The organism is Empedobacter sp. UBA1574, assembly GCF_002322895.1.
In the GTDB taxonomy this organism is placed as follows: domain Bacteria; phylum Bacteroidota; class Bacteroidia; order Flavobacteriales; family Weeksellaceae; genus Empedobacter; species Empedobacter falsenii_B.
In genome coordinates, this window is the sequence record NZ_DCOI01000001.1 from 1 (window position 1) to 43,349 (window position 43,349).

The 43,349-nt window shown below is 31.0% G+C and carries 39 protein-coding genes and 1 tRNA gene; 17 read left to right on the plus strand and 23 right to left on the minus strand.

All coding sequences use genetic code 11. The features are described from left to right. Window positions 1–350: 350 nt before the first annotated feature. The 12 genes from lysS to ruvX form a co-directional block, all read right to left on the minus strand. Window positions 351–2,051, minus strand: coding sequence for a lysine--tRNA ligase (lysS, locus tag B3578_RS00005; RefSeq protein WP_286496432.1), 1,701 nt, complete (start codon window positions 2,049–2,051; stop codon window positions 351–353). 107 nt (window positions 2,052–2,158) lie between these two features. After that, window positions 2,159–3,139, minus strand: coding sequence for a hypothetical protein (locus tag B3578_RS00010; RefSeq protein WP_219034726.1), 981 nt, complete (start codon window positions 3,137–3,139; stop codon window positions 2,159–2,161). Window positions 3,140–3,215: 76 nt separating this feature from the next. After that, entirely contained in the window at window positions 3,216–4,154 is a 939-nt protein-coding gene (locus tag B3578_RS00015) for a hypothetical protein (protein WP_114999803.1), read from the minus strand. A 31-nt stretch (window positions 4,155–4,185) separates the two neighbouring features. After that, window positions 4,186–5,562: a DNA recombination protein RmuC gene (gene rmuC / locus B3578_RS00020; protein ID WP_286496433.1), complete on the minus strand. Its 1,377-nt coding sequence runs from the start codon at window positions 5,560–5,562 to the stop codon at window positions 4,186–4,188. Window positions 5,563–5,760: 198 nt separating this feature from the next. Next, window positions 5,761–6,285, minus strand: coding sequence for a CvpA family protein (locus B3578_RS00025; protein ID WP_114999807.1), 525 nt, complete (start codon window positions 6,283–6,285; stop codon window positions 5,761–5,763). Next, window positions 6,285–7,445 (minus strand): cysteine desulfurase family protein, encoded by a 1,161-nt coding sequence (locus B3578_RS00030; protein ID WP_125350150.1) that lies wholly within the window; start codon window positions 7,443–7,445, stop codon window positions 6,285–6,287. The genes B3578_RS00025 and B3578_RS00030 overlap by 1 nt, the downstream gene beginning before the upstream one ends. An 85-nt stretch (window positions 7,446–7,530) precedes the next feature. Next, window positions 7,531–8,349 (minus strand): DUF4846 domain-containing protein, encoded by an 819-nt coding sequence (locus tag B3578_RS00035; protein ID WP_286496128.1) that lies wholly within the window; start codon window positions 8,347–8,349, stop codon window positions 7,531–7,533. Between the two features lie 21 nt (window positions 8,350–8,370). Then, complete coding sequence (gene uvrB, locus B3578_RS00040) at window positions 8,371–10,362, minus strand: excinuclease ABC subunit UvrB (protein ID WP_286496129.1); 1,992 nt, start codon at window positions 10,360–10,362, stop codon at window positions 8,371–8,373. A gap of 338 nt (window positions 10,363–10,700) precedes the next feature. Beyond that, window positions 10,701–11,465 carry a nucleoside triphosphate pyrophosphohydrolase gene (gene mazG, locus B3578_RS00045; RefSeq protein ID WP_291046071.1) on the minus strand — a complete coding sequence of 255 codons (765 nt, stop codon included), beginning with the start codon at window positions 11,463–11,465 and terminating at the stop codon, window positions 10,701–10,703. Window positions 11,466–11,471: 6 nt separating this feature from the next. Beyond that, a complete protein-coding gene (locus B3578_RS00050) occupies window positions 11,472–12,068 on the minus strand; it encodes a DUF5606 domain-containing protein (protein WP_291046074.1) in 597 nt (198 codons plus the stop codon). A gap of 20 nt (window positions 12,069–12,088) precedes the next feature. Beyond that, window positions 12,089–12,664: a peptide deformylase gene (gene def / locus B3578_RS00055; RefSeq protein ID WP_114999818.1), complete on the minus strand. Its 576-nt coding sequence runs from the start codon at window positions 12,662–12,664 to the stop codon at window positions 12,089–12,091. 44 nt (window positions 12,665–12,708) lie between these two features. After that, window positions 12,709–13,122, minus strand: coding sequence for a Holliday junction resolvase RuvX (gene ruvX / locus B3578_RS00060; RefSeq protein WP_038333513.1), 414 nt, complete (start codon window positions 13,120–13,122; stop codon window positions 12,709–12,711). Window positions 13,123–13,213: 91 nt separating this feature from the next. Here ruvX and B3578_RS00065 point away from each other — a divergent pair, with 91 nt between their 5' ends. From B3578_RS00065 to B3578_RS00085, 5 genes are all read left to right on the plus strand, one after another. After that, complete coding sequence (locus B3578_RS00065; protein WP_125350148.1) at window positions 13,214–14,029, plus strand: 2,3,4,5-tetrahydropyridine-2,6-dicarboxylate N-succinyltransferase; 816 nt, start codon at window positions 13,214–13,216, stop codon at window positions 14,027–14,029. A 102-nt stretch (window positions 14,030–14,131) separates the two neighbouring features. After that, window positions 14,132–15,196, plus strand: a complete 1,065-nt coding sequence (locus B3578_RS00070; RefSeq protein ID WP_286496130.1) for a glycosyltransferase family 9 protein — start codon at window positions 14,132–14,134, stop codon at window positions 15,194–15,196. A gap of 48 nt (window positions 15,197–15,244) precedes the next feature. Next, complete coding sequence (locus B3578_RS00075; RefSeq protein WP_286496131.1) at window positions 15,245–16,018, plus strand: glycosyltransferase family 2 protein; 774 nt, start codon at window positions 15,245–15,247, stop codon at window positions 16,016–16,018. Window positions 16,019–16,071: 53 nt separating this feature from the next. Further along, on the plus strand, window positions 16,072–16,950 hold the full coding sequence (gene fabD, locus B3578_RS00080) for an ACP S-malonyltransferase (RefSeq protein ID WP_114999826.1): 879 nt from the start codon (window positions 16,072–16,074) through the stop codon (window positions 16,948–16,950). Window positions 16,951–16,955: 5 nt separating this feature from the next. Next, a complete protein-coding gene (locus B3578_RS00085; protein ID WP_286496132.1) occupies window positions 16,956–17,861 on the plus strand; it encodes a GYDIA family GHMP kinase in 906 nt (301 codons plus the stop codon). Between the two features lie 34 nt (window positions 17,862–17,895). Here the strand turns inward: B3578_RS00085 and B3578_RS00090 are convergent, their stop codons facing one another. Beyond that, complete coding sequence (locus B3578_RS00090; RefSeq protein ID WP_286496133.1) at window positions 17,896–18,678, minus strand: lipopolysaccharide kinase InaA family protein; 783 nt, start codon at window positions 18,676–18,678, stop codon at window positions 17,896–17,898. Between the two features lie 128 nt (window positions 18,679–18,806). On the opposite strand from B3578_RS00090, the gene B3578_RS00095 reads away from it, so the two are divergent. The 7 genes from B3578_RS00095 to B3578_RS00125 all read left to right on the plus strand — a co-directional run bounded on the left by B3578_RS00095 (window position 18,807) and on the right by B3578_RS00125 (window position 31,456). Next, complete coding sequence (locus B3578_RS00095; RefSeq protein WP_125350144.1) at window positions 18,807–19,868, plus strand: glycosyltransferase family 4 protein; 1,062 nt, start codon at window positions 18,807–18,809, stop codon at window positions 19,866–19,868. A 93-nt stretch (window positions 19,869–19,961) separates the two neighbouring features. Then, complete coding sequence (locus B3578_RS00100) at window positions 19,962–20,519, plus strand: L-threonylcarbamoyladenylate synthase (protein ID WP_286496134.1); 558 nt, start codon at window positions 19,962–19,964, stop codon at window positions 20,517–20,519. 31 nt (window positions 20,520–20,550) lie between these two features. Beyond that, window positions 20,551–21,972 carry a CCA tRNA nucleotidyltransferase gene (locus B3578_RS00105; RefSeq protein WP_286496136.1) on the plus strand — a complete coding sequence of 474 codons (1,422 nt, stop codon included), beginning with the start codon at window positions 20,551–20,553 and terminating at the stop codon, window positions 21,970–21,972. A gap of 3 nt (window positions 21,973–21,975) precedes the next feature. Further along, complete coding sequence (locus B3578_RS00110) at window positions 21,976–22,488, plus strand: IS1096 element passenger TnpR family protein (protein ID WP_038333549.1); 513 nt, start codon at window positions 21,976–21,978, stop codon at window positions 22,486–22,488. A gap of 150 nt (window positions 22,489–22,638) precedes the next feature. Next, entirely contained in the window at window positions 22,639–28,746 is a 6,108-nt protein-coding gene (locus B3578_RS00115) for an alpha-2-macroglobulin family protein (protein ID WP_291046088.1), read from the plus strand. Window positions 28,747–29,010: 264 nt separating this feature from the next. Then, window positions 29,011–30,111, plus strand: coding sequence for a serine hydrolase domain-containing protein (locus B3578_RS00120; RefSeq protein WP_286496138.1), 1,101 nt, complete (start codon window positions 29,011–29,013; stop codon window positions 30,109–30,111). A gap of 76 nt (window positions 30,112–30,187) precedes the next feature. Next, window positions 30,188–31,456, plus strand: coding sequence for an ectonucleotide pyrophosphatase/phosphodiesterase (locus B3578_RS00125; protein WP_291046092.1), 1,269 nt, complete (start codon window positions 30,188–30,190; stop codon window positions 31,454–31,456). A 96-nt stretch (window positions 31,457–31,552) separates the two neighbouring features. Here the strand turns inward: B3578_RS00125 and B3578_RS00130 are convergent, their stop codons facing one another. From B3578_RS00130 to B3578_RS00165, 8 genes are all read right to left on the minus strand, one after another. Next, on the minus strand, window positions 31,553–32,506 hold the full coding sequence (locus tag B3578_RS00130) for an EamA family transporter (RefSeq protein ID WP_219034739.1): 954 nt from the start codon (window positions 32,504–32,506) through the stop codon (window positions 31,553–31,555). A gap of 71 nt (window positions 32,507–32,577) precedes the next feature. Continuing rightward, complete coding sequence (locus tag B3578_RS00135) at window positions 32,578–33,192, minus strand: deoxynucleoside kinase (RefSeq protein ID WP_038333632.1); 615 nt, start codon at window positions 33,190–33,192, stop codon at window positions 32,578–32,580. Window positions 33,193–33,382: 190 nt separating this feature from the next. Continuing rightward, window positions 33,383–34,174, minus strand: a complete 792-nt coding sequence (locus B3578_RS00140) for a hypothetical protein (protein WP_221854784.1) — start codon at window positions 34,172–34,174, stop codon at window positions 33,383–33,385. Continuing rightward, window positions 34,175–34,942: a sulfite exporter TauE/SafE family protein gene (locus B3578_RS00145; RefSeq protein WP_125350137.1), complete on the minus strand. Its 768-nt coding sequence runs from the start codon at window positions 34,940–34,942 to the stop codon at window positions 34,175–34,177. 64 nt (window positions 34,943–35,006) lie between these two features. Next, window positions 35,007–35,078 (minus strand) — tRNA-Arg (locus B3578_RS00150). 28 nt (window positions 35,079–35,106) lie between these two features. Further along, window positions 35,107–36,132, minus strand: coding sequence for a hypothetical protein (locus B3578_RS00155; RefSeq protein ID WP_291046102.1), 1,026 nt, complete (start codon window positions 36,130–36,132; stop codon window positions 35,107–35,109). Next, window positions 36,116–36,703, minus strand: coding sequence for a nicotinamide riboside transporter PnuC (gene pnuC / locus B3578_RS00160; RefSeq protein WP_219034749.1), 588 nt, complete (start codon window positions 36,701–36,703; stop codon window positions 36,116–36,118). Before pnuC ends, B3578_RS00155 begins: the two co-directional genes overlap by 17 nt. Before the next feature lie 212 nt (window positions 36,704–36,915). Then, entirely contained in the window at window positions 36,916–37,371 is a 456-nt protein-coding gene (locus B3578_RS00165; protein WP_219034742.1) for a hypothetical protein, read from the minus strand. A 370-nt stretch (window positions 37,372–37,741) separates the two neighbouring features. Between B3578_RS00165 and B3578_RS00170 the strand changes: the two genes are divergently transcribed. Beyond that, window positions 37,742–38,278 (plus strand): GNAT family N-acetyltransferase, encoded by a 537-nt coding sequence (locus tag B3578_RS00170; protein ID WP_306822322.1) that lies wholly within the window; start codon window positions 37,742–37,744, stop codon window positions 38,276–38,278. Between the two features lie 123 nt (window positions 38,279–38,401). Beyond that, window positions 38,402–39,049, plus strand: a complete 648-nt coding sequence (locus tag B3578_RS00175) for a 2OG-Fe(II) oxygenase (protein WP_219034743.1) — start codon at window positions 38,402–38,404, stop codon at window positions 39,047–39,049. 141 nt (window positions 39,050–39,190) lie between these two features. Here the strand turns inward: B3578_RS00175 and trxB are convergent, their stop codons facing one another. Together trxB and holA are read right to left on the minus strand one after the other, a co-directional pair. Next, a complete protein-coding gene (gene trxB / locus B3578_RS00180) occupies window positions 39,191–40,135 on the minus strand; it encodes a thioredoxin-disulfide reductase (RefSeq protein ID WP_221854545.1) in 945 nt (314 codons plus the stop codon). A 71-nt stretch (window positions 40,136–40,206) separates the two neighbouring features. Continuing rightward, window positions 40,207–41,217, minus strand: a complete 1,011-nt coding sequence (gene holA, locus B3578_RS00185; protein WP_219034745.1) for a DNA polymerase III subunit delta — start codon at window positions 41,215–41,217, stop codon at window positions 40,207–40,209. 3 nt (window positions 41,218–41,220) lie between these two features. Here holA and B3578_RS00190 point away from each other — a divergent pair, with 3 nt between their 5' ends. The 3 genes from B3578_RS00190 (at window position 41,221) to B3578_RS00200 (ending at window position 43,330) form a co-directional block, all read left to right on the plus strand. Beyond that, window positions 41,221–41,673, plus strand: coding sequence for a type I restriction enzyme HsdR N-terminal domain-containing protein (locus B3578_RS00190; protein ID WP_221854544.1), 453 nt, complete (start codon window positions 41,221–41,223; stop codon window positions 41,671–41,673). 450 nt (window positions 41,674–42,123) lie between these two features. Next, window positions 42,124–42,906: a hypothetical protein gene (locus tag B3578_RS00195; protein ID WP_221854543.1), complete on the plus strand. Its 783-nt coding sequence runs from the start codon at window positions 42,124–42,126 to the stop codon at window positions 42,904–42,906. Between the two features lie 7 nt (window positions 42,907–42,913). Then, window positions 42,914–43,330, plus strand: coding sequence for a hypothetical protein (locus B3578_RS00200; protein ID WP_286496144.1), 417 nt, complete (start codon window positions 42,914–42,916; stop codon window positions 43,328–43,330). Window positions 43,331–43,349: the final 19 nt, after the last annotated feature.

Genomic DNA, 43,349 nt, shown 5'->3' on the forward strand with positions numbered 1-43,349 from the left:
AACTTACAACTCATAACTCGATAACACTCCTTTGTAGATTTTTATTGTCAGTCTTAAATCTTATGTCTTATAACTTATTACTCAAAACTCAGAACTTAAAACCCGCGTTAGGGATAGTAGTGTAAATCCTTTTGTAGGAGTTGGATTTTCTGTAATCACTTCTAATCTTCTTTTACAAAAGATTGGAACGGATAGCCCAACCGAGCGATTTGCATTAGCTGTGTTTGTATTATTTTGGTTATTTTATAAATAATATAAATGGAAGGCAAAGAGCGAGGGAACGCCCAAATAATTACAAAAAAAGCCCAACCGAAGTTGAGCTTTTAAAATATAGATGAAAGGGTAATAATTTACTCGCCTAAATATGAAACTGTCTTAGAATCTCCTTCAACAGTAACTTTAGTCAAGTTATATTTTGCTAAATTTTTCATTGATTTGTCCCATTTTTTACCGCTTAAAGCAGCTTGAGATTTTAATTCATTCAAATCAATGTTTTCGTTAGCTTTTAAAATTTCAATAATTTGAGTTTCTTCTTCTGTCAATTCGTAAGCTGGTGCAGCTTTTTCTGGACGCATTTGAGGGAAGAATAAAACTTCTTGAATAGATGGATTATTTGTTAAGAACATAATCAAACGATCCATTCCGATTCCTAAACCTGATGTTGGAGGCATTCCGTATTCTAATGCACGTAAGAAATCTTGGTCGATAAACATTGCTTCGTCGTCACCTCTATCAGCTAAAGCCATTTGTGCTTCAAAACGCTCACGTTGATCGATTGGGTCATTTAACTCAGAATATGCGTTAGCAATTTCTTTTCCACAAACCATTAATTCGAAACGCTCAGTTAATTCTGGATTATCACGGTGCTTTTTAGTCAATGGAGACATTTCTTTTGGATAATCTGTAATGAAAGTTGGTTGAATGTAGTTTCCTTCACATTTTTCACCAAAAATTTCATCGATTAATTTTCCTTTACCCATAGTCTCATCAACCTCGATCCCCATTCCTTTAGCAGCTTCAAATAATTCTGCTTCAGATTTTCCATCGATATCAAATCCTGTAAAATCAATAATTGATTGACGCATTGTTACACGTTTGTAAGGTGCTTTGAAATCAATTTTATGTTCTCCGAAAGTTGTTTCAGAAGTTCCATTAACAGCAATTGCACAATGTTCTAATAATTGCTCTGTGAAATCCATCATCCAGTTGTAATCTTTGTAAGCAACATAAATTTCCATTGCTGTAAATTCTGGATTATGCGTACGATCCATTCCTTCGTTACGGAAGTTTTTAGAAAATTCGTAAACACCATCAAAACCACCAACGATTAATCTTTTTAAATATAATTCGTTCGCGATTCTTAAATATAATGGAATATCTAATGCATTATGATGTGTAATAAACGGACGAGCTGCTGCACCCCCAGGAATCGATTGTAAAACAGGAGTTTCTACTTCCATGTATCCACGATCGTTGAAGAAATTACGCATTGCGTTGAATAAACGTGTACGTTTTAAGAAAATTTCTTTCACGTGAGGATTTACAACCATGTCTACGTAACGCATACGGTAACGCAATTCTGGATCTGTAAAAGCGTCAAATACATGACCTTCGTCGTCAGTTTTTACAATTGGTAATGGACGTAAAGTTTTTGATAACAAAGTTAATTTTGTTACGTGAACAGAAATTTCACCTACTTTAGTTTTGAATTCATATCCTTCAATTCCAATAAAATCTCCGATATCCATCAATTTCTTGAAAATTGTATTATACTCAATTCCTTCTTCAGACGAAGAAATATCATCTCTCGAGATATAAACCTGTACACGACCTTCGCTATCTTGTAACTCAGCGAAAGAAGCTTTCCCCATTACACGAACACTCATCAATCGTCCGGCAAGCTTGACAACCTTTCCTTCTTCGTACTTTTCCTTAATTTCTTTAGAATTAGAAGTTATCACGAATTCTTCGGCAGGGTAAGGCTCAACGCCTAAGTCTCTTAATTGTTGTAGTTTTTCTCTACGAATAATTTCTTGTTCAGACAATTGCATAGTGAATATAATTTATATAAAATGAATGCAAAATTATGAAAAATAATCTTGATTCACGAAGTTTTTATGATTTAATAATGTAAGAATTATCAGTATTGATGCGAGTTTTAGTCTACTAACTCAAAACGGCGCTCTAATGTATAATCTGTATCTTGAAATTTTACCTTTTTGGTTTCGATACTATATGAAATCCAACCGTTATCCTTGATACGCGAAGTCGTTTTAACATAATATTTTATGTCGTCTTTCAATCTATTTTCAGAAGGCTGTTCTGTACCTAATTTTGTTGCTAATTCTTTTAGATAAGTATACCAAGAATTGGCCAACCAATCTTTATCGGCTTCCTGAAAACTTGACATAATGTAATTGGTTTGCGAAACTCCAATCTCATTCAATTTCAATTCTGTTGTAGCTGGAGTGGGAGAAGTGCTAAATAAATTGTCCATGTAAGATTGATAAACAAATGGCGCACTTTCTAAAGTAAAATTACTTTTTCCATAAAAATGATGGAATTGACGAATGTCTTTGTCAAATAATTTAACAATACTTTCTTCTGTAGAATATTGTTGAAGATTCTTTTTGATTAACGCAATCGCAGTAGGATTATCCAAATATTTATTCTCTAAATCTTCTGAAGATAAAACCAATTGTTTAATCGTTTTATCTAAATCTGTATAACCTAAAAATCGTCCGTCTTGATCTATTTTAAAGGAAATCGAAACATTATTAACTAACGAAAAAGGATTATTTAAAAATGATTTTGAATTGAATTGTATATTTCTGAAATTCCACTTTACAATGGTTTCGTTTTGATAAATATTTTCAACTTGAATAATAACGTTATAAGTATATTGTTCTTGATGCGAAATCGTGTCATCTTCCAATTTCACTTCACTTGTTGTTACATTATATCGTTTTTCGTTTCCAATATTCCAATATGTTTTGGGAAAAATAATCGTTTCCTGCGGAGCATTAAAAATGGTATCATTTTTAACAACCGGTGAAATTGTATCTTGAATAGGATCTTGGGCAAATATTTTTATCGAAAAAAATAGAAAAAACAGATAATATGTAAAATTAATTTTCATTTATAAGTAATCAAACTAATTCAAAAATAGAGCAAATTATCTAAAATGAAGTTTGAAATTCGTTAAAAAATAAAATTTAGTCATTTAAAAGTTTTATACTTAATTGATTAACTGTTTTCTTAGAACCAATATTTAAGCTAAATAAATATTCAGATTTGATTAAAATTGAATTCAAATCGTACGTATTTTCATATTTCACTTTTAATTCAACTGTTTCTGAATATTTTTTGATTTCTTTTTTTACCTGTTCTTGCGACAAATTCAGTTTAGCATCATTCAACATATAATACGCCATTTCTTCCCATAATTTCTCAAAATCATCTTTGCTCAAATTTTGGTCAGAAGCAATTGTATACGTACCTTTTTCTTTGTTGATATCTTTTAGATAAGTATTTGTGGTAGAAGAAATTGGAAATCCAAAAATATTTTCCTGTACAGATTTTCCTTCATATGTTTCACCTAAACGAAAATATTGTCCATTAAAATAATTGAAAACGTGAATTTCTTGCTCAAAAACATAGGGAACATATGTTTTCGATTTGACCATTTCCTCAATATACGCAATATTTGCCTTATAATCATCAGATTTTTTGCGTTGTTTACCAAGTTTATCTGTTATTTTAAGCAATTTTTCTTCAATCTGAGGAACATTTAATAATTCTAAAAATTCTCCAGAAGGATTTGTTGTGAATTCGTACTCTATTCCTTCAGAATTATTGATAAAATCGCGGTAAAATTCATCAGGATCATTGGATTGATTTTTACCATTTACAAATGTATACTTATTGGCAAAATCATTCTTGTCAACCAATTCCATCGATTTATTTGATTGGTTGATGACTTTAGAAACCGTATCATTTACAGAAATCGAAAAGTTACGATCTGTAAATGAGTAGTTATATATTTTGTTTAATTCTAAATTTGGTTTTACCTGTACAGATTTTTCTTCAAAATTCACCTGCGCAAAAATGGCAGGAGAGTATAGTAAAATCAAGGTAAATAGGCTTGTTTTCATTCTCTCTAAAAGTTGTACAAATATAGAATGATTATTGAATATCCAAGTTATTTATTGAACGAATCATTGTATCAATTGGCTTAGTTTCCGAAATTTCTTTTTCCATCAAAGTTCCACCGATTTCTTTCAGCTTTTTAACCTGCGGAATAAATCGATTTTCTAGTGAACCTATAGCTTTATTGTAACTTTGGGTTGCTTGGTTTAGATTATGACCAACCGTCGCCAAATGTTGTATTAAAACATTCACACGATTGTATAATTCTATTCCAGCATCTCGCATTTGATATATATTTTCCGCAACATTTAATTGTTGCCAGCTAAACGCAATTGTGCGAAGCATTGTAATCAAAGTAGTTGGTGTTGCAATAATTATTCTATTGTTTAGTGCATCTTCTATCAAAGTTCGCTCCAATTCTAACGCAGCACCAAAAGAACTTTCAATTTGCAGATACATCACCACATAATCGGGTGCTTCTGTGTATTGATTCCAATAAGCCTTAGAACTCAAATTCTTTAAATGTTCGCGTACAGCTTTCGCGTGCATTTGTAAATGATGTTTTCTTAAATTCTCATCTTCCGTTTCAAATGCAAGCATATATTGGTTTAATGGAACTTTAGAATCGACAATTACTTTTCGATTTCCAGGAAGATTAACGATTAAATCCGGGCGAAGCAAACCATTTTCGGACTGAACAGAAGTTTGTTCTTCAAAATCACAAAAAGATGACATTCCAGCAAATTCAACGACACGACGCAATCCAATTTCTCCGTATTTTCCTCTTGTGTGTGAAGTTTTAAGAGCAGAAACTAATGTATTGGTTTCTTTTTGCAATTTATCAGTTGTACCACGCATTGAATCTAAGAAAACTTTAATTTCTGAATAAGCGCCTTCTCGAGCTTTTTCTATTTCGGATATTTTTCCGTCAAATTTATTCAAGCTTTCATTTAATGGTTTGATTAACGAATCAATCGCTTGTTGACGTTTTTCTAAATCGTTTTGAGAATTAGAAAAATGTTTATCCAATGTTGTTTTCGCTAAATCAAGAAATTGTTCGTTATTACTTTTCAAAACTTGAGCTGAAAGTGCTTCAAATTGCTCTTTTAATCGTTCATTGGTTTCGAGCATAAACGATTTTTGCTCCTCCACAGCTTTCATTGCTTCTTGATGGCGAACCGTTAATTCTGTATTTTTTTCGCGCTCTTTTTGCCATTGATCCAAATTGAAATTTGCATCATCTTTTATTTCGATAAATTCATTTTTTAGCGAATCATATTGTTTCTGAAGTTCTTGGTGTTTTATTTCATTTCCAATTATGGCTGAATTTGCTTTCGATTTTGAATATAAAAAACTGATAACGGCTCCAATGATAAAAAAAAGGATGGATGAAAGTATGATTGCGCTGTTCATAATCTTAAAATTTAAACAAAGGAACGATTTTATACGACACAATATGTCGTTATTAAAAATAAAATCATAAAAAAACGATTTCTAAGAATTGTTTTTTCATCTTAAATTAATTGTTTTGATCTCTTTAGATAATTTTTGTGCCTTTTATAAAATTAATGTTAAGAAAAAAGACAGCTTGAAAAAGCTGTCTTTGTATGATCATAAATGAATAGAATCTTGGGATTCTGTCCTTAAATTATCTTTTGTTTCGAAGATAGAATTTTTGATGATTTGAGAACTTTCGTTCAAAATTGGTAAAATCTGGCTTTCGTCTTTTGTTTCTTTAAATCCTAGTTCTAAAATCGGATCGATATAATACAAAATACTTGATGTTAAAAGTAAAGAGATTATTAATCCTAAAGCCGCTCCACCAAATCGATTAATGATTCCTAAACCAACTGCTTCTACTGTTTTTTGTGTTAAACTTGACGCTAATTTTATTGTGAAAAAAGCAATTGCAAATGTAATAACTAACGCAACCAAAGAAGTTAAGCTATCTGCAACAATGTTGTAAGAATCGACATAAACTTCGATGATTTGATAAAATTTAAAACTTAACCAAATTGCTACAAAAAAACCGACTAACCCAATTAATTGAGAAATAAAACCTTTGAAAAATCCGTTGATAAAACCAAAAGCTAACGCAATTAAAATCAGAATATCAAGTTGATTGAAATCAGTCATTAAGCGTTTTGTAATTGATGTTTTTCAGCGATTTTTTTCAATGTTCCAACTAAGACATCAATATCTTCTTTAGTTGTTTCGTATGAAAAAGATACACGTAAAGGCGTCATTTGATCAATTTCTTCTTCTGTGTACAATGTTTGCATAACTAATGAAACTTTTGCTGCACCAGAACTGCAAGCACTTCCTTGTGAAACAGCGATACCAGCTAATTCTAATTCGAATCCGATTAAGGCATCATGAAATGGTAATTTGATGCTTAATAATGCATACAAACTTTTGTCTAAATCATCTGATAATCCATTGAAAGAAACGCCTGGAATAGCTGCTTTTAATTGATCGATTGTATATTGTTTAATTTCTTTGATGTGATTAACATGAGCTTCTAACTCATCAATTGCTAAATCAAAAGCTTTTGAAAGTCCAACAATTCCGTATACGTTTTCGGTACCAGAACGCATTCCTCTTTCTTGTCCTCCTCCAGCAATCAAGGCTTTTAAATGCGAAGCTTTTTTTGCATATAAAAATCCAGCACCTTTTGGTCCATGAATTTTGTGTGCTGAGCAAGAAGCGAAATCCATTCCCAAATCTTGGAAATCTAAATCGTAATGACCAACTGTTTGCACCGTATCTGTGTGGAACAATGTATTATTTTCTTGACACAATTGCGAAATACGTTTAATATCTGTTAAATTTCCAATTTCGTTATTAGCATGCATCAAAGAAACCAATGTTTTTTTAGATTGATCTTTAACTAATTCCTCTAATTGAGCATAATCAATGTCTCCATTTTTTTGAATATTGATGCGGATTACTTCAACTTTTCCACGATATTCTAAATCTTTGATACTTTCTTGTACGCATTTGTGTTCCATATCCGAAGTAATGATACGTGTAACATCTAAATCATTTACACAAGAACGTATAATCGTATTGTTAGATTCTGTCCCACAAGAAGTAAAATAAATTTCGGCAGGAGAAATATTTAAACGCTGCGCAATGTTCTTTCGAGCCATTTCTATAAGTGCCTTGGCTTCTCTACCAAAAACGTGGGTAGAAGATGGATTTCCGAAAACATTTTTCATCACATTTGCCATTTCGTCAACTACTTCTGGACGAATTGCTGTGGTTGCTGCATTGTCTAAATATACTCTTTGCATTATCGATTATTTACTGTATTGTTGTTTACTTTGAGGTTTTGAACAACAAATTTAAGTAAAATGTAAGGATTGAAAAAGTAAAATGTTATTTAAAACGCATCAAGTCCGAAGACAAAAATCTCCACTCAGGTGTAAGAAGTATGCCTTCTTTTGCAATATACCATGGTGAGATTAAATCGTTGCTTGGATTAGAAAGAATATGAATGTCTTGACTTGGATAATAACTTTGAGCCAAAATGAATATATTATTCCCATTTTTATCTTTCGCTAAATCAATTACCATTACAGCATGACTTTTTATATTTCCCTTTTGAAAAAATACATCGCCAATTTGAATCTCTTTGATAGAGATTGGTTTTAATAATTCAGCAATTGTATTTGAATTTGTATTTTCTAAATAATAGATCAAATATTGCATGTATTTCGTATGAGAATAATCTCCTTTTACATAGTCAGTGTAAGGAATTGGCTTTGTAGAAATTTTAGACAATTTATCTATTTCATTGTATTTTTTCGAACGGAAGAAATACTCTAAACGCAAACTCATCATCGCATTTGCATTAAACTGTACATTTTTTTTGGGTTGTTCTAAATCTAAAACTCCTACATATATATTTGGATTAGATTTTTTTTGACCATCAAAAGAATAAACAGCTGTATTATTGTTTTTGAGCGGAAGGTTATTTATCCATTTACCAAAATCTGTATAATTTTGATTCCTTTCATAATTTGGAGGTGTATCAAATCTCTTGAAAATCTTTAATTCACGTGTATGAACTAAACTACTTTCTTCATTTTCAAGCAATTCATTATTTGAAGATGATTTTAAAATCTGTGTGTTACAAGATGATAAAATGGTAAAAAACGATAGAGTTAAAAAAAATGTATTCTTAAAAATTTTCATTGAAATGTTGAAAAAAACGTGCTATTCTTTGGTTAAGAGTTGAATTTGATCTCTTAATTCGGCTGCTTTTATAAAATCTAAATTTTTTGCAGCATTTTCCATTTCTTTCTGCAATTTTTGTACCAATTTCTCTTTATCTTCTGTCGAATAATTTTCATTAATCTCTGCTGCTTGTTGAATCAAATGTTTTTGTTCGTAAGGATTTTCTTCAAAATCTGCTGCAGCTAAACTTAGTTTCGTTATTTTTTTGTTTAAAGCTTGCGGAACTTTATTGTGATCTTTGTTGTATTTCATTTGAATTTCACGACGACGATTTGTTTCATCAATCGTTAATTGCATACTATCTGTAATTCTATCTGCGTACATAATCGCCAAACCATTCACGTTACGAGCAGCACGACCAACCGTTTGCGTTAAAGAACGATGACTTCTTAAAAAACCTTCTTTATCAGCATCCAAAATTGCTACTAGAGAAACTTCAGGTAAATCTAAACCTTCTCTCAAAAGATTAACTCCAACCAAAACATCAAATAATCCAGCGCGTAAATCAGCCATAATCTGAACACGTTCTAATGTATCCACATCAGAATGAATATAACGACATCGAACGCCATATTTTGTCAAATATTTCGTTAACTCTTCCGCCATTCGTTTCGTTAAAGTAGTGACCAAAACACGTTCGTCTAACTCTACTCGTTTATTGATTTCTTCCATCAAATCATCGACTTGATTTTGTGTTGGACGAATTTCAATAATTGGATCTAATAATCCTGTTGGACGAATGACTTGCTCTACAACAACTCCTTCCGATTTTTCTAATTCATAATTCGCAGGTGTTGCTGAAACATAAATCACTTGATTTTGTAAAGCTTCAAATTCTTCGAATTTTAACGGACGATTGTCCATTGCAGCTGGAAGTCGGAAACCATATTCTACTAAATTCTCCTTGCGCGAGCGGTCTCCACCATACATTGCATGAACTTGAGAAACTGTAACGTGCGACTCATCAATCACCATCAAATAATCTTCTGGGAAATAATCTAACAAACAGAATGGACGAGTTCCTGGTTCGCGACCGTCTAAGTATCTCGAATAATTCTCGATTCCAGAACAATATCCCAATTCTTTGATCATTTCCAAATCGAATTCAGTACGTTCTTGCAAACGTTTTGCTTCGAGATGTTTTCCGATTTCATGATAATATTCAACTTGTTTACCCAAATCGATCTGAATATCAGCAATTGCACCATTTAAAGTGTCTTTAGAAGTAACAAAAAGATTGGCTGGATAAATATTAATTTTATCTAATTTAGTTGAAGTTTTACCTGTTTCTACATTGAAAACTGAGATTTCTTCGATTTCATCACCAAAGAAATTAATTCTGATTCCATCATCCGCATAAGCAGGGAAAATATCTAATGTATCTCCTTTAATTCTAAAATTTCCGCGTTGAAAAATACCTTCTGTTCTCGAATATAAAGCTTGGACTAATTTATGCAAAAAAGCTGTTCTCGAGATAATTTGCCCCGTTTCAATCTGAATCACATTTTTATGAAATTCTGTTGGATTTCCAATACCATATAAACACGAAACTGAAGCCACAACCAAAATATCGCGACGACCAGAAAGTAGGGAGGAAGTTGTACTTAAACGAAGCTTTTCAATTTCTTCATTAATTGATAAATCTTTCTCAATATAGGTTCCTGATGAAGGAATGTAAGCTTCTGGTTGATAATAATCATAGTAAGAAACGAAATATTCGACTGCATTATTCGGAAAAAATTCTTTGAATTCCATATACAACTGTGCCGCCAACGTTTTGTTATGTGCCAAAACTAAAGTTGGACGTTGCACATCTTGTACAACATTCGCGATTGTAAATGTTTTACCAGAACCTGTAACACCCAAAAGTGTTTGATAACGATCATTATTTAGAATACCATTTGATAATTCTTCAATAGCTTTTGGTTGATCACCAGTTGGCTTGAATTCAGAATTTAATTGAAACTGCATTCTACAAATTTACAAATTATTCAGATAAAAAAGGATTGTTATGAATTGTGATTTTACATAGAAGTTGATAAAAAATAAAAAGGCGACTTTAAGTCACCTTTTCATCAAAACCACAAAAAAATGAGAAAACTGTTTACTTAGTAAACAAACTTCCTTCCATTATTACAAGCTATTGCCCGCTATAACCATTGCAAATATATGTCGGTTTTCTGTGCGTGCACAATAATTTGTAATACTTTGTTTTATTGGTGTCGATAAAAGTTATTTATAATAGTGTTAAAACGTCTGATTACAACGTTTTCGTTGATTTGAATAAACTTTATAGTGTTAAGTTTACACTAGCTAATTTTCGCTAAATTCCATAATTTATCTAATTCGGAAATGGTTAAATCAGCTATGTTTTGACCATTTTCTTTCGCGATTTCTTCTAATTTCTGAAAACGTGTGATAAATTTTTTGTTCGATCTTTCTAAAGCATCTTCAGAATTGATGCCATTAAATCGTCCATAATTAATCAAAGAAAATAAAATGTCACCAAATTCCATCTCTTTATCTGTTGGATTTTGTTCTTCTTTGAATTCATTAATTTCCTCGATAATTTTATCAAAAACTTGATCAGAATTTTCAAATTCAAATCCAACACCTTTTACTTTGTCTTGAATTCGGTAAGCTTTTACCATTGCTGGGAGAGAAGTAGGAACGCCAGAAAGTACAGATTTGTTACCTTCTTTTAGTTTGATTTGTTCCCAATTTTGAAGCACCTTTTCTTCTGTATTTGCTTCTACATCGCCGTAAATATGTGGATGACGATGAATTAATTTGTCACAAATACCATTTAAAACATCAGCAACATCGAAGTTGTTTTGTTCTGATGCGATTTTAGAATAAAAAACTAGGTGAAGAAAAACATCACCTAGTTCTTTTTTTATTTCATCCGAATCTTTTTCGATGATGGCATCCGAAAGTTCATAAATTTCTTCGATAGATAACGTACGCAACGTTTCCATTGTTTGTTTACGATCCCACGGACATTTTTCACGTAATTCATCCATTATATCCAACAATCTTTCGAAAGCCTGTAATTGATCTTTACGTGTATTCATCTCTAATTATTCAGCGTCTTTATCTTTTTTTGCTGTTGTTTTTTTAGCAGCAGTTTTTTTAGCAGGTTTTTCTTCAGCGTCTTTTTTGTTAGCAGCCTTTTTAGCAGGAGCTTTCTTTTTTGGTTTTTCTTCCACAACAACTTCTTCTGTAGCTTCTACTTCAGCAACAGGAGCTTCTTGTGCTTGTTGAGCAGCCATTGCAGCTTCTACAGCAGCTAAGTCGATGTTTAATAATCCGTTTTTGTGTAAGATATTATACCATTGGAATAATTTTTTCAAATCAGAATCATAAACTCTTGAATCGTCATATTCTGGTAAAACTTCTTCCATATATTTACGCAATTCTGCACCAGAAGTTTTGTAATCGATCGTTTCTCCTCCGTTTTCTTTTTTGTAAATTCTGAAGAAAACTTCAGCCAAAGGAAATTCTTGTGATACTCCGTAAATAGCAACGTTGTCTAATAAACTAACATTGTAGTTAGAAGCGATTGAGATTTTTTTACCTTTTTCTAAATCTTCAACAACAAAACCACCTCTTGTTTGAGAAACTAAACGGTATAATCCTGGTTTTCCTGAAATTGCGATAACTCTTGATAAATCCATATTCTATTATGTTTAAGGGTCTATGAAGGGAATTTCATTTTGTAACTCGTGTTTACTTTCCCTTTTGTTATATTTTTTAATTTATTACTTATTAATTTCTTTTTAAAGCTCGAAATATAGTCAATAAAAAGCTTTCCTTCCAAATGATCGTATTCGTGTTGAATAACTCGAGCGCGAATATCCGAAAAAGTTTCGGTATGTTTCACCCAATTTTCATCAAAATATTCTAAAGTTACCGATTCTGGACGTGTTACATCTTCGTGAATGTGAGGAATACTCAAACATCCTTCTGTAAAAGCCCATTCATCACCTTCAGAACTACTGATTTTTTTTGGATTGATGAAAACTCGTTTGAAATCTTTTAATTCATCTTTTACATCATCATAATCTTCATCTTCTTCGAAAGGCGAGCAATCAACAACAAATAAACGTATATCTTTCCCGATCTGAGGCGCTGCGATACCAACTCCGTTAGAGTCATACATTGTATCGAACATATTTTGGATCAGTTCTTGTAAATTTTTATAATCTTGATCGATTTCTTGTGAAACTTTACGCAAGACAGGATCTCCGTAAGCTACAACTGGTAATACCATTTTCTGATCTTTTTTTATTAATTTAACGGCAAAGATACAATTTGTTATAGTTTATGTGATAAAAATGATTGTAAAATTATTACGGCACTCACTTTATCGACCATTCCTTTTTCTTGACGTTTTTTCTTTTTCATTCCTCCAGCAAACATTGCTTGAGAAGCCATTTTTGAGGTAAACATCTCATTTTCACGATGAATTTTAATCAACGGAAATTGTTCAGAAAATTTTTTCAAAAAAGGTTGAATTTGATTTTCAATCTCATTTAATTCTCCTGAAAAACGAACAGATAATCCAACTACAAGGTCAGAAACGTTTTCTTTCTCGATATATTGTTTCAAGAAATCCATCAATTTTGATGTATCAATTGTATCAACTGGCGAAGCTATAATTTGCAATTCATCGGTTACGGCAACGCCTGTTCTTTTTCCTCCGTAATCTAACGCTAATATTCGTGACATTTGGCAAATTTAAAAAAACGATTCAATAATAAATAATCTCTATGAAATCCCTTGATTATAATTTTTATATTTGTGGCTATTATTAATAAAGATGGAGAATTTAAAACAAATCATAGAAAAAGCTTGGGACAATAGAGAATTGTTACAAGAAGAGTCAACACAAATTGCAATTCGTGAAGTAATTGAGTTAATCGATAACGGACAATTACGTTGTGCAGAACCAGTTGGAGAAGATTGGCAAGTAAACGAATGGGTGAAAAAAGCAGTTGTAATGTATTTCCCAATTCAGAAAATGGAAACTTTAGAAGCAGGAATTTTTGAATACCATGATAAAATGGAATTGAAACGTAACTATGCTGAAAAAGGAATTCGTGTTGTTCCAAATGCTGTTGCCCGCTATGGTGCGTATATTTCTTCGGGAGTTATTTTAATGCCTTCTTATGTAAATATTGGTGCGTATGTGGACGAAGGAACAATGGTTGATACTTGGGCTACTGTAGGTTCTTGTGCACAAATTGGTAAAAATGTTCATTTATCTGGTGGTGTAGGAATCGGTGGAGTTTTAGAGCCATTGCAAGCTGCGCCAGTAATTATTGAAGATAATGCGTTTATCGGATCTCGTTGTATCGTTGTAGAAGGAGTTCGTGTAGGTAAAGAAGCGGTTTTAGGAGCAAATGTTGTGTTGACAGCATCTACTAAAATTATTGATGTAACAGGTGACGAACCAGTAGAAATTAAAGGTTATGTTCCTGCTCGTTCAGTTGTAATTCCAGGTTCTTATACAAAGAAATTTGCTGCAGGTGAATACCAAGTTCCATGTGCTTTGATCATCGGAACTCGTAAAGAGTCTACAGATAAAAAAACTTCATTAAACGATGCATTACGCGAGCATAATGTGGCGGTTTAAGTAGAATAAATTTTATAAAATATAATCCTCAGCAGTTTTGTTGAGGATTTTTTATTTTCGAATCAAACATATTTTAGTAGTTTTGCTTTATAACTATGTTTTATGAAAATTTTGATTATCCAACACAAGATGATAGGCGATGTTTTAATCACATCATTGTTGTGCGAAAATATCAAAAGAGCTTATCCAAATGCTATTGTTGATTATTTAATCAATAGTAATACTTTGCCTGTTTTAGAGAATAATCCATACATCGATCATAAAATTGTTTTCGATGAAAAAGAAAACAAAGGCTTGATGAATTTGATTAAATTCTCGAAAAAAGTTAATCAAAATAGATATGATATTGTAATTGATGCTTACTCAAAATTACAGAGTTGGGTAGATGTTTTTATCAATAATGCACCAAAAAAAATATCGTACAAAAAGATTGGAAGAACGTTTTTGTATACAGATAATGTAGAAAAACATGACGAACCAAATTCATATTTAGGTTTAGCAATCGAACATCGTTTGTCTTTATTGAAGCCTTTAGGAATTGAAATTCCTTTGGCAACAGAACCGAAATTGTATTTAACAGAAGAAGAAATAAACTTTGCGAAAGATTTATTTGAAAAACATCAAGTTGATTCTACTCGTAAATCAGTTATGATTAGTTTACTTGGTTCTGATCCTTCAAAAACTTATCCGTTGAATCAAATGGCAAAAATGGTTGATTTTATTGGTCAACATTATAATGTCAATATTTTATTCAATTATTTTCCGAAACAATTATCGCAAGCAAAAGAAGTATATAATCAATTATCTGATGAAACCAAATCGAAAGTTTATTTTGAATTGTTGGGTAATGATTTGCGCGAGTTTATTGCAATTGCAAACGAATGTGATGTGATTGTAGGAAATGATGGAGGAGCAATTAATATGTCCAAGGCTTTAGGGAAAAAATCGTTTATTATTTTTTCTCCTTGGATTGATAAAAAAGTTTGGGCAACTTTCGAAGATGGAATTCATCACACAAGTGTTCATTTAAAAGATTATTTTCCTGAAAAACTTGGAGATTTAAACAATCGTCAAATAAAAAAACAAGTTGATGAATTTTATTCAATCTTTGATTTCGATTTGTTTAAAGAAAAGTTAGAATATTTCTTATCACCATTAATAAAATAAAAACAGAAATTTTGAGTTTCTATTTATAAAATTAGATTACTATAGAGAATGTCTACTAAAATTTCTGCTCTACTAATTACACTTAACGAAGAAAAAAACATCAAAAGATTTCTTGATGAGGCTAGTTATGCAGATGAAATAATAATTGTAGATTCATATAGTACAGACAAAACGGAAGAAATTGCATTCCAAAATCCAAAAGTAAAGTTTGTAAAACGCAAGTTTGATAATTTCACAAATCAACGAAATTATACACTTTCTTTGGCAAAAAATGATTGGGTCACTTTTTTTGATGCAGATGAAGAACTTTCATCTGAATTAAAAGAAGAATTAATAAAGAAAGTAAATTCAAATTTACAGGATGTAGCTTTTATGGCTTATCATTCATTTTATTTTAAGAATAAGAAAATAGAATTTTCTGGTCAGCAAAATGTGAGAGCTGTTCGTCTTTTTAGAAAATCTAAATGTAGATATAAAGATGGTTTGATGGTTCATGAATTATTAGAATGTGATGGGGCAGTAGGTGATTTGGAACAAAAAGTGAAACATCATACGTTTATTGATGAAGAATATTATTTAGATAAACTTAATAGTTATTCTCGCTTACGAGCACAAGAACTTCGTCTCAAAAATTTGAAACCATCATTTTATCATTATACCATAAAGCCTGCTTATCGTTTTTTCAATTATTTTGTGGTGAGATTTGGTTTTTTAGATGGAAAAGATGGTTATACAATTGCAAAACTACATGCAATTTCTGTTGCAAATCGTTATAAATATTTGGACGAAATTTATAGAAAAGAAAATCAAAACTTAGGTTAAATAAAGAAGTTTGAGATTTTATTATACATTTGTCATACATTAAAAATAATACAATGAAAGCATATGTTTTTCCAGGACAAGGCGCTCAATTCTCTGGAATGGGTAAAGACTTGTACGAAAATTCTGAAATCGCAAAAGAATTATTTGACAAAGCAAACGAAATCTTAGGATTTGATATAAAATCAATTATGTTTGAAGGTTCTGCTGAAGACCTAAAACAAACAAAAGTTACGCAACCAGCAGTTTTTTTACATTCTGTTATTTTAGCGAAAATTTTACCAGATTTTAAACCAGAAATGGTTGCAGGACATTCTTTAGGAGAAATTTCTGCTTTAGTTGCAAATGGAACTTTAGACTTTGAATCTGGATTAAAATTAGTTTACAAACGTGCTTTAGCAATGCAAGCTGCATGTGAAGCTAATCCATCTACAATGGCTGCAATCTTAGGGTTAGAAGATAAAATTGTAGAAGATGCTTGTGCAGAAATTGATGGAGTTGTAGTGGCTGCAAATTACAATTGTCCAGGTCAGTTAGTGATTTCTGGAGAAATTGAAGCGGTTAATGTAGCATGCGAAAAACTGAAAGAGTTAGGTGCAAAACGAGCATTAGTTTTACCAGTAGGAGGAGCTTTTCACTCACCTTTAATGAAACCTGCTGAAGAAGAATTAGCACAAGCTATTGAAGAAACAACATTCAATACTCCAATTTGTCCAGTTTATCAAAATGTAAGCACAACAGCTGTTACAGATCCTGCTGAAATTAAGAAAAACTTGATTGCTCAATTAACTGCTCCAGTAAAATGGACGCAATCTGTTCAAAATATGATTGCTGATGGTGCGAGTGAATTTATTGAGGTTGGACCAGGAAATACTTTACAAGGTTTAGTGAAAAAAATAAACAGAGAGGTCTCAACTTCTTCGGCACAAATCTAAACGAAATGAAAACATACCGTTCCAATGGAAAATTATTCCTTATCGGGGAATATATTGTGATTGATGGGGCGAAAGCATTTGCATTGCCCACAAAATATGGGCAATGTTTGTTTGTGGAAAATTCATCAGAAATAGAAAATTTAATCACTTGGAAAGCAACTAAATTTGATAATTCTATTTGGTTTGAAACTAAAGTTAGATTGAATGATTTAGAAATAATTTCGTCTACAAATGATAAATTAAGTCAATCATTACAAAATATTTTAAAACAAGCTAAAATTTTAAATCCTGATTTTTTTGATTCTAATAACAGTTATCAATGTTTAACGAAGTTAGAATATCCGCAAGAATGGGGACTGGGAAGTAGTTCGACTTTGATTGATTTGATTAGTCAATGGATAGAAATAAATCCGTTTGAATTAAATCAATTAACCTTCAATACAAGTGGTTATGATATTGCATGTGCGCATCATCATCAGCCCATTTTGTTTTCGAATAATCCTATCGAAGTAGAAGATTTAGAATTGAATTGGAATTTTAAAGATCAACTTTATTTTGTTTATCTTAATCAAAAGCAAGATACACAAGCCGTTGTTGGAAATCATTATAAGAACAAATCAAAAGATTGGAAAATGATTCAAGAGCTTTCTGATTTGGTTGTTCAAGCAACTAAAGTTGAGAATTTAACTGATTTAGAATCTATTTTAGATGAATATCAAGAACGATTAGGAGATTTTATGCAAATTTCGCAAGTCAAAGAATTGCATTTTCCTGATTATTTAGGAGCTGTAAAAAGCCTCGGAGCTTGGGGCGGAGATTTTGTTTTAGTGACGTATAGAGAAGGAATGAACGATTATTTTAAAGAAAAAGGATATGAGATTATTATTCCGTTTTCTGAAATGATAAAATAACAAAAAAGCAGATTTANNTAAATCTGCTTTTTTGTTATTGTTTTTTACCAATCATGGCTTTTAATTTCTTTTTTCGAGCTTGTTTTGTTTGAAATTTTTGCTGGAATTCTTGTGTTTTATTCCACATTTCTTTAATAACTTCTTGTTCTGGTTTATTAATAAGTTTCGCATATTCTTTTCCCATAATTTCTATCATTTCTTTTTGAGGAGTTAGACGAGAAAAATTTTTCATTCGAATATCAAAACTCATTGAATTATGAAAATTCATGCGATTTAAATCAACCAAATAAAACTCATATTGATTTTCTCCAACTTGCTTAATTAAAGTATTTCCAGGAGAATGATCCAAAAATTCAATTCCAGCTTCATGCAAATCAAATGTGAATTTTGTAAATTGTTTCAAGATTTCATTTCGATTTGAATAATTAATATCTAAAACTAATTCTCTAAAAGTTATTTCAGATGTAACTAATTCACAAAAATAATAACTTTTTAAAAATGAGATTGTATTAAAATTTTCGACATATGCGATTGGAGTAGGTGTTTTAAAACCTAAATCAATTAATTTATTAGCATATAAGAATGATCGTTCAGCTTTTGATTTTCTGAAAAATCGATATACAAATTTATTGACAATATTCGGAATTTTGAATGATTTAATCGTAGCAATTTTACCCGATTTTAATGTCTTTTTTTTGATAGAATTTCTTGTGCCTTTTGCAATATAATCGTCAATCAAGTCAAAATTGTCAATAATGGATTTGATTTCAGTTTGCGTAGTTTGATAATTATTATTTACGACAATTTTCTGTGTCATTTTTCAAAATATTATAATTAATATAGAAAAAATCTATATTTCATTTTAATCTGTCAAAGATATGTCTATTTTTGTTGAAAATAAGGACAACTTAAAACAAGTTTTTTAAAAATTTTAGAACCTAACTTATGGTAAAAAAAATTCTTTTAGAATCTCATAATCTAAAGAATCGTGCAACTGGTTTCGGAGTTTTTAATTACGAATTGATTAAAGCTCTTTCGAAATTAAATTTTGATGATCAAATTTATTTACTTTACAAAAAACCTGAAGATTTAAGGACTGAATTTGGTACTAAATTTCATTATAAAAAATATTATAGTTTAATGCGCAATCCGTTTTTCAGAACGCGTGAAAAGTATGATGTTTGGCACTCCTTAAATCAAAATATAAAAGTTGAACCTTGTCATAAACCAAAAAAATATGTTTTGACGATTCATGATGTTAATTTTATGGAAGAAAATTCGCTTGATTATAGTCCAAATCACATTAAATATTTTAAAGAAAAGATTAAGCGAGTAGATGTTATCACATTTATTTCTGAATATGCAAAGAAACAAACTATGCAATATTTTGATATTTCGGGAATAGAAAATACAATAATTTATAATGGAAATTCAATTTCAGAAATTATAAATTGTGATGATTTTCAATCTCCATTAGATATTTCAAAACCTTATTTTTATACGATTGGAGCTTTTCTTGAAAAGAAAAATTTTGAATCACTTGTAAAAATGATGAAATTTTTACCAGATTTTAATTTGATTATTTCTGGGAATTGTACGAATGCCTATGGTCAAAAAATAAAAGATTTAATTGCTAAAGAAAAATTAGAAAACCAAGTTTTTTTATCAGGTAAAGTTTCTGAACGAGCAAAGCAATTTTATATGCAAAATTGCGAAGCGTTCTTATTTCCATCAACTGGAGAAGGTTTTGGTTTGCCTCCCTTAGAAGCGATGAGCTTTGGAAAACCAATTATTTTATCTGATAAAACGTCTTTACCAGAAATTGGTGGAAAAGATGCGTTTTATTGGAATGATTTTGAACCAGAATATATGAAAAATGTAGTGGAAGATGCGTTAAATCAATACAATCAAAATTCAGATTATTTTATAGAAGCTTATATCAAAAGAGCTGGAAGTTTTAGTTGGGATAAAGCGGCAAATGAATATCTAAAGGTCTATGAAATCTAAAATCTATTTTGCGATAAATAATATTTCGAAGAAAATCGACTTCATTCAACTTTCCTATAATACCTTTGCACTCAAATTTATAAAACAAAGAAAATGTCAGATATAAACGAAATTGTAGCCAAACTAAAACAAGGAGAAACAATGCTTTATCCAACAGACACAATTCTTGGACTGGGTTGTGATGCGAAGAATGAGGCTGCAATCGAAAAAATTTATCAGATAAAAAATCGTCCTTCATCAAAATCGTTGATTATTTTGGTTGATTCTCCACGTATGTTACAAAATATTGTTGAGGTGCCAGAATTAGCTTGGGATTTGATTGATTTGAACGAAAAACCTCTTACAATTATTTACGATAATCCAAAAGGTTTACCACAATCGTTAATTGCAGAAGATAATACAATTGCCATTCGAATGACTGATGATTTGTTTTGTAAAAAAATCATCGGGAAATTAGGAGGACCAATTGTGTCTACATCGGCTAATTTATCAGGAGAATCTTCTCCAAAAGTGTTTTCGGAAGTTAATCCTACTATTTTAGAGCGTGTTGACTTTTATCCAGATGAAACAAAAACCTTTGTACCTCAGTTCACTGCATCAACGATAATTAAATTAGGTCTAGATAACGAAGTAAAAGTTATTAGAGAGTAGTTTTTTATTTCAAAACTTATACTTTTGCAGAATGAAAATCTTAGAAGCCGTATCAAATCCAATTTTTAGAAATGTAGCAGAAGTTGCTGATGAAATTAATCAAGAAACTTATGTGGTTGGTGGATTTGTACGCGATTATTTATTGAATCGTGGTCAGAAAAAGGACATCGATTTTGTAACAGTTGGAAATGGAATTTTATTGGCTAAAGAATTGGCTAATAAATTAGGACATACATCACAAGTTTCAGTTTTTAAACGTTTTGGAACAGCAATGTTCAAATATAAAGACACAGATTTGGAATTTGTAGGTGCGCGAAAAGAAAGTTATTCAGAAGATAGTCGAAAACCACATGTTGAAGACGGAACGTTGGAAGACGACCAAAAACGTCGTGATTTTACGATCAATACATTGGCAATTTCGATGAATAAAGAGAATTTTGGCGAATTAATTGATCCTTTTAATGGAGTAGAAGATTTGAATAATAAAATTATCAAAACACCATTAGAGCCGAATGTTACCTATTCTGATGATCCTTTGCGTATGATGCGTGCGATTCGTTTTGCAGCTCAATTGGATTTTGAAATAGAAAAAAAATCTTTTCAGGCAATAATTGATAATGCAGAACGTATTAATATCGTATCTTTTGAACGCGTAATGGATGAGTTTCAGAAAATTATGATGACTGACAAACCTTCGGTCGGATTATTGTTGTTGGAACAATCAGGATTAATGCAACATATTTTACCAGAATTGGTTGCGTTAAAAGGAATCGAAGAGGTTGAAGGTCAGAAACATAAAGATAATTTTTATCATACGTTAGAAGTCGTTGATAATATTTCTGTCAACACAGATAATGTTTGGTTACGTTGGGCAGCGTTGTTGCATGATATTGGAAAAGCTGTAACAAAACGTTTTGATAAAAATGTAGGTTGGACATTTCATTCGCATGAATTTGTTGGATCAAAAATGGTATTAAAATTGTTCAGACGATTAAAATTACCATTAGGACCGCAAGTAAAATATGTTCAGAAGTTAGTCATGATGAGTTCTCGACCAATTGCTGTTGTAACAGACGACGCTACAGATTCGGCATTACGTAGATTATTGTTTGATGCTGGAGAAGATTTCGACGATTTAATTACGCTTTGCAAAGCTGATATTACAACAAAAAATGAACGTAAACAAAAACGTTTCAAACAAAATTTTGAAGTTGTAGAACAAAAAATAAAAGATGTTGAAGAACGTGATAAAGTACGTAATTTTCAACCACCAATTACAGGTGAACAAATAATGGAAATATTTGATATTCAGCCAGGAAAAGAGATTGGAATCTTAAAAAATGCCATCAAAGAAGCAATTTTAGAAGGCGAAGTAGAAAATAATTATAATTCTGCATTAGAATTTGTAATTAATATGGGAAAAGATTTAAATTTGGAACCGAAAAATATTTAGAAAGTGATATATAAAATTCGTGTATTCCTTGATGCAAAAGAGGATGTTTTTAGAGACATAGAAATTAAAGAGAAGCAAACATTATTCACATTGTACAAAGGTATTATTAGTGCTTTTAGTTTACAAGGTGAGGAGTTGGCGTCGTTCTATGAAGTAGATGAAGATGGAAACCAAACAAAAGAAATTCCTTTAGAGGATATGTCTGATGATGGAACTGATGAAACAATGGCTGATTTTTATATCAAAGAAGCTTTTGCTAATCAAGGAGATCGTATGGCTTTTGTATATGATTTTATGGAAATGTGGACATTTGTGGCTGAATTAATTTCTGTAGAAGATAAACCAGCTGTTCTTAATTATCCATTAACGGTTTACCGTTTCGGTTCAATGCCTCTTAAAGCGCCTAAAAAAGACATGATGGTTGATTTAGACGATGAAGAAGATATTGATTTTGCAGAAGATGCTGAATTAAATGATTTACAAATCGACGAAGATTTAGACGTAGACGATTTATAAAAACTACAACTAATCAACTTATATATCAAAAAATCTGAATGGCAACATTCAGATTTTTTTTGTGCTATATATAAACCATTTGATAATTTTTTTACTTCCTCAACCAACCATTTTTCCGTAACTTGCATCTACTGATAAAAGAAAGAATCTATGAAACAGCTACTGTTTTTATTATTAATTTTAACCAATTCGATGCTTATGGCTCAATCCCCAACGATTGATCAAAAGTGGAAGGAAATTGACCAACAAATGCAAAATGGTCAATTCAAATCTATCCAACCAAAAATTGATGAACTTAAAACGTTATCAAAAAAGCAAAATAATCAACAAAGTTATCTGAAAGCTTTGTTTTATGAAGCAAAAATAAAAGTCGCAACTTCTGATGAAACAGATGATGTAAACTTCGTTTTTGATTTGTTTAAAAAGGATTTAGATGAAAAATCAATTGTAAATAATGCGATTGTTTATTCATATTTAGCTGAGTTATATCAATTGTATTACAACGAAAATCGTTGGAAAATCAATAGTCGTACAAATGTCGAAAATCAAGCTACAAATGATGTGAGATTTTGGACAGAAGATACTTTTAAGAAAACAATTAATGATTATTTTTCGAAATCAATTCAACCAAAAAATGAATTAATAAATGCAAAATCTCAAGATTATAAAATGATTTTGAATATTGCAAATGATAAGAAAAATGCGCAACAACAATTTGATTTAACGCCAACATTGTATGATGTTTTAGCAAGAAATTATATCAATTATCTGAATGAGAATGATGAAAAAGATAAAGCAAATCAATTGCTTTCTGATTTAGTTGAGATTAATAAACAAAAAAATAACGAAAATGCTGTTTTGTACAATGAATTGATTTTAATTGATTCAAACCGAGGTTCGACTTCGGTTCAAGAAATTATTAAACAAAAAGAATTTTTAGCAACAAAATATCCAAAAGCATGGTATTCGTCTTATGTGTATGCAACTTTAGCGACAGATTATTATGGTTTGCAAGAAGATAAATTGGCGAACGTAAATAAGATTTTTGAACTACAACAAAAAGTTGCGAAGCTTTATCCAAATTCGGAGGAATTAGAGAATATAAATAATTTAGTTTCGAAGATAAAATCGCAAGAATTAAGTGTACAAGCAGAGCGATATATTAACGAAAATCAGAATACACCAATTCAATTAACGCATAAAAATTTGTCGCAAGTTTTTGTGAGAATTTTCGCTTATAATGAAGGTTTTGATGGAAAAGATAAAATACAAGCGTTAAATGTTTACAACGAAAATAGAATTGCAGAAGCGCAAAAATTTCTGAATAGTTTAAAGGTTGTTGATCAATATGCAATTGATGTTAAATCGTTTGAAGATTATCAAAATCATTCGACAATTGTTAAATTAAATCCACTAAAATCTGGTCGTTATATTGTCCTTTTTTCGAATAATTCTGAATTCAGAATCAACACAAAAGACGATATTGATTATTTAGATGTAATGGTTTCGAAATATGCGATAAATTCTTTAAATGATAAATTGTCGGTTGTGAATCGTGAAACTGGAAAACCAGAAAGTAATGTTGCGGTTGAGTTTTCTAATTTGACAAATTATAATAAAAAGGAAACAAAAACTTTAACATCGGATAAAGATGGAATAATAACAATTCCTTCGGGCTGGAGAAATCTTCAATATCGTGTGAAAGACGAACATACTATTTATTCAACGTATTACTACGATTATGATCGTGATGATGAAGATGATGATTCTTCTGTCAAGATTTTCACAGATCGTGCGATTTATCGTCCTGGACAAACGGTTTATTTCAAAGGAATTTATTATTTATCGAAAGATAAAACTCGAAATATCATTCCAAATTCTAAATTGACGATTGCTTTATATGATGTTAACAATAAAGAGCTTTCTAAAATAGATTTAACAACTAATGAATTTGGATCTGTAAATGGAAGTTTTATTTTGCCAAGTTCTGCTTTAACAGGTAACTTTTCGATCAGAGCTATTAATGAAGACGGTTATTATTCATTCAAAGTGGAAGAATATAAACGTCCAAAATTCAAAGTAGAAATAGAGAAAAATAAAGGTGTTTATAGTTTAAACGACAAGGTAAAAGTAGAAGGAAAGGCGATTGCTTTTTCTGGTGCTAATATCGATAATGCTAAAGTTTCGTATCGTGTTTATCGTCAAGAAATTTTTACATTTTGGCCTTGGTATCGCTCAATTCCAGCAGGTCGTGGAGAACGAGAAGAAATTACGTTTGGAGATACAACAACAGATGCGGAAGGAAAATTTAACTTTGAATTTGTAGCAAAACCAGCTTCGGAGAAAAAGAAAGATGAGGTAAGAACCTACAATTATTTTATTGAAGTAAATGCAACGGATATCAATGGAGAAACGCAATCAGAATCTTCTTCCGTAAAAGTTGGAGACACAAGAATATCGTTAAATATTGCTATTTCTGAGAAAGCTAAAGTAGATGATTTGAAAGCTTTCAAAATTGAAGTGAAAAACTTGAATGATGAAAAATTAGATGGAAAAGGACACGTCGAAATTTATTCGTTAAATGCACCAAAAGAAATAGTTCGTCGTCAAAAATTTACAACAGATTATAATATTTATTCGAAAGAAGAATTCAAAAAAATATTTCCGAATGAACCTTATGGTGACGAAATGAATCCAAAAACGTGGACAACAAATCAAAAGGTTTTTGAAAGTGATTTTGATACAAAAATTTCTGATGAAATTAAATTTAATCAAGCTTCAAATTTAGAAGAAGGTTATTATGTTGTAAAAGGTTTTGTGATGGACGGAACACAAAAAGTGGAAGTGGATAAATTGATTTATGTTTCGAATGAAAAGAAAGCAAATGCAATTAAAACACTTTTAGCAGTTTCGCCTAATAAATTGACTTTCGAACCAAAAGATGTTGCAAAAATTGAGTTCAAATCGGGTTCTAAAAATACATTTGTGTATTATGAAGTAGAGGCGAATCAAACAATTATTGAGAAAGGTTTTTTGGATTTGAGTAAAAAATCTGTAGTCGAAATTCCAATTAAAGAAGAATATCGCGGTGGAATTTATGTGAATTATGCCATGACGAAATTCAATGATGTGCAAACAGGAAGTCTTAATTTGGCAGTTCCGTTTACCAATAAACAACTGAAAGTTACGGCTGAAGTTTTACGTGATAAATTGACGCCAGGTGCAAAAGAAAAATGGCAACTAAAAATTGAAGGACCAAATAAAGATAAAGTTTCAGCTGAGGTTTTAACAAGTATGTACGACGCTTCGTTGGATCAATTTGCGTCAAATTCATTAGATTTTAATGTGTATGATTTTACAAATTCAAGAAGAAATAACCCTTTTAATCTATATCAATTTTATATAACAAATCAATCTCGAGCAATTTATTATCGTACAAATTATGATTTTTATGCAAGAGGATATGCAGGATTAGACCTTAATTTATTTGATTTTGGTTTCAATCAATATCGCATGAATCGTATGATGATGAAGTCTGTTGCGCCAGGTGTAAAAATAAAAGAAGTATCAGAAAATGAAATTCATGTTGAGGTACAAATGGGGGCTGCTGCTGATGTAAGTTTAGAAGGTTCTGTTGTAACAGCTTTAGGAATTACAAGAGATAAGAAATCGTTAGGTTATTCAACTCAAGCAGGAGAACCTGGAGCTTCTGCAAATGTAACAGTTCGTGGAGTTTCTTCTGCCGAAATTTCAAATGCACTTTATGTTGTAGATGGAGTTGTGTATGATATAATGCCAGAACTTAATTCAGATGATATTCAGTCTATGAATGTATTGAAAGGAGAAGAGGCGACTGCTTTATATGGAGCAAGAGGAGCAAATGGAGTAGTGATTATTACAACTAAAAAAGAGGCAAACGCAACTTTAGATAATGTAAAAGCGCGTACAAATTTAAATGAAACAGCCTTCTTTTATCCAAACTTAAAAACAGATGCAAAAGGAAATATTATTATAGAATTTACTACGCCAGAAAGTTTAACAGAATGGAAATTTATGGCAATTGCACATACGCCAGACCTTAAAACAGGTTATTTGGAGCAAAATGTTCGCACGCAAAAAGACTTGATGGTTGTGCCAAATATGCCACGTTTCTTACGTGAAGGCGATCAAATTTCGGTTTCGTCTAAGATTAATAATTTATCAGATAAGGTATTAAATGGTTCTGCGAAATTGATGTTGTTTGATGCGTTTACCAATCAACCAATTGATGCACAATTCAAATTGACAAATGCAGTTCAGAATTTCTCTGTTGCAAAAGGAAGCTCGGATCAAGTGACGTGGACAATTGATGTTCCGAAAAATGTACAAGCAGTTGTGTATCGTGTGGTGGCTTCGGCTGGAGATTTTTCGGATGGTGAAGAATCGGCTTTACCAATTTTGACAAATCGTATGATGGTGACAGAAACGTTGCCGATTTATGTGAAAGAAGGTCAAAAGAAATCGTTCCAATTTGATAACATGATCAACAATAAATCGACTTCGTTAGATAATTTCAAATTAACATTCGAGATGACAACGAATCCGATTTGGTATGCAGTTTTCTCGTTGCCTTATTTGCGCGAATATCCTTACGAATGTGCAGAGCAAGTGTTCTCGCGTTTATATGGAAATATGATTTCAGAAAAAGTGATCAATTCAAATCCAAAAATTAAAGCTGTTTTTGATGATTGGAACAAAAAAGGTGAATTGAAATCAAAATTACAATTGAACCAAGAATTGAAAAATATCATTTTAGAAGAAACGCCTTGGATGAAAAATGCAGAAAGCGAAGAAGAGCAAATGAAGCAAATTGCAGTTTTATTTGAATTGAATCAAATGCAAACGGAAATGAAATCGGCTTTCCAAAAATTATCGGATAAACAACAATCAAATGGTGGCTTTGCTTGGTTTGACGGTGGTCGTCCAAACGAATATATCACAACGCATATTGTTTCTGGTTTCGGAAATATGAAGAAAATGGATGTGAATTTCAAAGCATTTGAAATAGATGTAAATCCATTAATCAAAAAAGCGATTCAGTTTATTGATGATGAGAATTTAAAACGTTTCAAAGAGTTCAAAAAAGATCAAAAATCATTCAAGGATGTTGCGTATTCAGACGGTTTACATTATTTATATGCGCGTTCGTTTTTCTTAGAAGATTATCCGATGTCGAAAGAATTGGAAGAAATGAAAACAGCGATGTTAAAGAATCTAAATGATACAAAATTAGAGTTGTCGTTGCAACAAAAAGCAATGGCTGCAATTGTGATGAATCGTTTTGGAATGCAGTCTGCTGCTAAGATTGTAGTCAATTCGATCAAAGAAAAAGCAGTAGAATCGGATGAAATGGGTATGTATTGGAAAGAAAATCAACCGGGTTGGTTTTGGTATCAAGCGCCTGTAGAAACACAATCGTTGTTAATCGAAGCATTTGACGAGGTAACAAAAGATGAAAAATCTGTCGAAGAAATGAAAGTTTGGTTATTGAAAAATCGTCAAACAAATCAGTGGAATTCGACAAAAGCAACGACAAAAGCGGTTTATGCTTTAATGAATTTCGGAAAATCTTGGATAGATGCAGAGAAAGGAATTGAAGTGAAGATCGGAAATCAAAAAATTGATTTAGATAACAATGCGCAAGCTGGTTCGGGTTATGTAAAAACTTCTTGGAACAAAGAAGAAATTAAACCTGAAATGGGTAAAGTTGAAGTTTCGAAAACTTCTCCAGGTGTTGCTTGGGGAGCGATGTATTGGCAATATTTTGAAGATTTAGATAAAATAAAATCTGCTGAAACTGGAATTAAATTCAACAAGAAATTATTTGTTAAATCGAATTCTGCAAATGGTCCAATTCTGAAAGAAATTACAACGTCAACACCGATAAAAGTTGGTGATATTGTAACTGTTCGATTAGAGATTTCTGTTGATCGCAACATGCAGTTTGTACACATCAAAGATATGCGTGCAAGTGGTTTCGAACCTGTGAATGTACTTTCTGGTTACAAATGGAAAGGCGAATTTGGATATTACGAAAGCACAAGAGATGCTGCAACTAATTTCTTTTCGGATTACATGAGAAAAGGAACATATGTTTTCGAATATGATTTGAAAGCGAATAATGCAGGTAATTTCTCGAACGGAATTACATCGATGCAAAATATGTATGCACCAGAATTGAGTGCGCAAAGTGAAGGAATTCGTGTTGAAATTAAATAGATTTTAACTTGTAAGTTTAATAATAAAGGCAAGATTTTTAATCTTGCCTTTATTTTGGTTAAAAGATACCTAAGAGTTGGTGAACTCTTAAGCAAGAGTTTAGTAATTCCTGCTTAGCTTTCTTTTGATTTATGAGTTGCGTGAGTTACGAGATTAGTGTTTCGAATTTTACACTTTGTAAAACATATTACGTACAACTTAAAACGTTAAGCGTATCACATACAATTCAAGATTTTATTTATCTTTAAAATCAAATAACACTAAATGAAGAAAAGACTTCTACTCAATATTGTACTCATTCCTTTTATCGGATTTGCGCAGCTGCAAACCATTTTTCAATCTAAAATAGATTCGATTTACGAAAAAAATAAAAACGCTGTCGGAATTATTGTTCACGTTGAAGCACCAGAACAAAACATTTCGTGGAGTTATGCAAAAGGAGTTTTGGATATTAAAACCAACGAAATTTTAAACAGCCAACAACCGGTTTTAATCGCAAGTAATACCAAACCTTATGTAGCTGCTGCAATTTTGCGTTTGGTAGAAAAAGGTCAAGTTAGAATTAACCAATCGATCAAGAATTTATTGTCTAAGAAGACTCGTCAATTGCTCGAAAAAGATGGTTATGATTTGAATACGATAACAGTCAAACATTTGTTGTCGCACACTTCTGGAATACAAGATTATGTCGATGATGCGTATTTTGAATTAGTTAATCAGCGACCGCAATATAAATGGACGAAGGAGGAACAAATAAAACGAGCAATGGAAATCGGAAGTCCACAAAAAGTAGGAGAAAAGTTTAGTTACGGTGATATCAATTATTTGCTTTTAGCAGAAATTATTGAACAAAAAACGCGTCAACCATTTTACAAAGTAATTCGAGATTTGTTAAAGTATAAAGAATTAGGTTTGACACAAACGTGGTTTATCGATTTGGAGAAATATCCTTCGAAAACACTTCCGCTTGCGCATCAATATGCAGATAAATACAAGTGGGATTCGTATGATTTAGATCCTTCGTGGGATTTGTATGGTGGTGGTGGAATAGCTTCGACAGCGAAAGAATCGGCTCTGTTTTTTCAGTATTTGTTTGAAGGGAAAATTATTCAGAATAAACAAATTTTGGATTCGATGTCAACATATGTTTTACCTTCGGATCAATCGAAATATTGTTTGGGAATTTATCATTTTGATATGGGATTCAATGCCTATTATCATGGTGGTTGGTGGGGAACAGATGTGATTTATTCGCCAGAAACTAATGCGACAATTACAGTTTTTATCTTGCAAAAAGGGTTTCAACATATCATTAATCCTTTTATTGGAAAAGAATTTCTGAAGTTGTTGATGAAGAAGAGTTAGAATTTTGAATAATTTTCTCATAAGATTTGACATTTTTTTAATTCATTCTAAGTATAAAACTTTCTAAATTTGAGGCATGAAAAAATCAATACTTAGTATATTTTCTGCAATTGTTTTAACGTTCTCAGTTACAGCAAATGCACAAGAAATCGAAGAACAAATCGTAATCGAAAATCGTGTAAATGATGCCAAACAACAAGATAAATCTTATGTTATCTTGATTTCGGCAGATGGTTTTCGTTATGATTATGCTCAAAAACATGAAGCTAAAAATCTATTAGCTTTGGCTAAAAATGGAGTGAAAGCAGATGCCATGTATCCGTCTTTTCCTTCTGTTACATTTCCAAATCATTATACAATTGTAACTGGTTTAACACCTATTCATCATGGTTTGGTAGGAAATAATATGTTAGACAGAGAAGTTGGTGATCGTTATTTATTGGGAAATAGAAATGCAGTTATCAATCCGAAATGGTACGGAGGAACGCCAATCTGGAACCTTGCAGAACAGAACAAAATGTTAGCTGCTTGTTACTATTGGCCAGGTTCGGAAGCGCCTATTAATGGTATGTTCCCAACGTATTCGTACAAGTATTCGGAAAAATCACCAATTGATTACCGTATTCAGCAAGTTGTAAATTGGTTGGAGTTACCAGCTGAAAAACGTCCACATTTAATTACGTTTTATTTTCCGGAAGTAGATCACGCAGGGCATTCTTTTGGTCCTGATGCACCTGAAACAAAGGAAGCTGTACAATTTGTAGATCAATCAATCAAGAAATTGAATGATGAGGTTGCAAAAACAGGTTTGAAAGTGAATTTTGTTTTTGTTTCTGATCATGGAATGACAAGAATTGATGATGAAAATCCATTGAAATTGCCAATTAAAATTGATGAATCAAAAGTACAAGTTGCTTCAAATGGTTCTTATGTAAGTCTTTTTGTAAAAGATAAAAATGATATCGAATCAATTTACAAAGAAATAAAAGCAGTTCAGAATAATACGTTCGAAGTGTATAAAACAACAAATGTCCCATCTAAATATCATTTTGATAAAAAGAATGATCGATACAATCGTATTGGAGATATTATTTTGATTGCACATGCTCCAAACTATTTCTCAAACAAAAATGCACCGAAAGGTTCGCATGGTTTTTATGTAAAAGAAACGCCAGAAATGAAAGCGACTTTTATGGCTTGGGGACCAAATATTAAGTCTGGTAAAGAGATTAAAGTTTTTCCAAATACAGAAATCTATCCAATGCTTGCGAAGATATTAGGTTTACCAATTCAAGAAAAAATTGATGGAACAAATCAATTAGCCAATAAAATTTTGGTGAAATAATTTAGATTTTACTCAAAATACAAAGCCAACTTATTAAGAGTTGGCTTTTTTTGTTATTGAATTTTCATTGACTTATAAGAATTCGTCATTTTGAATTTATTTTTTCTTAAAATTCAGATTTGATATAATAATAGCAAAAATAATAACGGCGATTCCTGTCCATTGTATTGCGAGTACTTGTTCATGTAAAAGGACAAAAGCCATGGTTACTGAAACGGGTAATTCTAACGAAGAAACAATACTTCCCAAACCTAATCCTGTGTGCGGAAAACCTTTGTTTAAAAGAATAGGAGGTAAGACAGTTCCGAAAATTGCCAACGGTAATCCCCAAGTATAAAAAATGCTAAAATTGAATGCATGAATTCCATTTACATCATTTGAAAAGTTGTTGTAAAAGCTCATTAAACCATCAAAGTAATAAGGTCCGATTTGGCTAAAAAACAAAAATAGAGACACAATAATAGAACCTCCAAAAAGCATCCACAAACTTTTTTTATAAGCTGGTAAATAATTGGCTAAACTATTCGATGTAAACATGGTAGTCGTAAAAGAACAAGCTGCTAAAAATCCCCAAAACAATCCTTTAGGATTTAACTCGACTTCTTGGTTGATTAAATTTGTTGCCAAAACAGTTCCAAATAATACCAAAACCATTGCAATTAATTTTTTGGCAGAAGGAAATTGTTTTCCCAAAATACTCTCAACCAAAATACTAATCCAAACCGTTTGCATCAACAATACAATTGCGATTGACACATTGATATATTGTACCGCTAGATAGTAAAATAAACTTGTGAAACCTAACGAAGTTCCAGCAAGAATCAACCTTTTTTTATCTTTTTGTTCAATCTTTGGTAAATCTTTTTTACTCATCATAAATAAGTTGATGATTCCCAAAATCAAAATTCCTAATACAAACTGAGAAGTTGTTACCTCGGCAGTCGTATAGCCTTGATCGTATGCAATTTTTACAAATGTTGCTAACATTCCGTAGAAGCTAGCGCCCATTGCAACGAACAAAACTCCCTTCAAAATACTTTTATTTTCCATAATTTTTTACGCAAAAAAACGGCCTGATTAAATTTAAAATCAAGCCGTGCAAGTTACTTTATTTTTTCTGACTAAAAAAGTCCGTTAATTTCTCCTTCTATTTTATTGAAAATGAATCCTAAATCTTCTTTATTTTCAACAAAATCTAAATTATCCACGTCGATTACCAACACTTTTCCTTCTTTATAATTCGAAATCCACTTGTCGTATTTCTCGTTTAGACGATTCAAATAATCAATACTAATCGAATTTTCGTAATCGCGACCACGTTTCTGAATTTGCGAAACCAATGTAGGAATTGAAGCTTTAAGATAAATCAATAAATCTGGTGCTTCTACAAAACTTGTCATCAAATTAAAAACACGTAAATAGTTGTTATAATCTCTTGTAGACAATAATCCCATATCGTTCAAGTTACTCGCAAAAATATGCGCATCTTCGTAAATTGTACGATCCTGAATAATGTCTTTTCCGCTTTCTCTAATCTCTTTTACTTGATTAAAACGGCTTCCTAAGAAATAAATCTGAAGATTGAACGCCCATTTTTCCATGTCGTTGTAAAAATCATCCAAATACGGATTCATTTCTACATCTTCAAACTGAGCTGTCCAGTTGTATTGTTTTGCTAAAAGGTTTGTTAGAGTAGTTTTACCTGCTCCAATATTTCCGGCTATGGCGATATGCATTTTCCAATTATTTTAACGTTTGCAAATATACTAAAGCTTAATTTTCAAAACAAAATATAAGCTAGCGACTCATAGAAAAATCTTTTTTTAGAAAAAAATTATTCCGATTGATTTATGAATTTTTATTCAATTATAAATTAAAAATAAATAAGGATTAGTAATTAGTTTTAATTGATTAAATAGTTTATTATTAATTATTTGTATTTAAAATAGTATAAGTGTAAATTTTATTTTCGACCAAAGTATAAAGATTTTTTTCGCTAAACGCAAAACTTTTTACATTTTCTAAATCGATAAAAGTCGTCAAATTTTGATTAACAATATTTTTTGATATTAGTTTATTGTCATTTATATAGAAAATAACATCTTTATAAAAATAAAAAGGTTGCTGATTGGTGTCAAATTCAAAATTAGATTTGAAATTTCCATAATCATCGTAAACATAAATTGTTTTCTGACCTTTTAAATACACCAAATTTTTGTACACATGTATTTTATCGATTGATTGATCATTATACTTCAAATAAATTTGTTTTGATGTCAGAATTGGTTTTTGTAACTGATAATTATAGTAAACAATTTTATTCCCGATTAAATCATAAAACCAACAAAATTGCGTGTCAACAACTTTTAATGCTGCAGGCATAAAATCGTTAGATTTAATCTTTACAATATCCTGAATAGGATTCAAATCTTCGTCTAAAATAGTGAGTTGATTAAAATTTGAATACACATAAGCTCGAAGTGGATTATTGACATCAACTGAAGTAATAATATTTTTGAGATCAATACTTTTGTTCTTTTTCGACTGAAATATTTTTTCAATTCTAGTATCTGAAATCAAATAAATCGAATTATTTAGATCAGTATCAATTGATTTGATTGTTTTATTTTCAATCAAAACTGAATCTTTTAACTCAAACTTTTGAGAAAAAACAGTGATAAATGCAGAAACAAAAATAATTGAAAAAATGGTTTTCATTTACTTGAAAATTACTTCATAACCAAATCTACAAATTGAGAGTAGGATTACCAAAATAAATATGTATCGAATAAATTTATTCCCTTTGTTGATGGCTAATTTTGCTCCAATAAAACCTCCTAAAGCGTTGCAAATAGCCATTGGTAAAGCTATTTTCCAGATAATTTGCCCTTTGATTAAAAACAAACAAATCGAACCAAAATTAGTTGCTAAATTGATCAGTTTTGCATTAGTATTAGCTTTCAAAAAATCCATACCAAGAAGTGTTACGAATCCCAAAATAAAGAAAGTTCCAGTTGCAGGACCAATAAAACCATCGTAAAAACCAACTGCAATACTCACAATACAACCATTGATAATCGCAATGTGGTAAGGAATTTTACGCTCGGTTGCTTGTCCAAAATCTTTCTTGAAAATAGTGTAAATGGCTAAAACAATCAAAATGATTAACAAAACAGGCTTCATAAAATCATTATTGATAACCGTTAACAATTGTGATCCTAAAAAAGCAGAAACAAATGCGCATATAGCCATAATCGTGAAAAGTTTCCAATCTATTTTTACCTTTTTTAGATATTGTGAAGTTGCTAAAGCTGTTCCACTAAATGCTGGAATTTTTAGCGTTCCGATTACTGTTGAAACAGGTAAATTAGGTAAAAAAGCAAGTGATAATGGCGTTTGTATTAATCCACCACCACCAACAATAGAGTCGATGAAGCCAGCGCAAAAAGCTGCCATGCATAAATAGAATAAAATCTCGATTTCCAAAACTGAAAAATTTTGGCAAATGTATAAGAGAAATAATAAATAATGAAGGAATTATTAAAAATTGTAGCCACGATGAGACTCGAACTCATACTGTCAGAACCGGAATCTGATATTCTATCCATTAAATTACGCAGCCAAAAGTTTTGCAAATATAGATAAATAGACTATTTGAGTTGAATATTTTGTCTAAAATTTCGGTGTTGGGTTGCGGTAAAATAATCTCTGAAAATTTGATTGATTTCTTCATTTATTTTTGAAGCTTTAATTCCAAGTTGTGGATAAATTTCAATGATAAATTGAGTGATTTTCTCAACAGTTTCTATTCCAAATGAATGAATTTCAGTTTCGATTTCTTCTGAAATAGGAGAATTATTTGTCAATAAATTTTCTATTGTTTTAGCAAATTCAATAGTTTTCGAAGTTGATTTAATAACGAAATTATCAAAATTAGTTTGTTTTTGGTATTGAATAATCTCTAAACTTTTTTCGATAAAATGTTCTGCCATTCCAAGATAATTTACCAATAAAGTTAAATCAGCAAAAATTCGGAAAGGTATTTTTTCGACCAAATCATCACTATAAAATTCATTATAAATAAAACTATAATCTTGATGAACGATTTCATTTTCTACTTCAAAACTATGAGAAGATGTAGCAACCATTCCCATTGATTTCCAAGTTGAAATTAATTTAACTTGAGATTTATTTAAAATAAATGACAAAAACTTTGGTTCACCATTTTTATCCAATTTCTCTTTTCCATCTTCGATTATTTTCGCATTTAATGTAAAATGAGTGAGGTAAGGAGCGCCAGTTGCATAATGCCACAAACCGTTTATGATATATTTATCTCCAACTTTTTCAGCAGTTCCACCAAGCATTCCGCTTCCACCAAAACACGTTTTTTGTGATGAAAATAAATTATAAGCAATATCGGGTTTTAGATTTCGAGAAAAATAATTTGCTCCACTACAAAGAGTTATAAACCAACCTAAACTTCCGTCAATTTTAGCAACTGATTGAAGAATTTTTAATCCTTCAGAAAAATGTAAGCCAAGTCCATTGTATTGTTTCGGAACCCAAATATTCAACCAATTTTGAGTATAAATATGATCGAGAACTACTTGATTAAAGGATTCTTTATTCAATAATTCTTTTTGAATTTTGGGAATATCAAGCATTATTTTCATTCAAAATTTTTCTCCAATTAAAATATCCAGAAATCGCCACACAGAATAAAATCAACGATAAAATAGCATATAAATACAAATCTTTGTGAATCATTAATGGAATTGAAATAATGTTACTAATATTCAACAAAATCCAATTTTCGAGTTTACGTTTTGCCATTAACCACATACCAGCCCATGCAAATGCGCTTACGATTGAATCCCAAATTGGAACGTCAGAATCGGTGATATGTGTAAGTGTTAAATAAAAAATGGTAAAACTACTTAAAACAATTCCTGAGACAACTCCCCATTCTTTTTTGTTGGTTATCGTAATTTCAATTTCGTGTTTTTGTTGTCCAAATTGCCAATATAACCAACCATAAATGCTCATCACTAAATAATAAATATTAAGAGTGAACTCGGCATATAGCTTAGAATTGAACATAACGAAAAGCGATAATGTAATTCCTGCAATTCCAAATAAATAATTTTTTGGATTATTGAATCTCGCCAATACGACTTGAAAAATAGAAAATGTGACACCTAGCCATTCAAGCCAAGTTGTGTGTAAAATAATTTCCTTCATCATAATTTGTTTTGATGAGGAGATAGAAGTTATTGCTAACATCAATTCCTCCGCCAGCATTATCTGGATCAGGTATAGAACAAAATTGTTCTTGGGTATATTCTCAGCTTTTTAGCACCCCATTGAAAGGCAAAGATGAAAAGTTTTGATGAGTTTTCCTAATTAATAATCAAAAAAGCTTTCTCNNGAGAAAGCTTTTTTGATTATTGTATTTTTTATATCAAACCAAATTGCTTGAAATGATGTGTAAAATGTTTTTTATGAAATGTTTTCCAATCTTCGTATCCAATATCATTTAAAACAGGATTGACAATTTTAGCATCAGGATTTTCTGTGAAATATGAATTGAATTTATCAATTTCTTGTTCTAATTTTTCTATTGCAGCTTCTAAAGAATGGTAACGTAAATCTAGTAAACCTTCCATTCCATTTGCTTTTATCCCCTTTTGCATTTCATGATCAGATTCTAATAAAAAGGATTTGTATTGGGGTATTTGCTCTGCAGGAATTCGACAAGGTACTGTTAAACCTCCATTTGAAATTTTAGTGGTTACAATCAAATGTTCAACCATGTGTTGAGGTGTCATAATTCCCCATTCTGGCTGTTGATCTACTTTTAAACTTTTTAGTTTAGAAATAAGACTGGCTTTATCTTCAAAATTTAAAAACATATTTTTTCTGTGAAGTTAGTTAGTCGTATAATAATAATCAATAAAATTCAAGATTTATTTTGTTAATTGTTCAAGCCTTTTTATATAAGCGTCTACAAAATTCTGAATGAAACTTGTTGTGGTTATAGAGTTCTAATTGTCCAATCTTAATAACTTTAAGGGTATATCCTTCGGTTGTCATTTTAATTAAGTTCTTTGAAATCTTTCTAGAATTTGCTTCTTTTCATAGACTTCCCATAAAAGTCCAATTGTTTTTTGAGTTTAGTTATCTGATTTCATTTTAAGAAAGTTTATGTAAAAATTTTCAATGAATTAATTATCATTTTTAATGAATATCGTATAAGAAAAATGTAAATTAGTATTGTATTAAATGAAACAAATGATAAATATTCAGCCCAATTTAGAAAATGATTTAGTAGAACTTCAACCGCTCAACGATAATGATTTTGAAGCGCTTTATTTAGCTGCTTCAGACCCGAAAGTTTGGGAACAGCACCCAAATAAAAATCGTTGGAAAAGAGATGTTTTTATGAATTTTTTCGAAGGTGCAATTCAAAGTAAAGGTGCTTTCAAGATTATTGATAAACAGACAAATCAAGTTGTTGGTAGCTCTCGTTTTTACGATTATGATGAGCAAGATTCATCTATTTTGGTTGGTTATACGTTTTATTCGACGAATTGTTGGGGAAAAGGTTTTAATCCGTCTGTTAAGAAATTAATGTTTGATTATATTTTTCAGTTTGTTGACAAAATTTATTTACATGTTGGCGCTGATAATGTACGTTCGCAAATTGCAGTAGAGCGTTTGGGTTGTAAAAAAGTGAAAGAAGAACAAATTGAATATTTTGGAGAAGAGCCAAAGTTAAATTTTATTTATCAGTTGAATAAAGTTGACTGGTTTAAGTAATTGATAATTAAAACTATTTTTTGAGGACAGATTTTTTATGTCCTTTTTTTGAAAAAAAACTTAAAAATATGATTATGTTTTTCGTAATAAAATATACTTTTACTGAAGTTTTCATAATAATGAATGAGTAATATTACATTAAACCCAATTTATGAAAAGATTATTGATGACTTATCAAATCAAAAATACTCTATTTCAGACTTTTTTTTCTCAACAGAGGAAACAAAGCAACTTCGCGAAGCTATAATTCGAAAAGAAAATAAAAAAGATTTTCATCAAGCTGCTGTCGGAAGTTCGGTTAACGAACAAATTATAAAATCAATCAGAGGCGATAAAATCAGATGGATTGATGAAGAAAATAAAACAGAAACGGAAGAAATTTTTTTCTCAAAAATCAATGATTTTATTGACTATCTCAATTTAACATGCTACATGGGCATTGAGGAAAGTGAATTTCATTACGCTATTTATCCCGAAGGGACATTTTACCAAAAACATGTTGATGCTTTTAAGAATGATGATAGACGCACACTTTCTATTGTATTGTATTTGAATGATGAAGAGTGGAAAGATGAATTTGGCGGACAATTGACCTTGTATTTGGCAGATGAAAATAAGGCTGAAAAAGAATTAGATATTTTACCTCTTGCTGGTCGTTTGGCTGTTTTTGATAGTAAAACTATTCCGCACGAAGTAAAAACTGTTAATCGACCAAGATATAGTATCACAGGTTGGTTGAAAACCAGAGGAAATATTTTGACATATTTGTAATAAAATCTGTAGTTGCTTCGAGATTTCAATTTCTATTTACATTAGATAAATATTGGCATCAATTTGAACGATTTAGACAATAAGAATCAAAAAAACTCAACCAATTGGTTGAGTTTTTTTGATATGTTATTAAAAATATAATTAAGCTTCAAAGAATTCTGCTACATAACGTTCTGCGTCTAATGCAGCAGCACAACCAGATCCAGCAGCAGTAATTGCTTGTCTGTAAACAGAATCTTGCACATCACCAGCAGCAAAAACACCTGCTACATTTGTTTTGTACGAACGATCTTGCGTGATTAAATATCCCGTTTCGTCCATATCCAATTTCCCTTGGAATAATTCTGTATTTGGTTTATGTCCAATCGCGATAAAAACTCCATCAACGATTAATTCTTTTTCTTCGTTTGTAACATTGTTGATGATTTTCGCTTTTTCAACAACATTGTTTCCTTCCAAACCAATTAATTCGTGGTTATATAAAACCTCTAAATTATGTGTATTTGCAACACGATCTTGCATCGCTTTAGACGCGCGCATTTCCTCTTTACGAACCAATAAATAAACCTTGTTACAAAGTTTTGATAAGTAAGTTGCTTCTTCAGCAGCGGTATCACCACCACCAACTACCGCAACATCTTTACCGCGGTAAAAGAAACCATCGCAAGTTGCACAAGCTGAAACTCCGCTACCAGCGTATTTAGTTTCATCATCTAAACCTAAATATTTCGCAGTTGCACCTGTCGAAATAATAATAGAACGAGCTTGGTAAGTTCCATTGTTCGATTTTACAGTATGTACATCACCTTCTTTTTCTCCAAAAGTTACTTCCGTTACATATTCGTATTTTATTTCAGTTCCAAAACGCTCTGCTTGTTTTTGTAAATCAGCCATCAATTCTGGTCCTGTAACTGCTTCTGGATAACCTGGGAAATTCTCAACATCCGTTGTTGTTGTTAATTGTCCACCTGGCTCCATACCAGTTAAAATCAAAGGATTCATGTTCGCGCGTGCAGCATAAATTCCCGCTGTATAACCCGCAGGTCCAGATCCTATTATGATAACATCTCTTACGTTATTTTCCATTGTGTTGTTTTATTTTTTTACAAATTTAGTATTTCTTATTTATTTTTCTCGATTCTATAAATAGATGAAAATTATAGATTCATAATTTTATACACTAATTCAATTAATAATTGGCTTGGCGTCACATTTCCAGTAGTTCCAACACCTTTTCCTTTCAAATCATATTCACGTATAAATGAGATAATTCTCGTAGCTTTTTTTAGCGGATAATTACTTGCAGCTGTCATCATTCCTTGTACAAAATACGGATTAATTCCTAATACTTTCGCCAAATTTTGCTTCGATTTATCTGGCGTAACATGTATTTGAATGATGTTTGTAAACAGATTAAAAATTGTTGTGATTGAAACGACGTACGGATTATCCTTCGGATTTTTCTCGAAATATTTAATGATTTTGAATGCTTTTTCGATGTTCTTCGTTTCGATTGCATTGCGAAGTTCAAAAACATTATAATCTTTACTAATCCCAATATGTTCCTCAATATGATTTGGTGTGATAGTTTTATCCGCGCCAACAATTGTAAAGAGTTTTTCTAATTCATTGTTCAAACGAGATAAATCTGCTCCGACATACTCCGTCAACAAAAACTTTGCTTTTGGTTCAATCTTAAATTGATTAGCTGCAACTTTTTGTTCTATCCAAGAAGGTAACTCGCTTTCATAAATCTTTTTGAATTCGTGGTAATACCCTTTTTCATTCAGAACTTTATAGATTTTCTTGCGTTTATCAAGTGAATTTCCTTTGTAATTGATGATTAAAACCGTCGAATCTTGTACTTGATTTGCATACATTTCCAACTGATCTATCGAACGGCTAAGATGTTGCGCTTCTTTTACAATCACTACAGATTTTTCTGCACCCATCGGGTATTGACGCGCCATTCCAATCAATTGTCCAACTTCTACATCTTGTCCATAAACTATTGTTTGGTTAAAACCTTTTTCTTCTTCTGTTAAAATATTTGCTTCCAACAAATCAGTTACCTGATCGATGAAAAACGGCTCGTCGCCCGCCAAGAAGTAAATCGGTTTATAGTTTTTGTTTTTTATATCTTTGATCAAAGATTCTACAGGACTCATACAATGACTGAATTAGTACAATTAAATTTTTCCGAAAAATACCAAATAAGATTGAAACAAGCCCAAGATAAATTGTATATCTTTTGTTTGATTCGAAAAAAATGGTTGGTCTATACGCCCGAAGAATGGGTTAGGCAACACGTTCTGAATTATTTAATCAACGATTTGGGTTATTCAACTTCGGCGATTGCGTTGGAAGTTGCAATTGATATTACAGGAATGCGAAAACGTGCAGATATTGTCGTTTATCAGCAAGAAAAACCATTTATTATGGTGGAATGTAAAGCGCCGAATATTGCAATTTCGCAAGCAACTTTTGATCAAATAGCGCGTTACAACATTGTGTTAGGTTCTCAATTGTTGATGGTAACAAATGGTTTGAATCATTTTTATTGTATGATGGATTTTGTTCAAAAAAGATATAATTTCTTGAAAGAGTTGCCGAAGAAAGGATAATTTGAAAATGAGCTAATGTGTTGATGTGAAAATTTGTCAATTCGAGCGATTTTAATGGATCTTGACTACGTTTCAAACGTAGCTGACCACGTCCCGAACGTAGTCGACGTGGTTCTGAAGCAAGCTGATTACGTTCCGAAGTAAGCTAGCTTTGTATTTTAGTAAGCTGATGAGGTTTTATACCTAGTTGATTACGTCCAGAACTTAGCTGACAATGTCAGGAACGTCAAATTTGGGGTTAGGTTACCTCGTTTTCTTGGTTCGTAACCAAGCCAGCTTGGTAAAAGAGACCGTCAACTTAGTAAATTTGGAAGCTGACTAGGTTCAGAACGTCGTCAGCTAAGTGTTTAAGTAAGTTTGCTGAGTAAATTAGGTAGTTAGCTTAGTGTATTACATGGAAAATGTAGTTTATTTTGTGAAATGGTTTAACTTTATTAACAAAGAAGTAATTTGTTTAATCCTTCAAGAAGAAATAGAAATATAGGTACTGCCAAACAGGGTTTTAGTAAGAATAATAAGTTGACGATTTCTACTCCATATGGTAGTTACCAATCTTTTTATGAAAAACTAACAACTTATAAAAAAGAGAGTAGAATTATTAATAATCATGAATTTGTGTTTGTAGTGGAAGATACAAGACTAAATTCTGTTCACGCATGTTCAATAAATGATATTGTAAAAATTATTTCAAATATACCTGTTGAGGATTATGGAGAATTAAAATTTATAGTTTTGAGACAACCAAAGCGAAAGGAGCAAATTATTTCGAGTGTTTGGGGAAGATTAGTTTATTTATACGAATTCGAGAAAGAAGATTTTCCTGCTATTATTTTAGAATCTATAGATAAAGATTCACAATTAATTTGGAGTAAAAAGCTATCAGTTGATGAACGAAAAGAATTCGAAATACTTAAAAATGATGGACATATATTTGAAGAAAGTAATAAATATTTTACATCTAAAATAGAACCTGAATTTGCAAGAAATACACAGTTATATAGAACATTACTACACGAATTTGGTCATTATGTGCATTATTTAGAACAAGTAGAAAAACCAGGTCATGAGGATGAAGAATTTGATGAATGGGAGAGACGAAATGATATTCATGTAAATCTTCCGAAAAAGGAAAAGGAAAAGTTTGCGAATAATTACGCAGATAAAATAAAATCCGAACTGATTAAAAAAGGAGTGATACCATTTCATTTAAACCATTATAAAAACGAAAACTAATTTAATAATGAATGAAGAAATAGAATATACACTAAATAAATTATTATTGAATGCAAGTTTGTATTCAATTGAATATTCGGGTATTTTATCGTTTAAGTTTTCAATTAGTAATAAATCAATTTATTATGATAAAATTGTTGAAGTAATAATAGAATTTGTATCTGGATGTAAAATATTTAATAAGATTACAAATTTTAATATTGATAATAATGAATTATTTGAGTTAGTGTCATTGGATATTTCGAATGTTAAACTATTTGATGATAAATTTTTAGAAATTTATATTGATGATAGATATATTATTAGAGCTTTAGAAGATAATTTTGTTTTGAATGATGTTAAATGGATTATTAAAAACAAATTAAATAATTATAGAATATTTTATGATGGTTATAAAATAGAAACTATAGATTTAATTAAATGACACTGTCCAAAATTTTGTG

Excerpts from the sequence above, each read along its gene's own strand:
- lysS (WP_286496432.1), bottom strand. The coding sequence starts at position 2,051 with ATGCAATTGTCTGAACAAGAAATTATTCGTAGAGAAAAACTACAACAA.
- B3578_RS00010 (WP_219034726.1), bottom strand. The coding sequence starts at position 3,139 with ATGAAAATTAATTTTACATATTATCTGTTTTTTCTATTTTTTTCGATA.
- B3578_RS00015 (WP_114999803.1), bottom strand. The coding sequence starts at position 4,154 with ATGAAAACAAGCCTATTTACCTTGATTTTACTATACTCTCCTGCCATT.
- rmuC (WP_286496433.1), bottom strand. The coding sequence starts at position 5,562 with ATGAACAGCGCAATCATACTTTCATCCATCCTTTTTTTTATCATTGGA.
- B3578_RS00025 (WP_114999807.1), bottom strand. The coding sequence starts at position 6,285 with ATGACTGATTTCAATCAACTTGATATTCTGATTTTAATTGCGTTAGCT.
- B3578_RS00030 (WP_125350150.1), bottom strand. The coding sequence starts at position 7,445 with ATGCAAAGAGTATATTTAGACAATGCAGCAACCACAGCAATTCGTCCA.
- B3578_RS00035 (WP_286496128.1), bottom strand. The coding sequence starts at position 8,349 with ATGAAAATTTTTAAGAATACATTTTTTTTAACTCTATCGTTTTTTACC.
- uvrB (WP_286496129.1), bottom strand. The coding sequence starts at position 10,362 with ATGCAGTTTCAATTAAATTCTGAATTCAAGCCAACTGGTGATCAACCA.
- mazG (WP_291046071.1), bottom strand. The coding sequence starts at position 11,465 with ATGAATACACGTAAAGATCAATTACAGGCTTTCGAAAGATTGTTGGAT.
- B3578_RS00050 (WP_291046074.1), bottom strand. The coding sequence starts at position 12,068 with ATGGATTTATCAAGAGTTATCGCAATTTCAGGAAAACCAGGATTATAC.
- def (WP_114999818.1), bottom strand. The coding sequence starts at position 12,664 with ATGGTATTACCAGTTGTAGCTTACGGAGATCCTGTCTTGCGTAAAGTT.
- ruvX (WP_038333513.1), bottom strand. The coding sequence starts at position 13,122 with ATGTCACGAATATTAGCGTTAGATTACGGAGGAAAAAGAACAGGCGTT.
- B3578_RS00065 (WP_125350148.1), top strand. The coding sequence starts at position 13,214 with ATGGAGAATTTAAAACAAATCATAGAAAAAGCTTGGGACAATAGAGAA.
- B3578_RS00070 (WP_286496130.1), top strand. The coding sequence starts at position 14,132 with ATGAAAATTTTGATTATCCAACACAAGATGATAGGCGATGTTTTAATC.
- B3578_RS00075 (WP_286496131.1), top strand. The coding sequence starts at position 15,245 with ATGTCTACTAAAATTTCTGCTCTACTAATTACACTTAACGAAGAAAAA.
- fabD (WP_114999826.1), top strand. The coding sequence starts at position 16,072 with ATGAAAGCATATGTTTTTCCAGGACAAGGCGCTCAATTCTCTGGAATG.
- B3578_RS00085 (WP_286496132.1), top strand. The coding sequence starts at position 16,956 with ATGAAAACATACCGTTCCAATGGAAAATTATTCCTTATCGGGGAATAT.
- B3578_RS00090 (WP_286496133.1), bottom strand. The coding sequence starts at position 18,678 with ATGACACAGAAAATTGTCGTAAATAATAATTATCAAACTACGCAAACT.
- B3578_RS00095 (WP_125350144.1), top strand. The coding sequence starts at position 18,807 with ATGGTAAAAAAAATTCTTTTAGAATCTCATAATCTAAAGAATCGTGCA.
- B3578_RS00100 (WP_286496134.1), top strand. The coding sequence starts at position 19,962 with ATGTCAGATATAAACGAAATTGTAGCCAAACTAAAACAAGGAGAAACA.
- B3578_RS00105 (WP_286496136.1), top strand. The coding sequence starts at position 20,551 with ATGAAAATCTTAGAAGCCGTATCAAATCCAATTTTTAGAAATGTAGCA.
- B3578_RS00115 (WP_291046088.1), top strand. The coding sequence starts at position 22,639 with ATGAAACAGCTACTGTTTTTATTATTAATTTTAACCAATTCGATGCTT.
- B3578_RS00120 (WP_286496138.1), top strand. The coding sequence starts at position 29,011 with ATGAAGAAAAGACTTCTACTCAATATTGTACTCATTCCTTTTATCGGA.
- B3578_RS00125 (WP_291046092.1), top strand. The coding sequence starts at position 30,188 with ATGAAAAAATCAATACTTAGTATATTTTCTGCAATTGTTTTAACGTTC.
- B3578_RS00130 (WP_219034739.1), bottom strand. The coding sequence starts at position 32,506 with ATGGAAAATAAAAGTATTTTGAAGGGAGTTTTGTTCGTTGCAATGGGC.
- B3578_RS00135 (WP_038333632.1), bottom strand. The coding sequence starts at position 33,192 with ATGCATATCGCCATAGCCGGAAATATTGGAGCAGGTAAAACTACTCTA.
- B3578_RS00140 (WP_221854784.1), bottom strand. The coding sequence starts at position 34,174 with ATGAAAACCATTTTTTCAATTATTTTTGTTTCTGCATTTATCACTGTT.
- B3578_RS00155 (WP_291046102.1), bottom strand. The coding sequence starts at position 36,132 with ATGAAAATAATGCTTGATATTCCCAAAATTCAAAAAGAATTATTGAAT.
- pnuC (WP_219034749.1), bottom strand. The coding sequence starts at position 36,703 with ATGATGAAGGAAATTATTTTACACACAACTTGGCTTGAATGGCTAGGT.
- B3578_RS00165 (WP_219034742.1), bottom strand. The coding sequence starts at position 37,371 with ATGTTTTTAAATTTTGAAGATAAAGCCAGTCTTATTTCTAAACTAAAA.
- B3578_RS00170 (WP_306822322.1), top strand. The coding sequence starts at position 37,742 with ATGAAACAAATGATAAATATTCAGCCCAATTTAGAAAATGATTTAGTA.
- B3578_RS00175 (WP_219034743.1), top strand. The coding sequence starts at position 38,402 with ATGAGTAATATTACATTAAACCCAATTTATGAAAAGATTATTGATGAC.
- trxB (WP_221854545.1), bottom strand. The coding sequence starts at position 40,135 with ATGGAAAATAACGTAAGAGATGTTATCATAATAGGATCTGGACCTGCG.
- holA (WP_219034745.1), bottom strand. The coding sequence starts at position 41,217 with ATGAGTCCTGTAGAATCTTTGATCAAAGATATAAAAAACAAAAACTAT.
- B3578_RS00190 (WP_221854544.1), top strand. The coding sequence starts at position 41,221 with ATGACTGAATTAGTACAATTAAATTTTTCCGAAAAATACCAAATAAGA.
- B3578_RS00200 (WP_286496144.1), top strand. The coding sequence starts at position 42,914 with ATGAATGAAGAAATAGAATATACACTAAATAAATTATTATTGAATGCA.